The sequence below is a fragment of the Coleofasciculus sp. F4-SAH-05 genome (genome assembly GCF_040222985.1).
Taxonomy (GTDB): Bacteria; Cyanobacteriota; Cyanobacteriia; order Cyanobacteriales; family Coleofasciculaceae; genus Coleofasciculus; species Coleofasciculus chthonoplastes.
In genome coordinates this window covers 1-57,671 of record NZ_JAVKBY010000190.1, presented here as the reverse complement: position 1 = coordinate 57,671, position 57,671 = coordinate 1, and the positions used below count along the sequence as shown (strand labels likewise).

At 44.7% G+C, this 57,671-nt stretch carries 49 protein-coding genes and 3 pseudogenes (1 of these 52 running past the window's edge); 29 read left to right on the top strand and 23 right to left on the bottom strand.

The genetic code is table 11. The features are described 5' to 3' along the window. Window positions 1–438, bottom strand: the 5' portion of a protein-coding gene (locus tag RIG27_RS22525) for a peroxiredoxin (RefSeq protein ID WP_446348875.1). The gene continues 117 nt to the left of window position 1, outside the view; 438 of the gene's 555 nt are visible here — the first part of the coding sequence; its start codon is at window positions 436–438; its stop codon lies beyond the left edge, outside the window. A 985-nt stretch (window positions 439–1,423) separates the two neighbouring features. On the opposite strand from RIG27_RS22525, the gene ppsA reads away from it, so the two are divergent. From ppsA to RIG27_RS22505, 4 genes are all read left to right on the top strand, one after another. After that, complete coding sequence (gene ppsA / locus RIG27_RS22520) at window positions 1,424–3,925, top strand: phosphoenolpyruvate synthase (protein WP_446348873.1); 2,502 nt, start codon at window positions 1,424–1,426, stop codon at window positions 3,923–3,925. Between the two features lie 280 nt (window positions 3,926–4,205). Then, window positions 4,206–6,248 (top strand): sensor histidine kinase, encoded by a 2,043-nt coding sequence (locus RIG27_RS22515; protein WP_446348871.1) that lies wholly within the window; start codon window positions 4,206–4,208, stop codon window positions 6,246–6,248. 5 nt (window positions 6,249–6,253) lie between these two features. After that, on the top strand, window positions 6,254–6,952 hold the full coding sequence (locus RIG27_RS22510; RefSeq protein WP_446348869.1) for a hypothetical protein: 699 nt from the start codon (window positions 6,254–6,256) through the stop codon (window positions 6,950–6,952). After that, window positions 6,930–7,952 carry a ComEC/Rec2 family competence protein gene (locus tag RIG27_RS22505; RefSeq protein ID WP_446348867.1) on the top strand — a complete coding sequence of 341 codons (1,023 nt, stop codon included), beginning with the start codon at window positions 6,930–6,932 and terminating at the stop codon, window positions 7,950–7,952. The genes RIG27_RS22510 and RIG27_RS22505 overlap by 23 nt, the downstream gene beginning before the upstream one ends. 188 nt (window positions 7,953–8,140) lie before the next feature. Here the strand turns inward: RIG27_RS22505 and RIG27_RS22500 are convergent. Continuing rightward, window positions 8,141–8,317: pseudogene (locus tag RIG27_RS22500) on the bottom strand (element excision factor XisI family protein); the annotation flags it as partial. Window positions 8,318–8,586: 269 nt separating this feature from the next. Here RIG27_RS22500 and leuC point away from each other — a divergent pair. The 5 genes from leuC to leuD all read left to right on the top strand — a co-directional run bounded on the left by leuC (window position 8,587) and on the right by leuD (window position 13,395). Continuing rightward, the gene (gene leuC, locus RIG27_RS22495) at window positions 8,587–9,990 is read left to right on the top strand and encodes a 3-isopropylmalate dehydratase large subunit (protein WP_446348865.1); all 1,404 of its coding nucleotides are present in this window, start codon (window positions 8,587–8,589) and stop codon (window positions 9,988–9,990) included. A 495-nt stretch (window positions 9,991–10,485) separates the two neighbouring features. After that, window positions 10,486–10,863 (top strand): hypothetical protein, encoded by a 378-nt coding sequence (locus RIG27_RS22490; RefSeq protein ID WP_446348863.1) that lies wholly within the window; start codon window positions 10,486–10,488, stop codon window positions 10,861–10,863. Between the two features lie 125 nt (window positions 10,864–10,988). Beyond that, entirely contained in the window at window positions 10,989–12,125 is a 1,137-nt protein-coding gene (locus RIG27_RS22485; RefSeq protein WP_446348861.1) for an AAA family ATPase, read from the top strand. Continuing rightward, a complete protein-coding gene (locus RIG27_RS22480) occupies window positions 12,115–12,705 on the top strand; it encodes a hypothetical protein (protein ID WP_446348859.1) in 591 nt (196 codons plus the stop codon). The genes RIG27_RS22485 and RIG27_RS22480 overlap by 11 nt, the downstream gene beginning before the upstream one ends. 87 nt (window positions 12,706–12,792) lie before the next feature. Beyond that, a complete protein-coding gene (gene leuD / locus RIG27_RS22475) occupies window positions 12,793–13,395 on the top strand; it encodes a 3-isopropylmalate dehydratase small subunit (protein WP_446348857.1) in 603 nt (200 codons plus the stop codon). A 176-nt stretch (window positions 13,396–13,571) separates the two neighbouring features. On the opposite strand, the gene RIG27_RS22470 is transcribed toward leuD, so the two are convergent. Both RIG27_RS22470 and RIG27_RS22465 read right to left on the bottom strand, forming a co-directional pair. Next, window positions 13,572–14,852 carry a S41 family peptidase gene (locus RIG27_RS22470; RefSeq protein ID WP_446348855.1) on the bottom strand — a complete coding sequence of 427 codons (1,281 nt, stop codon included), beginning with the start codon at window positions 14,850–14,852 and terminating at the stop codon, window positions 13,572–13,574. A gap of 234 nt (window positions 14,853–15,086) precedes the next feature. Next, the gene (locus tag RIG27_RS22465) at window positions 15,087–15,320 is read right to left on the bottom strand and encodes a helix-turn-helix domain-containing protein (RefSeq protein WP_006103752.1); all 234 of its coding nucleotides are present in this window, start codon (window positions 15,318–15,320) and stop codon (window positions 15,087–15,089) included. 107 nt (window positions 15,321–15,427) lie between these two features. On the opposite strand from RIG27_RS22465, the gene RIG27_RS22460 reads away from it, so the two are divergent. Beyond that, the gene (locus RIG27_RS22460) at window positions 15,428–15,682 is read left to right on the top strand and encodes a hypothetical protein (protein WP_446348853.1); all 255 of its coding nucleotides are present in this window, start codon (window positions 15,428–15,430) and stop codon (window positions 15,680–15,682) included. Between the two features lie 410 nt (window positions 15,683–16,092). On the opposite strand, the gene RIG27_RS22455 is transcribed toward RIG27_RS22460, so the two are convergent. Then, a complete protein-coding gene (locus RIG27_RS22455; protein ID WP_446348851.1) occupies window positions 16,093–17,988 on the bottom strand; it encodes a pentapeptide repeat-containing protein in 1,896 nt (631 codons plus the stop codon). A gap of 315 nt (window positions 17,989–18,303) precedes the next feature. Beyond that, window positions 18,304–19,197, bottom strand: a complete 894-nt coding sequence (locus tag RIG27_RS22450; RefSeq protein ID WP_446348849.1) for a D-alanyl-D-alanine carboxypeptidase — start codon at window positions 19,195–19,197, stop codon at window positions 18,304–18,306. A 666-nt stretch (window positions 19,198–19,863) separates the two neighbouring features. Here RIG27_RS22450 and RIG27_RS22445 point away from each other — a divergent pair. Genes RIG27_RS22445 through RIG27_RS22435 form a run of 3 tightly spaced genes read left to right on the top strand, consistent with a single transcriptional unit; the run spans window position 19,864 to window position 21,013 of the window. Further along, window positions 19,864–20,181, top strand: coding sequence for a DsrE family protein (locus RIG27_RS22445; protein WP_446348847.1), 318 nt, complete (start codon window positions 19,864–19,866; stop codon window positions 20,179–20,181). A 20-nt stretch (window positions 20,182–20,201) separates the two neighbouring features. Then, on the top strand, window positions 20,202–20,612 hold the full coding sequence (locus RIG27_RS22440; RefSeq protein WP_446348845.1) for a DsrE/DsrF/TusD sulfur relay family protein: 411 nt from the start codon (window positions 20,202–20,204) through the stop codon (window positions 20,610–20,612). Window positions 20,613–20,632: 20 nt separating this feature from the next. Then, window positions 20,633–21,013, top strand: a complete 381-nt coding sequence (locus tag RIG27_RS22435) for a hypothetical protein (protein ID WP_446348843.1) — start codon at window positions 20,633–20,635, stop codon at window positions 21,011–21,013. Between the two features lie 153 nt (window positions 21,014–21,166). Here the strand turns inward: RIG27_RS22435 and RIG27_RS22430 are convergent, their stop codons facing one another. From RIG27_RS22430 to RIG27_RS22415, 4 genes are all read right to left on the bottom strand, one after another. Further along, complete coding sequence (locus RIG27_RS22430; RefSeq protein ID WP_446348841.1) at window positions 21,167–23,461, bottom strand: carotenoid oxygenase family protein; 2,295 nt, start codon at window positions 23,459–23,461, stop codon at window positions 21,167–21,169. 31 nt (window positions 23,462–23,492) lie between these two features. Further along, the gene (locus RIG27_RS22425; RefSeq protein WP_446348839.1) at window positions 23,493–23,618 is read right to left on the bottom strand and encodes a hypothetical protein; all 126 of its coding nucleotides are present in this window, start codon (window positions 23,616–23,618) and stop codon (window positions 23,493–23,495) included. 202 nt (window positions 23,619–23,820) lie between these two features. Next, a complete protein-coding gene (locus RIG27_RS22420) occupies window positions 23,821–24,861 on the bottom strand; it encodes an ATP-binding protein (RefSeq protein ID WP_446348837.1) in 1,041 nt (346 codons plus the stop codon). Window positions 24,862–25,047: 186 nt separating this feature from the next. Beyond that, window positions 25,048–25,377: a DUF3155 domain-containing protein gene (locus tag RIG27_RS22415; RefSeq protein WP_446348835.1), complete on the bottom strand. Its 330-nt coding sequence runs from the start codon at window positions 25,375–25,377 to the stop codon at window positions 25,048–25,050. Window positions 25,378–25,816: 439 nt separating this feature from the next. Here RIG27_RS22415 and RIG27_RS22410 point away from each other — a divergent pair, with 439 nt between their 5' ends. Further along, complete coding sequence (locus RIG27_RS22410) at window positions 25,817–27,247, top strand: GAF domain-containing sensor histidine kinase (RefSeq protein ID WP_446348833.1); 1,431 nt, start codon at window positions 25,817–25,819, stop codon at window positions 27,245–27,247. 46 nt (window positions 27,248–27,293) lie between these two features. Here the strand turns inward: RIG27_RS22410 and RIG27_RS22405 are convergent, their stop codons facing one another. The 3 genes from RIG27_RS22405 to RIG27_RS22395 form a co-directional block, all read right to left on the bottom strand. Beyond that, window positions 27,294–28,538 carry an S-layer homology domain-containing protein gene (locus RIG27_RS22405; protein WP_446348831.1) on the bottom strand — a complete coding sequence of 415 codons (1,245 nt, stop codon included), beginning with the start codon at window positions 28,536–28,538 and terminating at the stop codon, window positions 27,294–27,296. Window positions 28,539–28,954: 416 nt separating this feature from the next. Further along, window positions 28,955–29,377 carry a tellurite resistance TerB family protein gene (locus RIG27_RS22400; RefSeq protein ID WP_446348829.1) on the bottom strand — a complete coding sequence of 141 codons (423 nt, stop codon included), beginning with the start codon at window positions 29,375–29,377 and terminating at the stop codon, window positions 28,955–28,957. Next, complete coding sequence (locus RIG27_RS22395; protein WP_446348827.1) at window positions 29,344–29,601, bottom strand: hypothetical protein; 258 nt, start codon at window positions 29,599–29,601, stop codon at window positions 29,344–29,346. The genes RIG27_RS22400 and RIG27_RS22395 overlap by 34 nt, the downstream gene beginning before the upstream one ends. Between RIG27_RS22395 and RIG27_RS22390 the strand changes: the two genes are divergently transcribed. Continuing rightward, entirely contained in the window at window positions 29,602–30,411 is an 810-nt protein-coding gene (locus RIG27_RS22390) for a HEAT repeat domain-containing protein (protein ID WP_446348825.1), read from the top strand. Here RIG27_RS22390 and RIG27_RS22385 read toward each other — a convergent pair. Next, on the bottom strand, window positions 30,357–30,608 hold the full coding sequence (locus RIG27_RS22385; RefSeq protein ID WP_446348823.1) for a hypothetical protein: 252 nt from the start codon (window positions 30,606–30,608) through the stop codon (window positions 30,357–30,359). The genes RIG27_RS22390 and RIG27_RS22385 overlap by 55 nt on opposite strands. Between RIG27_RS22385 and RIG27_RS22380 the strand changes: the two genes are divergently transcribed. The 6 genes from RIG27_RS22380 to RIG27_RS22355 all read left to right on the top strand — a co-directional run bounded on the left by RIG27_RS22380 (window position 30,602) and on the right by RIG27_RS22355 (window position 38,198). Further along, on the top strand, window positions 30,602–31,249 hold the full coding sequence (locus RIG27_RS22380) for a HEAT repeat domain-containing protein (RefSeq protein WP_446348821.1): 648 nt from the start codon (window positions 30,602–30,604) through the stop codon (window positions 31,247–31,249). The two genes, RIG27_RS22385 and RIG27_RS22380, sit on opposite strands and share 7 nt — an antisense overlap. A 44-nt stretch (window positions 31,250–31,293) precedes the next feature. Continuing rightward, the gene (locus RIG27_RS22375) at window positions 31,294–32,130 is read left to right on the top strand and encodes a Uma2 family endonuclease (RefSeq protein WP_446348819.1); all 837 of its coding nucleotides are present in this window, start codon (window positions 31,294–31,296) and stop codon (window positions 32,128–32,130) included. Window positions 32,131–32,399: 269 nt separating this feature from the next. Continuing rightward, window positions 32,400–33,338, top strand: coding sequence for a DUF4007 family protein (locus tag RIG27_RS22370; RefSeq protein ID WP_446348817.1), 939 nt, complete (start codon window positions 32,400–32,402; stop codon window positions 33,336–33,338). After that, window positions 33,338–36,868 carry a hypothetical protein gene (locus tag RIG27_RS22365; RefSeq protein WP_446348815.1) on the top strand — a complete coding sequence of 1,177 codons (3,531 nt, stop codon included), beginning with the start codon at window positions 33,338–33,340 and terminating at the stop codon, window positions 36,866–36,868. Before RIG27_RS22370 ends, RIG27_RS22365 begins: the two co-directional genes overlap by 1 nt. Before the next feature lie 63 nt (window positions 36,869–36,931). Beyond that, the gene (locus RIG27_RS22360; RefSeq protein WP_446348813.1) at window positions 36,932–37,534 is read left to right on the top strand and encodes a Uma2 family endonuclease; all 603 of its coding nucleotides are present in this window, start codon (window positions 36,932–36,934) and stop codon (window positions 37,532–37,534) included. Window positions 37,535–37,595: 61 nt separating this feature from the next. After that, window positions 37,596–38,198, top strand: coding sequence for a Uma2 family endonuclease (locus tag RIG27_RS22355; protein WP_446348902.1), 603 nt, complete (start codon window positions 37,596–37,598; stop codon window positions 38,196–38,198). A gap of 30 nt (window positions 38,199–38,228) precedes the next feature. On the opposite strand, the gene RIG27_RS22350 is transcribed toward RIG27_RS22355, so the two are convergent. Both RIG27_RS22350 and RIG27_RS22345 read right to left on the bottom strand, forming a co-directional pair. Then, entirely contained in the window at window positions 38,229–38,576 is a 348-nt protein-coding gene (locus RIG27_RS22350; RefSeq protein ID WP_446340626.1) for a hypothetical protein, read from the bottom strand. Window positions 38,577–38,704: 128 nt separating this feature from the next. Further along, entirely contained in the window at window positions 38,705–38,917 is a 213-nt protein-coding gene (locus RIG27_RS22345; protein WP_446340627.1) for a hypothetical protein, read from the bottom strand. Window positions 38,918–39,148: 231 nt separating this feature from the next. Between RIG27_RS22345 and RIG27_RS22340 the strand changes: the two genes are divergently transcribed. Continuing rightward, entirely contained in the window at window positions 39,149–40,555 is a 1,407-nt protein-coding gene (locus tag RIG27_RS22340) for an HNH endonuclease domain-containing protein (protein WP_446348810.1), read from the top strand. A gap of 217 nt (window positions 40,556–40,772) precedes the next feature. Here the strand turns inward: RIG27_RS22340 and RIG27_RS22335 are convergent, their stop codons facing one another. Further along, window positions 40,773–41,306, bottom strand: a complete 534-nt coding sequence (locus RIG27_RS22335) for a hypothetical protein (protein WP_446348808.1) — start codon at window positions 41,304–41,306, stop codon at window positions 40,773–40,775. Next, window positions 41,303–41,644, bottom strand: coding sequence for a DUF4365 domain-containing protein (locus RIG27_RS22330; protein ID WP_446340630.1), 342 nt, complete (start codon window positions 41,642–41,644; stop codon window positions 41,303–41,305). The genes RIG27_RS22335 and RIG27_RS22330 overlap by 4 nt, the downstream gene beginning before the upstream one ends. A gap of 39 nt (window positions 41,645–41,683) precedes the next feature. Between RIG27_RS22330 and RIG27_RS22325 the strand changes: the two genes are divergently transcribed. Continuing rightward, on the top strand, window positions 41,684–42,877 hold the full coding sequence (locus RIG27_RS22325) for a cysteine desulfurase family protein (RefSeq protein ID WP_446348806.1): 1,194 nt from the start codon (window positions 41,684–41,686) through the stop codon (window positions 42,875–42,877). An 86-nt stretch (window positions 42,878–42,963) separates the two neighbouring features. Here the strand turns inward: RIG27_RS22325 and RIG27_RS22320 are convergent, their stop codons facing one another. Next, window positions 42,964–47,184: a PAS domain S-box protein gene (locus RIG27_RS22320; RefSeq protein ID WP_446348804.1), complete on the bottom strand. Its 4,221-nt coding sequence runs from the start codon at window positions 47,182–47,184 to the stop codon at window positions 42,964–42,966. Between the two features lie 242 nt (window positions 47,185–47,426). On the opposite strand from RIG27_RS22320, the gene RIG27_RS22315 reads away from it, so the two are divergent. From RIG27_RS22315 to RIG27_RS22300, 4 genes are all read left to right on the top strand, one after another. Beyond that, window positions 47,427–48,635, top strand: coding sequence for a NupC/NupG family nucleoside CNT transporter (locus RIG27_RS22315; RefSeq protein ID WP_446348802.1), 1,209 nt, complete (start codon window positions 47,427–47,429; stop codon window positions 48,633–48,635). A gap of 226 nt (window positions 48,636–48,861) precedes the next feature. Next, entirely contained in the window at window positions 48,862–49,209 is a 348-nt protein-coding gene (locus RIG27_RS22310; RefSeq protein ID WP_446348800.1) for a translation initiation factor, read from the top strand. 106 nt (window positions 49,210–49,315) lie between these two features. Continuing rightward, window positions 49,316–49,882, top strand: coding sequence for a Uma2 family endonuclease (locus tag RIG27_RS22305; RefSeq protein WP_446348798.1), 567 nt, complete (start codon window positions 49,316–49,318; stop codon window positions 49,880–49,882). Window positions 49,883–50,041: 159 nt separating this feature from the next. Beyond that, window positions 50,042–50,938 carry a hypothetical protein gene (locus tag RIG27_RS22300; protein WP_446348796.1) on the top strand — a complete coding sequence of 299 codons (897 nt, stop codon included), beginning with the start codon at window positions 50,042–50,044 and terminating at the stop codon, window positions 50,936–50,938. 181 nt (window positions 50,939–51,119) lie between these two features. Here the strand turns inward: RIG27_RS22300 and RIG27_RS22295 are convergent, their stop codons facing one another. The 4 genes and pseudogenes from RIG27_RS22295 to RIG27_RS22280 form a co-directional block, all read right to left on the bottom strand. Further along, a complete protein-coding gene (locus RIG27_RS22295; protein ID WP_446348794.1) occupies window positions 51,120–52,832 on the bottom strand; it encodes a helicase HerA domain-containing protein in 1,713 nt (570 codons plus the stop codon). A 115-nt stretch (window positions 52,833–52,947) separates the two neighbouring features. After that, window positions 52,948–53,040 (bottom strand): annotated as a pseudogene (locus RIG27_RS22290) (DUF975 domain-containing protein); the annotation flags it as partial. A 380-nt stretch (window positions 53,041–53,420) separates the two neighbouring features. Then, the gene (locus RIG27_RS22285) at window positions 53,421–53,642 is read right to left on the bottom strand and encodes a ferredoxin-thioredoxin reductase variable chain (RefSeq protein ID WP_446348792.1); all 222 of its coding nucleotides are present in this window, start codon (window positions 53,640–53,642) and stop codon (window positions 53,421–53,423) included. A 723-nt stretch (window positions 53,643–54,365) separates the two neighbouring features. Then, the gene (locus tag RIG27_RS22280) at window positions 54,366–55,445 is read right to left on the bottom strand and encodes a PIN domain-containing protein (protein WP_446348791.1); all 1,080 of its coding nucleotides are present in this window, start codon (window positions 55,443–55,445) and stop codon (window positions 54,366–54,368) included. Window positions 55,446–55,658: 213 nt separating this feature from the next. Between RIG27_RS22280 and hemW the strand changes: the two genes are divergently transcribed. Together hemW and RIG27_RS22270 are read left to right on the top strand one after the other, a co-directional pair. Continuing rightward, window positions 55,659–56,921: a radical SAM family heme chaperone HemW gene (hemW, locus tag RIG27_RS22275; protein WP_446348789.1), complete on the top strand. Its 1,263-nt coding sequence runs from the start codon at window positions 55,659–55,661 to the stop codon at window positions 56,919–56,921. Window positions 56,922–57,091: 170 nt separating this feature from the next. Beyond that, window positions 57,092–57,496 (top strand): annotated as a pseudogene (locus tag RIG27_RS22270) (TIGR02921 family PEP-CTERM protein); the annotation flags it as partial. Window positions 57,497–57,671 lie beyond the last annotated feature (175 nt).

Genomic DNA, 57,671 nt, shown 5'->3' with positions numbered 1-57,671 from the left:
GCGTAGGGAGACAAACCCCATCCAAGACCCATACGCCTGACTCACTGACCCATCTGTATCTGCTAAAAGGGGGAATTTCAACCCCTCTGAGTCACAAAAATCGGCATGGGAGTCCACATCATCCGCACTCACCCCCACAATTTGGGCATTTCTCTCTATATATTCGGGCAAATCTTGCTGAAAGCGACGAGCCTCTAAGGTGCAACCTGAGGTGAAATCCTTGGGATAAAAGTACAAAACTACCCATTTCCCCCGATAATCAGAGAGTGATACCTCCCCATCCCCACTATTGGTCGGTAGCGTAAACTCTGGTGCAGGCTCATTTAATGGCGGTTGTTTACCGCCGAGAGCAGAGGCGGCGGGAGTGACGTTTAACCAAGTCAAGCAAGCCAGACAACTTGCCAGGAGAATGCTCACAAGCGTGCGACGAGAAATCATGATCGATACAGTGTGTTCGTTTTACATAAGTTTACAATCCAAATTTAGATCTTGTCAGAATCTGGGATTGCGCTATCATGTCTAGCAAGGCAATAATCAGTCGGAGGTCAATATCCCTTTGTAAATCAGTCTGAGAGCCACGTCTTGGTGCAGGGGAGCCAGGAAAATTTAGACTAAAATTTAGACTAAAATTTAGACAGACACGCTCTTGACTAAGCCGATAAATTCCCTAGTTTAATTATAGTGACTTTGTTTCGATAAACACAAAGATATTACGGATAGATAGACAATATTTGATACTACAATCTGGGGATCATTTAAAAATGGAATACAACTAAAGGAAAAATGTATAACCAACAGAGCTATCATTTGGGTTAGCCCCTAATAAACAATATCTAGGTTGTTAATATCCCTAGGGTTGGGTGGCTTTAGTGCTGATTTAAATTAGGGATTACGGCTTGTCTATTTCTCAATAGTCTGCTATGGTAGAACTGTTCTGAAATAAAGGACTGTGACCGAATTACTCGCTCTCCTAATAAGTAAGTAATTATTCAAGGAGAACGCCAGAAGAAGTTTGCAAGGCTACAAACCCGCCCAAGCGCGACAAAGTATGGATTGAGCAAGTGTGGATTGAGCAAGTGTGGATTGAGCTATTTATTCCCGAATTCAACGCCTTAAGTCAAAACCCAAAGGATTGATAAACATCAATTAAATTTATCCCAACTATAAGGATGGGAAATGATAGTAGATCGGATGGCTTTAACTCTAAACTTGAGTAGAGTGGTAGATTGGCGATGACTATAATTGTAGCAAGAGTTGCCAAAAAATAAATAAATGTGTAAATCGCTACGAATTTAATTGTGAGGTATGGTTCTATAAAAAACAGCCGAATCCTAAAGAAAATATTACCTAAAGGAATTTTTTCGGCTGAGTATCGGTAAACTAAAACACTGAAACCAAAACCAAAAGTAGGAGGAAATGCTTAATGGTTGCAGCTACTGAAACAACAAAATCTCAATCGTCCAAAGAACAAGCTCTCATTCTGTGGTTTGAAGAGGTAGGAATTGTCGATGTTCCCTTGGTGGGTGGTAAAAACGCCTCCCTGGGTGAAATGATCCGACAACTGACCGCTAAGGGCGTCAGAGTTCCCACCGGATTTGCCACGACGGCTTATGCATACCGTTACTTCGTTAAGGAAGCAGGTTTAGAAGAAAGGCTACGCGAACTGTTTTCTGACCTCGATGTCGAGGATATGAACAACTTGCGAGTCCGGGGTAAGCAAGCGCGGTCTTTGATTCTCAACACACCATTCCCGGAAGATCTGCGAACCGCGATCGCAGAATCTTACCTGAAGCTGTGCGAACGGTATGGCGTCACCGCTGAATTTTGCGATCGGTTTGAGCCGGAATACCAAGAAGAGTGCAAGGAGAAAAGCCAAGCTGTTGACGTAGCCGTCCGTTCATCCGCTACGGCTGAAGACTTACCTGATGCCAGCTTTGCAGGTCAGCAAGAAACTTACCTGAACGTCTACGGTGTCATGGACGTTTTAGACGCTTGCCATCGTTGCTTTGCCTCCATCTTCACTGACCGCGCCATCTCCTATCGCACCCTCAAAGGGTTTGATCACTTTGAAGTCGCCCTGTCAGTTGGGGTGCAGAAAATGGTGCGCTCTGACTTAGCCTCCTCTGGTGTCATGTTCTCCATTGACACAGAAACAGGCTTCAAGAATGCCGCCCTAGTTACCGCTGCCTACGGTTTAGGCGAAAACGTTGTCCAAGGTGCTGTCAACCCCGACGAATACTTTGTCTTCAAACCGACGCTCAAGGACGGGTATCGCCCAATTCTCGAAAAGCGCTTGGGCAGCAAAGAAATCAAGATGATCTATGACATCGGTGGTTCGAAACTGACCAAGAACGTATCCGTGTCAGAGCCTGAGCAAGTCAAATACGCCATCAACGACGAAGAAATTCTCCAACTCGCTCGCTGGGGTTGTATTATTGAAGACCACTACTCCGAAGTCCGGGGTGTCTACACCCCTATGGACATTGAGTGGGCGAAAGACGGTGAAACGGGTGATTTGTACATCGTCCAAGCTCGTCCAGAAACCGTCCAATCCCAGAAGTCAAAGAGCGTCCTTAAGAGCTATCAGCTTAAAGGAACCTCCGAGGTGGCGGTTACCGGTCGCGCCGTTGGCGAAATGATTGGTCAGGGCAAAGCCAAAGTGATTCTGGATGTCCACAAGATTGATGAGTTTGAACCCGGTGAAGTCTTAGTTACCAACAAGACTGACCCCGACTGGGAACCAATCATGAAGCGGGCATCAGCCATTGTCACCAACCAAGGTGGACGGACCTGCCACGCGGCAATTATTGCTCGTGAGATGGGCATCCCAGCGATTGTCGGTTGTGGTGATGCCACAGGTGTGCTGAAGAGTGGACAAGAGGTCACCGTTTCCTGTTCCGAAGGGGAAGAAGGACGGGTTTACGAAGGGCTTGTACCCTTTGAAGTCCAAGAAACCCAACTGGAAAACCTACCCACAACCCGCACCAAGATTTTGATGAACGTGGGGAACCCAGAAGAAGCCTTTGGTTTGGCGGCGATCCCCTGCGATGGCGTGGGATTAGCCCGCTTAGAGTTCATTATCGCTAATCATATTAAGGTGCACCCCTTGGCACTGCTGAACTTCGATAAGCTCGAAGATGCCACCGTCAAGCGGGAAATCTACAAAATGACCTACCTCTACGAACGCAAGGCTGACTTCTTCGTAGACAAGTTGGCGCGGGGTGTGGCGATGATTGCGGCGGCATTCTATCCCAAACCAGTTGTGTTACGGATGTCCGACTTCAAGAGTAATGAATATGCCAACCTCCTCGGCGGTCAGCAGTTTGAGCCGAAGGAAGAAAACCCGATGATTGGCTGGCGTGGTGCGTCTCGTTACTACGATGAAAACTATGCCGAAGCTTATGGCTTAGAATGCCAAGCCATCAAGCGAGTTCGGGATGACATGGGCTTAACTAACGTAATCCCCATGATTCCCTTCTGCCGTACCCCTGAGGAAGGGCGCAAGGTGCTGACAGAAATGGAGAAATACGGCTTGAAGCGGGGCGAAAATGGACTGCAAGTCTATGTAATGTGCGAGATTCCCAGTAACGTGATCTTGGCGGATCAGTTCAGTGAAGTGTTTGATGGGTTCTCCATTGGTTCCAATGACCTAACTCAGTTAACCTTAGGTTTAGACCGTGACTCTGCCTTGGTGGCTCACATCTTTGATGAGCGCAACGACGGGGTTAAGGAAATGGTACGGATGGTGATTGAGAAGGCGAAGAAGAATGGTCGTAAGATTGGTATCTGCGGTCAAGCGCCGAGTGACTATCCTGAGTTTGCCAAGTTCTTGGTTGAGTTGGGTATTGACTCGATGAGTTTGAACCCTGACTCTGTGATGAAGACACTGTTGATGGTGGCTGAAGTTGAAGCGCAACAAGGCTAAGTCTTGAGTGTTTAGCGTCTGCGTCCCTGATGGGGCGTAGACTTGGGTAAGAGCGATCGCATTTCCGGTGGGGAGTGCGATCGCTCTTTTATATAAGGATATAGCGTTTCTCATAAGATGAGAGGGGGTGAGGGCGCAAGCCTTGCGCCCCTACATTCGTCTCTTCTATGGGTGTACTTGTTTGTGTATGGGTGTACTTGTTCGTGGCTCGACCCCATCGATGGAACTCAGGTATAATCTTAAACAGAGCGATTGGCTTTCAAGTCACAGCGATAAAATCATGCATTTTAAGTTTTCACCCAATATCCTGAATAGATTAGGTGAAGAACTGATTCCTAATCCAGACCAAGGAATTATCGAATTGGTTAAAAATTCTTATGATGCTGATGCGACCCAATGTACAGTAGAGCTTATCAATACTGACACCACAGGTGGTTCAATCCTGATTTCAGATAACGGCATTGGTATGGATCTCGCGGCTATTAGTGAGGGATGGTTTGTGCTAGGTCGGTCAAAAAAAGCCGCCCGCGAACCTACTGCTCTGGGACGTCTACCTGTTGGTGATAAAGGATTAGGTCGGTTAGCTGCGTTGAGACAAGGGTCTAAAGTACAATTAAAAACCCGACCTAAAAATGAACCAGCTGTTGAGTATTCTCTGACGATTAATTGGCAAGATTTTGAGCAAGCCTCTGTTGTGGAAGACATTTCCTTCGATGTCCAAAAAGATATGGCTAACTTGCCCCAAGGGACGGAAATTTTAATTGAAAATTTAAACATAAAGTTGGGTCGGCGAGAGGTTAAAAGATTAGCCAGAGAACTTTTATTTTTAGCAGATCCATTTGATAGTGATATTGCTTTCCGCCCTCGGCTGATTGCTCCAGAATTTACTGATCTTGAAAAACAAGTTAATGAATCTTATTTTGATGATGCTGAATATCATTTGAAGTCGTCAGTTAATAGAGATGGAATTGTAGAAGCTTCCGTATTAGACTGGAAGGGTGAATTGCTATTTCAAGCCCAACATAGTGATATTTCTCAAGAACCTTACAAAACAGCACCAGCAGAATTTGAATTATGGGTATTTTTGCTAAACCCTCAAAGTTTCTCTACAAAAAAAGCTTCTTTCGGACAGGTTAGAAAATGGTTATCAGAAGTGGGTAATGTTCATTTATACCACAGGGGTTTGCGAGTGAAACCCTATGGTGATCAAGGAGATGATTGGCTGAATTTAAACTATGCACGAGCCAGAAACCCAGAGGTACGTCCTTCAACCAGTACCGTTATTGGTCGGATAATTGTCAATGATCCTGATGATCTGCTAAATCAAAAGACCGATAGACTAGGGTTTATAGAAAATGAAACTTTTCTGGAGCTAAAGCGGTTTGCCATTGATGTATTGAACTGGATGGCTAAAGAGAGGCTGGAACAAACTGAAAAGAGACGACAAACAATTAAGCAAGAATCGAGTCGGGATGTCATTTCTGCTAAAAGAAATATTGAAAGTGTTATTAAAAAAGCGGTGCCACAGCAATCCCGTGACACAGTACGCAAGGTAATTCAACAGTACGAAGAGGTAAAAGAGCGTGAAACAAAAGCACTACGGGAAGATCTTCAACTCTATCGAAGTCTGGCAACAGCCGGAACAACAGCAGCCGTTTTTGCTCATGAGTCTGGTAAACCCGTCACGTTAATCGAGAAAGCCGCTAAACGAATAGAAAAAAAAGGTCAAGAACTACTAGGAGAGATATATTTCAAGTCTTTGGCAAAACCGGTAGAGATCCTTTATAAAGTTAGCAAGTCGTTACTGAGTTTTTCCAGGTTTCCTTTGCATTTATTAAAGCGGGAAAAGCGTAAAACGGGTCGTGTTGAGGTTGCCTGTGTAATTGATGATATACTTGAACTATTTTCTCCCTTCCTTCAAGACAGCAAAATAGAGGTCGTAAAAAGTAGTATTAATAATCCGTATTTTATTTTCGGAAGTCCGGCTCTATTAGAAGCAATTATTACGAATCTTTTGACCAATAATATCAATGCTTTTAATGTAGAAGGAACACGTACAGAAGGACGCCAGATAATAATCGTTACTGAAATTGTCGAAAGTTGCGTACAGATCAAAATTTTAGATAATGGTCTTGGGATTAAAGATATAAAGTTAAATAAAATTTGGTTACCGGGTCAAACAACTAAACCAGAGGGTACAGGATTGGGACTAACTATAGTCAAAGATTCAGTTACTGACTTGGGAGGCAAGGTGCAGGCAATTGCTCAGGGAGAATTAGGTGGGGCAGAATTTATCATAAAACTACCACTTGTTGGAGGTTAGCTGTTATGACAGTTATTCAATCTAATCAGAAAATAGCGATAGTTGATGATGAAGCAGAATTAGCAGAAGCAACTGGCTGGGATGTCGAAGAGGCTGGGTATGAACCCTTTTTAGTCGTCAAGGGACATTTTACAAACGTCAATGATTTAGCATCAGTTATTTTAGAAAATACTCAAGGTGCTATTTGTGATAATCGCTTGACTAATTCTGGACTGGCTAACTTTTCGGGTGCAGAATTAGTCGCTACGTTGTATGATCGGAAGTTTCCATCATTACTGATATCTCAGTTTGTGGAAATTGACACTTCTTTTTCCATTAGAAAATGGAGACAAAAAATTCCTGTATTGTTAAGTCGAGACAAAGCAAATGCATCAAGTATCACCAAAGGAATTGAAGCTTGTCAACAAGAACTTAGCGGTTATCTGCCAATTACCAGAAAACCTTCTAGAACATTAGTAAGAATTGTTGACCTTGATCAAGCATCTCATGAGCCTGTTGTCGATGCAATTGTCCCTGGTTGGAATCCTCATAAAGCCATCCGTTTTCCAGCTTCACTGATTCCTGAGACTATTCGGTCTGATGCATTAAAAAAAGGTGTCCGTCTATTTGCTCACGTTAATATTGGAGCTGATAAGGCTGATGATTTATACTTCGATAAATTTGAGTTAGCACCTGAGCCAGATGACGATGATGGACTTGCCTGAACTTATTATTGTAGATGTTGGTCACGGTAATTGTGCTGTTATCCGAGATACAGAGGGTGTGGTTGTTATTGATTGTCCCTATGGCAATACATTAAGAGAAATTATTGAGTATAGAGCGATTCAAGACATTTCTCATATTTTGATTTCTCATGCAGATGCAGACCATATTGCAGGTATTGTTAATCTGCTATTAGATAAGAATATCAGGATACACAATGTTCATTTAAATCCTGATGCCATTAAAAAGAGTGAAATTTGGCAGGATCTACGAATTGCTTTAAAAGATGCCAGAAAACGTTTTAGAACGGTAGTTTCAACGGAATTAACCACAACTAAGACAGGACAGTTAAACATTGGTCAAGTAGATATACAAGTTCTGGCTCCAACACCTGAGTTAATACTCGGTGGTGCTGGGGGAAGAGATTTACAAGGGAGGCGATTGACTTCCAACTCCATATCTGTTGTGATTGGCATAGTCCACAATTCTTACCGAGTCGCCATATTAGCGGCAGATATTGACAAAATAGGATTAGAAAATCTGCTACAGGACGAACCTGATATCAGCACTGATATACTTGTCTTCCCTCATCATGGCGGAAAACCGGGTGGTGCAGATGGCAAAACATTTGCTCAAGAGTTATGTAATTTAACTAAACCTAATTTGATAATCTTTTCAATTGATCGCAATCGTTTCAATAATCCTCGTGAAGAAATCATAGAGGGAATAAGTGTATCGGTTCCAGAAGCTCATATTTTGTGTACTCAGCTATCCAAACAATGTGCTAAAAATCTACCCAGTTCTGAACCTATCCATTTAAGTCGTCTTCCGGCTAAAGGATTGTTAAAAAACAGTTGTTGTGGAGGAACTGTCTCAGTCCATATAAATGGCGGAAGAACAACTTATACTAAAATTGATTTGCACAAAGCGTTTATTGATGCTCAAGTACCTACCCCAATATGTCGGAAGTTCCAGCCAATATATCTGTCTGATTCTAGGTAGGGCTTTCTGAAACAATTAGAAACTATTAAAAATAAAGGTTTAGACGAAGATTATAGCAGCTTATGGGGGAACGCCAGATTAACCTGGGGCAAAATATGTATATTTTCGTACATTATACCAAGTTGCGTTCTATCATGTCATTCTGAGCGAAGCGAAGAATCTGGACAGATGCTTCGCGTCATTCCGTTTCACTGCATTCTGCTCAGCATGACAGATTCTACCTTAGACTGCAACTTGGTATTAGGTGCGTGATACGCCAAAACAATCTCTTGCTTCGGCACTCCTTTTTCAACTAACTGATCGGCGATCGCGTCTTCTGTGCCATCATGTTGCACCCAAATTTTGCTATCAATAATATCAAAATGGTCACATCTATCCCACAATTTTAGCTGTCAGTCAGTAGAATTTGTTTGGCAAAGCCACAATTGACGATCTTAGCCCTCACGGGTGCGTTACGCTGTCGTTGATGGGGCGTAGACTGACCTAAGAGCGATCGCACGTCCTCCAGTAACCATGCGATCGCTCTTTATAATGGTCAGATTCATGCTACAGTCGCGATAAAATGGAAAGCTCCAGCATCTATCCCCATAGATGACTGGTGATTATCCTTAAATCCTATAACGACCTTTTGCAAATGAGCGAGAGAACACTATTCGATAAAGTTTGGGACTCCCACACCGTCGGTACTTTGCCTTCGGGTCAAACTCAACTCTTTATTGGTTTACACTTAATCCACGAAGTCACCAGCCCCCAAGCCTTTGGTATGCTGCGGGAAAGGGAATTAAAGGTGCTGTATCCCGATCGCACGGTGGCGACTGTGGATCATATCGTTCCCACCGAAAACCAGGCGCGTCCTTTTGCCGATGTCTTAGCCGAAGAGATGATGCAGGTGTTGGAGCAAAGCTGTAAGGATTATGGGATTCGCTTCTATAATATAGGATCGGGGAATCAGGGGATTGTCCATGTGATTGCCCCAGAACAGGGATTTACCCAACCCGGAATGACGATCGCCTGTGGGGATTCCCATACCTCAACTCATGGTGCGTTTGGTGCGATCGCGTTTGGGATTGGTACATCTCAAGTTCGTGATGTCCTCGCCTCGCAAACCCTCGCCCTGTCTAAACTTAAGGTTCGCAAAATTGAAGTTAACGGGAAACTTCCTCCCGGAGTTTACGCCAAGGATGTGATTCTGCACATCATCCGCACGTTAGGGGTCAAAGGTGGCGTTGGCTACGCTTATGAATATGCTGGCACAACCTTTGAGCAGATGACGATGGAAGAACGGATGACGGTGTGCAATATGTCCATTGAAGGCGGTGCTAGATGCGGTTATATTAATCCCGATCAGGTCACGTATGAGTATCTCAAAGGGCGAGATTTTGCGCCGAAAGGGGAAGACTGGGATAAAGCGGTGGAATGGTGGAACAGTATGCGTTCCGATGCCGATGCTGTTTATGATGATATCGTCACTTATGATGCGGATGAGATTGCACCAACGGTGACGTGGGGAATTACACCGGGACAGGGAATTGCCGTAAATGAAGCGATTCCCATACCCGATAGTTTACCCGAATCAGAACGTGCGATCGCCCAAGAAGCCTATCGGTATATGCAGCTTATCCCTGGTGCGCCGATTCAGGGGACAAAAGTGGATGTCTGTTTTATCGGAAGTTGCACCAATGGACGATTGACAGATTTACGCGAAGCCGCCCAATTTGCCCAAGGAAAGCGAGTCGCACAAGGGGTGAAGGCGTTTGTTGTTCCAGGTTCAGAACGAGTCAAAAAAGACGCCGAAGCCGAAGGATTGGATAAAATCTTTGTCGAAGCGGGGTTTGAGTGGCGCGAACCCGGATGTTCCATGTGTTTAGCGATGAATCCAGATAAGTTACAAGGGGATCAAATTAGTGCATCGTCCTCAAACCGTAATTTTAAAGGGCGTCAGGGTTCAGCCACGGGACGCACATTGTTGATGAGTCCAGCCATGGTGGTAGCGGCGGCGGTTAATGGGAAAGTTTCTGATGTTAGACAGTTATTGTGAGTAGCCATCAAGCCAGCCAGTCAGCCAAGAACTCAAGTTCTGGCTGAAAGCTAAAACCCGTTAAAACGGGTTGAAAGACTTATGGCGTGACCCAGCTAAAATGGTGGAATAGGTTGTAGGGTGGGTTGAGGAACAAAACCCAACAAAAGATAGGGCTAAAGCCCTTACTACAAGCCGAATCTAATTCATCAAATAAGGTGGGTCATGCCACTAGTAAGCTAAATCTTACTTGAGCTTTAGGTTCCGGAAATTTATTTCCTGGCTTCTAAGTTGGTGATCTTCCGCTTAAGTCAATTTTATCTAGGGTGGGCAAGTATTATAACGCGGGAAACGCTTATATTAGAGTTAGTGAATCCTGCCCACCGAGCGAGTCATTTGGGGTGTATTACCAATTTTGCCAGATCTCAGTTAAAACGGGTTGAATTTAAAGTATAGTGAACCGTTTTAGCCGGAAATTGCATTCCAGGCTGATGTTACAGCAACGGAGGGAATACTATGAATATGAGAGCGATCGCGCTTGCTACCATTCTCGGTCTATCTGCGCCTACAGTTACCGAGTTTATCATTAAAACACCTGTCGTCGCCCAAGCTAGTGTTCCTCTGGGGACATTTCAAGGGGGTGAATGGTCGGTCACCATTAACTATAGCAACAACGCCCTAACTTACTACGGCACCAATCAACGAACGGGTGATAACTTAGTCCTCAGAGGAGCAAAAGTTCGGGGAAATCCTCAACGCCGCATTTATATCTGGCAAAACGGGGATTATTTGTATCAAGTTGCATGGCGACCTAATAATCCAAGAATTATTCGTCTTCAGGTCTTCAATCCCGCCGGACGAGAAATTCTTAATCGCCTGCTTTATGAAAATTAGGGATGAATGGCAGTAGCTGATAATATTAGGTAGGTTGAGTGACAATGCCTTAACTCAATCTACTTCGTACTGTTGATTGTATATTCATATCCAATCTTTTTGTGTTCAAATTTTAAGAAAAAATTATGTTAAAAAGAATCTATATAGATAACTTTAGATGCCTTGTTAACTTTGAAATAAAGTTTGAAGATGATATTAGTCTATTTCTTGGAGTTAACGGTTCTGGTAAAACCACAGTCTTCACAGCGTTACAGAGACTGCGATATTTCATTGTAGACAGGTTTCAAGTTCATCAAATTTTTCCAGGAACAGATTTGACTCGATGGGAAACTCGCTCGATCCAAAAATTTGAATTAGACATTGAAGGAAATGGAGGAATTTACAGATATTCTTTGGAAATTGCATATCAAGGCAATTATGCTCCTCCTGTAATGCATCGTGAGAGCTTAATTTTTAATGAACAACCACTATCGGATTTCAGAATTGAAATAGAGCAAGATAAACCTGTTTTGAAAGCAATAATATACTATGATTCTCCTGACCAACAAGGAGAATTTATTCCATTTGTAGACTACTCACGTTCTGTTGTAGGTTTGGTATCAGAGAGATGGGATACTCAAAAACTGACTTGGTTTAAAAAGCGGATATATCGTTTTTTACTTGTACACATTAATCCTTTTGTTATGACGGCAGAGAGTCGCCAAGAAGAGATGTATCCAGTATGGGATATGTCAAACTATGCGGCTTGGTATAGCTATCTGTCCGGTGATCAGGGTAAAATTATTGAACTCACAATGAAATTAAGACAGGTGATAGATGGATTTGATTCGTTTAAAAATGAGCCGATTGGAGAGGCAAAAGTTTTATCATTATACTTCCCGCATCTAAGTAAAAAGCCTTACAAAATTAACGAGATATCAGATGGTCAACGAGTTTTAATTGCTCTCTATACCTTGATATATTGTGCGCCGGATGAAGATTATACCTTGTGTATTGATGAACCGGAAAATTATCTGGCTTTACCGGAAATACAACCTTGGCTGAGTACACTTTTTGATCACTGTTCAGGTGCAGATAGTCACGGACAAGCCATTTTAATCTCCCATCACCCTGCACTCATTAACTATTTGGCTAGTAGTTCTGGTTACTGGTTTGAGAGAGCCAATGAAGGAATTATACGTCTACAGTCCATTACCGACCAACAAGATACAGGATTATCACTGGCAAAGCTAATAGAACTGGGATGGATTTATGACGAGTAAAGACCATAAACCAGAAGTTGTTATTTTATGCGAAGATATTGCTCACGAACGATTCATCAGACAGTATCTTGTCTGTTGTGGATTCGAGGATCGCAAAATCAAAAATTTTCCTAATCTCAAAGGAAGGAAAATCAAAAATAATAATGACTTCGTTATCAAGCATTATGCACCTCTGGTTAAAAGCTACAGAAGCAAAAATTTTCAAAACCGTGCCATAGTCGTGATGATTGATGCCGACACTAATAGCATAAATGACATATTGCGCTCTTTGCACATAGCATTGGATGAGCAGGAAGGCAAGTTAAATCGAGACCCAAGGTTACCTAACGAGAAAATTGCCATTTTTGTGCCAGCCCGAAATATTGAAACCTGGTTTTATTACATTAGTATTGATCGCAATTGCGATGAAATAACGGATTATAAGAATTCTCCAGAAATTAGAAAATGGGATAGCATCGATTTAGCTAAATCCTCGGCAACAAAATTATCAAGGGAAATCTGTCCTCAAGGACTTGATAGTAATGCCCTGTCTTCCTTACATCATGCCTGTGATGAGTTGCGACGACTCCTCGATGAGTAATCTGAATTTTCACCCCAACCCTTATTCAGCAAACCCTAAATACCCAAAATGGAGATATATTTTTTATAGAAAAAAAGGAGTAAATCCATGAGTCAAGTTAAAACCGTGTCAGGACGAGGCGTTCCCGTTGTGGGTAATGATATTGATACCGACAGAATTATCCCCGCTCGCTATTTGCGCTGTGTTACCTTTGAGGGATTAGGAGACAAAGCCTTTGCCGATGACCGCGCCCAAGCAAAAGGGCAACATCCGTTTGACCGTCCCCAGTATCAAGGGGCTAACATTTTAGTAGTTAACGGCAACTTCGGCTGTGGTTCTTCGCGGGAACATGCGCCCCAAGCCCTGCAAAAATGGGGAATACAAGCCCTTGTCGGTGAAAGTTTTGCGGAAATCTTCTTTGGTAACTGTTTAGCAATGGGGGTTCCCTGTGTCACGGCTGAACCGGAAACCGTGAAGCAGTTACAGAGAATCCTGGAAGAGAATCCGCAAGCGCCGATAACGGTAGATTTAGAAGCCATGGACGTTCGCAGTGGTGACTTCCAAGCCTCTGTGTCAATGCCTGAAGGGGTACGGCAAACCCTGATTACAGGAACGTGGGATAGTTGCGGACAACTGGTGAAGCAAGTTGACCAGGTTCGGGAGACAGCGATGAAGCTACCTTATTTGGAGTGGGATACAGCGACAGTATAATACCAAATCCGGGTTAGCCACCCCCTTTATAATCTAGTCCGCGCAGGCGGACTTTGTTTGTGTAGCTGCGACTTCTAGTCGCCAGGGCAAAAAGGGGGTTTCAAAGGTGGATTTGGTATAAGATGGGCGTTGTCTAAAATTTTGGCTGGTGGGCACTGCTATTAAATAACCTAATTTCACTCTTGAACGGCTTCCAACGCCACCTCTAGCGCTCGTTCTTTTTGCGGATCAGCGCCTTGGGCGTATTCTGGGGAGAAGGGAACCAGGATATCGGGTGTTACTCCTTTCCCTTCTAGTCGTTCGTCTCCATTCACGTAAACATCAGCGACGGCGACGTAAAGCAAGCTACCATCTGACATGAGAAATGGACGCCCCGCCACTACAGCGCCAGGGGTTGGCGTACCGACAACAGGTCCAATATTGAATTGCTGGAAACCATAAGCCAGAATTTCTTTAGCGCTGCGGCTTCCTTCATTCACCAGCATGACGACGGGTTTATTCCAGCCTGCGTAGTGAGTATATTGGGTATCATCCCGGGCAATAGTGGTTAAGCTTAATTTTGGAGCGGTATAGATGTTCAGGGCGGTGAGTGGTGAACCTCCCCATCCATCTCTTAAGTCTACGACTAGAGTGTCTGCTTGTTTGAGACGACCATAGATGAGTTCTTCTTCAAGCTGTTCTTGATAGTCATCACTTGCATAAGACCAGATATGAATATAACCGATTTTTTTACCTTGTTGTTCAATTATCTCAGTGCTGGCGTCCATGGCGTCGAGATACATGGTGGTTGTATCCAGCAATTTAGGGGTGACAGTGATTTCTTGCTGACTATTGGGATTTGGCGATCGCTGAATTACCATTTTGACAGGAGTACCTGCTTGATCGGCAAAGGATTCAATGGGTTGGAATGGGCGATTATCCACATTTAGGATGCGATCGCCTACCTTTAATCCGGCTTCAGCGGCTGGACTTCCTTCGAGAATGGCGCTGATAAAGGTTTGGTTGTCGATAGTTTTGGTGACGATACCAATGCCAGTATATTCTATTTTGCCATTGGGAAAGAAGGGTTTGAGTTGTTGGCGTAAGTCGCGGTTTCTGGGTGCAAAGATTCCTAAGACTTGGTAATAGGCGGGTTGGTTGGGGATGTAGAGGTGGGTATGAGAGGTGTTGAGTTCAGAAAGCATTTGATTGATCAGGGTGGCGGTGGCTTCCCTGGATTGGGTTTGGCGGATTTGGGGTTCATATTCGTCTTTGATGGTTTGCCAGTTAATGCCGTTAAAGTTGGGATCGTAAAAGTTATCGTTGACGGTTTGCCAGACTTGGTTAAAGAGTTCCGTTTGGGGATTGGTTGGTGTGGAATGGAGGGGAGAATTGAGCCAGCTAAGTAGGATTAGACAGAGGCTAATTATGGTGGTGATAATTAGGCGGTGATTTCGGGGAAGGGGAAATAGTTTCATAGTGGAAGAGTGGGAGATATAAGCCATGAACTCAAGTTCTGTAACCCAAACTTCAAACCGTTAAAATGGGTTAAAAGATTTATCCAGTAAGTTCGATTCTTACTTTAGCTTGAAGATGATAAATTTATTTGCTGGCGTCCAAGTTGGCGTAAATATTGGGGTGATAAGTTCGCGCGATCGCGCTGATTTTTATGTCCCAAAACTTCACCCTCTCGCCAGTGTAATTATCACCATTCACTCGTTTTTCGGCATCGTCAAGTATAGCCGGATGAATTCTTCAGCCGCATCGGGATTAATTTGTCCTAGTGCTGTGCGAATTTCTAGGATGGTTTCACCACCAGGATCTCTGACTTCATTAACCCAACGGCTAACGTTAGCGTGTCCGACTCCCATCGCCGCCGCTAACTGATTTTGGCTGATGCCAAAGATTGATAGTGTCTGTTTGAGGGCTTTACCTGCTCTTCCCATGCTTTTGATTGTGTCAGAGAGTGATGATCCTGTAAATGTTCCAATTAGTCACAAGTTGTGTTATCGTAAAAATGTGACTAATTGGAACATAAAAGAGGTGAACTCAAATGCAAGCATACTTTTTACCGAATGACAGTCAATTACCTTCTACTGAGGTTTCTGTTCAGGCTTCTACTGATCCGGTGTCAGGAAAAGAATTTATCAAGGTGATGGTTATCGGTTCCCGTAAAGGAATTAACAGTATTATTAAAACGCTGCATCGCTTACGGTTTGCAGAGGTGCGAGAGTGGAGTCCACCAATACCGTATGGTACTTCGGGAGAAATGATGAGTCTGTTACGGCGACAGATTTTCGTCGATTGAATAGTTAGTAATAGATGATAGGGGTTTTATGGGCGCAAGGCTTGCGCCCATACAAAGTTAATGCGATTAAACCCTTAGCCCAAACTATTATAGTAAAGCTTGGTTAGTGCTGTTTGCTTGCGATCGCGCTTTGTTTTTAGGGTTGTTTTGGCTGGAGATTATTGGGGTTTAGGGTTGAGAGGTGGGAGGGTGGGCTTTTTTAACGCAGAGGTTCGCAGAGGGAAAGCGCAGAGGTTCGCAGAGGAGTTGGCGGTGAGGGAAGTTTCTGATATCAATGTAGGGGCGGGTTTTACTGTTATCGTTTGTTTTCACCCGGATGTTAGTAAACCCGCCCTTTTACAAGGTGTTATTGAGTAAATGTATTAGTTGGGCGGAGGGGTTATAGTATCAGATTTGGGAATCGTTCAGTACTAAGATTTATCGCTGTCTTCATTTTTATTTAAAGTTAAGCTTTTTATATCCTTACCATCAAGAATTGTCCCTTGAAGATTGGCTTCATTAAGATTAGCTCCTTCAAGCTCTACTCCTTGAAGATTAGCCCCTTCAAGATTTGCTCCTTCAAGATCTGCCCATTGCAGATCTGCTCTATAAAGATACGCCCTTTCAAGATTTGCGCCTCGAAGCTTCGCCCATTGCAGATTCACTTCTCCCAGATCTGCCCCTTGAAGATTTGCTCCTTCAAGATGCATCCCGTGCAGATTTGCTCCTTCAAGATTTGCCCATTGAAGATTTGCTCCTTGAAGCTTCGCCCATTGAAGATTTGCCTCTTGAAGAATTGCCCCTTGAAGAATTGCCCCTTGAAGATACGCCCTATTAAGATTTGCTCCATAAAGATTTGCTCCATAAAGATTTGCTCCAAGTAAATATTGGCAGCCGAAGGAACAGCATTGTAAGTCTAAAAAACTTAAGTAATTTAGGCAAAATAGTGAATTCAATCGTTGTCCCTGTAGTCGGGAAATCCAGATACCAAAAGCTTCAAAAGAATGCCAATTAATATCTGAAATTTCCCTATATTTGTGGTCATCTCTTTCTTTTTGGGTGACACAATAGGGCAGAAGATACAGCAGTTGACGCGGTTTGCGAAACTTGCTAAGGTTCGCCTGTACCACGACTTCTCGTCCTGTAATCACAACCTGTAAGCGAAGATGCTGATAATTAAATCTGTCAACTTCGCGGCGGACTTCTTCGACAAACTCTTTAGCCGTTTGTTCGGCAATTTTGCTCTGCATCGATAGCTCATCTAAGCCATCAAAGATAATCAGTAATCGCGATTCCCCATTTTCTCTGTCCAAGGGATTGTGAGACAAAAACCTTTCAAGCTGGACAAACTCCCCTACCGCTTTTACTAAATCATCTGATAATTTAAATAAGTGGAGGGGAATAAACAGAACTGGAATTTCTCCCTTTTCCGCTTGTTGTGCGGCAAACATTTTGGCAAAGGATGACTTACCACTTCCGGGTCCTCCACTGATTAAGCGAATCGCATCATCCGCTTCAGCATCCTGTAACCAGGTTTCTAGTTCACTATTGAGATCTACGATAACTCGTTCATAGTCTTTACTTTCTATAATCCCTCGTTCTAATTTTCGCTCCGATTGTCCCGCCACCTCTCGCTCATAATAGGCGCGTAATGGCACATAAACTTGTTTGAGGCTAAACGCTTCCCAAAATATCGGTTCATCTACCCGCTTTTGCCGCCGTGCGCGATACCTTAGCCATCCCTGTTCTCTTCTTGTGGCTTGAGTGAAGGGTGTATCCAGAACTTCTTTTAATGCAATATAATCTTGGGAACGCTCAACCCATTGGTCATTTAAGGCAAAAACAAAGTAAGCGGGGAGGCGACTACTGATCATTTCAGCTTCAATTTTTTTCTCCACATACCCCTCTAACCACTGAGCAAACCCCGTCTTCGCTTCTTGCACAATCGGCAAGTTTTGGGGATGCTGAAAAAAGTCGGGGTTAAGGATTAACTCGTTACTGGTTAAGGATGCATTGAGGTGGTTGTACAATTCTGTAAGATTATCGGGTTTCTGGATTAGGAGTTCCCTCTTTTCGTGTAACAAGTCTTGCATCGCTTGCATCAGGGAACGCACAATCAGCAATCCGGCAATTTCTCCCGGTTTTGCTTCTAATCCCAGGTTTTCGAGAACCTCAACACCACTCTCCGCCAAGTCATCCCATTTCAGAAACGCGCCGTTAATGGCGGCTTTACCCAATGAGGCGAATAAACCCTTGGGATTGGCTTTTATCTCTTTTTTCCAGACTGAAACAGGCTTTTCGACTTTAATTCCCGCTTCCCCTGCCATAAAATTAATGGATGAAAGATTTTGCTGTTTCTAGCCTAACTAACTTTTCCATGATTCGCTATCGTTCCGGTTCCCCTTCTCCCTTGATGGGAGAAGGGGTTAGGGGATGAGGGTGAAACGATTGCCAGTATTAGTTAGTTCTCACCTTAAGTTGACACTGATGGCAAGCCTTGCGCCCCTACAAGCTGCTGGCACAAAATATCACACCGGGCTAAAACCTCTGTGCCACTGAAGCGTTAACCTCTGCGTTCTCTGTTTCCTAATCTCAATCTCAACCGTTAACCTTAATTTTCGTCCGACTACTTACAGCCAAGATTACTGACAAGGTGTTAACTGAGCCAAGCGTAAGGCAATTTCATCAATCGCCCCCACTAAAACCTGTCCCGATTGAGATGGTTGATTCACCATAATACTAAACAAAATTTTCCCATAATAAGGATGATCCAAATACCCAGACAGACTTCTTACTCCTCGTAATGTCCCCGTTTTTGCCCGAATTCTGCCTTGAGTTTCGGGTAACCGTAAGCGATTTCTCAGGGTTCCATTTACCCCGGCAACGGGTAAAGAACGATAAAATAAATCATTCCCCTTGGCATACATCATCGCTTTTAATGTCGCGATTAATGCTTGCGGCGTGGCTGCATTCTGTCGGGATAAACCTGAACCATCAACTTGACGAAAACTATTGGGGTCAACACCTAAAGGTGCTAACGTCTGCTTCACAGCAGAGGGTCCACCAATGTAACGCAGGAGGCTATCCGCATAGCTGTTACTGCTTCTTTGGTTGGTGACTGTCACCCATTCATCTAACGACTTTGATTGAATTAAGGCTCGCGAATCCAACCGTTGTAAAGCGGCGGCGGTGGTAAAGAGTTTGTTATTGGATGCGGGGATGAGAAATTGATTGGCGTTGTGACTGTAGGAAATCGCCGGATTCGATAAGGATTCCACGACAATTCCCCATTTGCCCCCCGCTAAATTAGGGCGATTAATGATTGAGTCGATATACAGTCCCAAAAAATCGGGACAAACGCCACTTGTTCGACTTTCCGGAGGCGGAACAAAAATTTCAATCGAGTCGGCGCTTTTAGTTAAGTTAACCGCCGTTGTCGCCCTCGCGATGCTGGGAGTCATGACATTACCCATCGCCATCACACCGACGGTAAGCATGGCTAGGGATTGCTTCTGCCAAGGATTCATTGGTTTCATCGTTTGCAAGTCTTTACAATCTGGGCATCGTGAGAGAGAGCATGAGCAAAGCGCGATCGCTAATTGAGCAAGATAACATGATGCGGCTCATTGCGGCGCGATAAGTCGGCTCTGTAGGTGAGAATGCACGGACGTAGCATATTACGTCCCTAGACAACTCTATCAATTGTCGGGAATTATCCCTGAACACTGAACACCTTAGATCACTGGGGACAGGGATTATGTTCCCGTCATTTTGATTTCTTTGGTTGTTTTTCTGGCTCAAAACGCTGTCATCAGGACGGTTTGCCGTTTTTCCTTCCAAGGAACGTGCGCGGTTCGTAGTAGGCGCTGTCTTAGCCATCTAATCTAATTGTGCAGGGGTGCTGAGGTGCTGAGGTGCAGGGGATGTTTCACCGATAACGCTACCTTATCCTGTTCCCTGTGACACACCGAGCGAAGTCGAGGTGTTCCCTGTCTAATGACGAATAACCACTTCTACACAAAAATAAACATAATTGAACATAACCGATTAAAAAATAAACATTTTTTTAAATTAAAATATTGACAAATGCGTAAAAACGTGAATTAAAATCAATCTTGCCAATACATTAAACCTGTACTATAGTTGGGAGTCCTGGCATTATTAGTGCTTGATTTGACTAATCGGTTGGAGAGCCAAACCCAATGGCAAAGTATTTCTTAATCGAATCAAGGAGTTCCTTTGATTCAACCCAAGTGACTCAAAATTATCAGTTGGCATCAGATTTAGCCAAGGCGGGAAATGAAACCACCTTGTTTCTGGTGGAAAATGGCGTATTAGCGGCTCGTGCAGCGGCAGCGAATGGTTTAGCAAGTCTCAACGCGGTCAATGTATTAGCAGATGATTTTTCCCTGAGAGAACGTGGTATCTCAGAGACAGAATTGGGCAATGGTGTGCAAGTGGCTAGCATTGCGGCTGTGGTTGATGCCATGGCAGAAGGACAAAAAACAATTTGGCTGTAACGCAAGATAAGCGAAAAAAAATGAGTACCAAAACCTTAACCTTTTCGATTATGGATAGTCCTTTTGAACAAGCAAGGACAACCACGGCGTTTCGGATGATTAATGAGGCAATTGAACGTGGGTATAATGTGAATGTTTTTGCTTACGAAGGAGCAGTTTCTTTAGCCTTTGCTCATCAAAAACCCCACGCGAATGCAGTTCATGGCAGAAGTGTGGAGGAAGAAGATCATCCTTTAACTAAAGATTGGATTGCTGCATTACAGGAAAAAGCCAAAGCAAAGGGGTGTCAATTAGATTGGATTAATTGTGGGCTTTGTGTAGATGAGCGAGGGGTAGAAGAGGCAATTCCTGGCTGTCGTCGTGGTGCGCCGAGTGATTTATGGAAATGGGCAAGTGAGTCGGATGGAACGTTAATTATTGGCACGAAATAGAAATAATTGGAGATATTAAGATGAAAGCGCTACAAATCATTGAATCTGCCTATCGCTGTACGATTGAAGAACAAGATGATCCCTCGGTGTGGATTTCTCAAGCGATGAAAGGTGCTGGTGCGGATTTAGATATTCTGCTGAGAGGGAATGCGGTGAATTATGCCGTAAGTGGACAGGATGCCTCTGGACTGGTGTTTGGGAATAAGCCACAAACCCAGCCGCCTAAACTGGATCAAGATTTGCAGCGGGCAATAGAGAAGGGAATTACGATTTATATTGTGACAGATGATGTCAAATCTCGTGGGATTCCTGAAGAGAAAATGATTAACGGTGTGACTCAAGTTGCCTGTCAGGATTTGCCCGGGTTATTTGGTAATTACGATCAAATTTGGCATTGGTAAAAATAATGCTGGGGGCAATGGGTGATATCATGTCCGTTCATTTTGTAGAGACGTTGCATGCAACGTCTCTACCATGGTGCGGAAAGTCTTAATCGATGTGTCCACCGATACACCCTGCGGCGAATGCTTTGCCCTCTCTCCAGACGTTGATGGTTAACTTTGTTGAGTTGCCATTTGTGCCTCAGAAATCCAGGCGGCGTGGAAACCGTAAGGAACGCGCTGAGGCATGAGTATTCGTGCCACTGGTTCATTGGTGAACTTTTGAGCATCAATGACCCATAATTCAGACCGTTTTTCTACGGCATCCCAAATCATCGTCAGCAACCAGCCATCATCCTCAGCTGTTCCACCTGGACGAGGAGCAAAGGCACTATCACCACCAAATCGTCCCCGACCAAATTCATGAATTTGAGAACTACCTGTTTCTAAATCATACTTAATTAGACCGTCTAATAAAAGTCGGGGTCTCATATAGGTTGCCTGTCGGGAAGCGTACATATACCGTGTTTTCCGACCCGTATAATCATCATTGATGCGCGGAAATTCTGTGGCGACATCGAGGTCATTAAGAAGTTCCTCTTTCACCGCACCCGTTACTAAATTAATCCGGTAGCGATACGTGCGGAAATGTTCAAATTCAGTGTCCCCACCTTCACCATTATCTTCTTGAGGAATAAACAGGTAGGTATCAGGTGTGCGGGTGGACAGGAGTACCACTTCGTCCCCTTCTTCCCAAGCGTTACCAACGTGGTAAAGCATAGAGGTAGAAATTTCAAACCAGCGAATTGTCCGGTTATCGCCATGGCGGGGTAGGATACCAATACAGCTGGGGTTTTGAGCCTCGAACTTAATCGGTAGCTGACCCAACATGATCCGCATCGGTCGGAATGTCAGGGGCATATCCAGAAACAGCGTATAGTTTTCGGTAATGGCAAAATCATGCATCATCACCGGGGCGGGAATATCAATCGGTACGGTTCGCAACAGTTCGCCTTCTTGGGAAACGACGCTGTATTCCAGATAAGGAGGAGCAATGGGGGCGAAACCGAAGACAATCATTTCACCCGTCACAGCGTCAACTTTGGGATGTGCTGTAAACGTGGAAGCGAGTTTGTCGTTAAAGGTATACACGCCAACTGTTTCTAAGTCAGGAAGTCGGATTTGATAGGGGGCGCCAGCTTCCCACAGCGCCAGTAGTTTACCTGCATGCCACACACAGGCGGTGTTGGCGGTATTCTTCATCATCAAACCGTGAGGGCAGTCAAACCGAGGTAGGTTCAGCAGTCCGGGCCAAATTGATTTCCCGACGGCTTTCTCTTGTAAAAACCCTTCGGTTTGAATGTAGCGGTTACGATAGCTAGCTTTGCCATTGCTAATGTGGACGCCGTGCAGCATTCCATCCCCGTCTAACCAATGGTGGAGTCCAATGGGGGGAAATTGAGGGTTAGGACCATTGCGGAGAAACATCCCCGAAAGTTCTTGAGGGAGTTCGCCAATGATGGTTAAATTATCCGCAGTTACTTCTTGTTTGACTGGGGCAAAATTGTCCGTCAAATAAAGATCTGCCATATCCTCAGCCAGGGCTTTGACGTTTGCCGTCATGCTGAAGTGACTCAGGATTCCGTAGGGAACCCGCGCATAGTAACCCGCACCTTTGGCTACGTCACTGGCAATGGATGAGCGCTCCATTTGTAGAACGTTAGCCAAAAATTCGTTATCCATTAAAATGCCCATGAAGCGCTGCTGAAGCGTATTGGGGCGAGTCCCAGATGGGGCGGTGGTGGCGAGGTTTAGTGTTTTTATCAGTTCCTGTTCTTGTTTGTCTAACGCTCCGTCAGAATACATTAGGGAGTTGAGAGCTTCATATAGTTCCTGAAAATCCTCCTCGCTGGGATAATTTCCTAAATAAGCTTTTAACCAGCTATAACACTGATCACGCGGTATTGGCTGCTTATTTGATAATAAAGATTGAATTTCTGGATCATCTGCCAATCCTTTTTCATTGGCCACCCGCTGCAAAACTTCGAGTTCTCTCGGTTCGAGTACCCCATCAATCCAGGCAACCCCAATCAGGAGTTTTAGCAACTGCCGCTCATTTTTAAGCCATTCTTCCTTGTTTGCCAGGAAGGTGGAGCGGGGAATGGGTACATCAAAATATTCGTCCGTACTTGCATCTGGACGAATGTTTTTCTCACTGGTGTATACAATTTTGGCACGATCCGGTGTTTGGACAACAATATATAAGTCGGGATTGCCTTCAAACCGTTCAAACAGGCTTTTAAAATCTGCTTCTGTGTAGGTGATTTCAAATTGTCCCTGACTATTGGTCTTCACATATCCCAAGTTATCGCTCTTGGCGATATCTTTATCAAAGGCTTCGACGATTAGGTTAGGAATCCCTAAACCACTTTCAGATTCGTAAACTCGTCCAGTGACTTTGAATGGCATAAAAGGCTCCTGATTGCTCTGAAATGGAACATTACTGATGAGCCACTTGTTGATGCTTGACTAATCGGTCTCCCATCGGTACAACAACAATTATTGCCATGTTCCCTAGGGCAGTGGCAATCGATGGCTCAACGGTTAGCGTTGCTATTTTGGTCATACTGGTTAATATACATCCTTAATAGACCCTTTTGTCGATTTTCTCCTAAACGTTAGATAGCTTAGTTTCTACAAAGCCGCTATTTTGTCAAAAAAAGAGTCTGTTTTTTACAAAAATACATGGAACTAAGGTGCGATCGCGTCTGCACCATGTCTTGAGAAAATGCGGCTCAAGCGACGCTAAATTAAGGGGTTTAGCTTGTCTAAAACAAGAAACTAAATAGCAAGCAAACCACTAAAATAACCCCAATTAAAATAACCGTACCCACCATCAAATTACCAATCTCATCCACCGTCCCCCGAATACCTCTCACCATCCGCCCTAACTTCAAGGGAAACCGAACCAATACCTGCAACGGAGGCGGTAACTGGTGCAATTCAAAACTATATCCAGGAGTACGCCTTGCTTCTACTTCAAATCTCCCCTTGACCCAGTTTATATCTCGCCCCTGCTGACGCGCTTCCCAAAGTAAACTCCCGGCTAACTGCAATAAAAAGGGATGCGTACCCCCCAACTGTTTTGCCAATTTCTGATCCGGGGGACTCAACACCGCTTGTCCCTCCTTTCCCTGACTATCCGATAAACGCACTAATTCCCACGCTTCCTCCTCCTGCAATTCCCCCAACGCCAACACCTGACTCAAATTAAAAAACGGCGAGGTGAGACGATATCGATGCTGATAAAATTCCAATTTCCGGGGAGACGCCACCACTACCATTAACGCACCACTATCGACTAGCGATCGCAGGTTATCAAAAAATCCATCATCAAAGTCCCGATAATGGCGGATTAGCACTTCAAAGTCATCCAAACAGAGTACCGCTAATACCCCTTGTCGTTTCCAATGTCCCATGGCGCTACTAAATGCCAAGCGGTTAAACTGTGGAACTCTTAGCGCCTCCATTAACCCCGGTTGACGCTGCACTTGGGGATGATTCCACAACAGTCGCCCAACCTTATGATAAAATCCCTCGTCCCCATGACAGTCGGGATTCTGAAGCGAAAGATAAATGCTAATAAACCGATCAGGTTGAGAAACGTATTCCTGATACGTTTGACAGAAGTGATAAAGCAGCCAGGATTTGCCAATGCGTCTGCGCCCGACCACATTTAAGCTACCGGGTAGGGTACCTGTCATCTGAGTAGTAATCTGTTGCAACTCCTCGTGGCGTCCCACAAAAAATCGGGAATCCGCGATCGCTGCACCGACTATAAATGGACAAGACGGTTGCACTGAACTCATGAATCAGAGGAAAATGACTCGACAAGCATACTCAACAGACCACAACTTCTCTGACGTTTCCTGATAGAACTTGTCATCTGCCTTCATAAAAAATTAGGCAATTCATCTCACCCCCCTAGCAGGAATGAAATGAATTGCCTCTTGACAAGTGTCAAAGCACTGGTCAATTCGTAAGATTTGGCTCTGTCAGCGGCTTTGAGCCGCAACTACAGCCTTTTCGACAGCCTTTTCGACAGGAGCATCAAGCACCCGCAGACTGGGAAACAGAAAATGATTTTCCTCAACATATTGAGCGCCAAATAAACCTTTTTCTGCCCAGAAATAACGGTCTGTCGTATGCTCATTTCGCTTAACTAGTAGCAAAGCGGGCGGAATAATCCCGGCTGATTGAATATATTTACGTGCTGCTGTAACCGGTTTATCTTCACCGCTTTCCAGATTATACTGAGGCACATGTTCTAGGATCTTGCGCCCCTCTTGGCGGCGGCGACTCTTGCGCTTACGTCTTCTTGCCAACCTCTTTACCTCCTCTTTTTGCCGACAGTTGTAATGTTAGTTACAAAAGCCGTCGTAAGTATATCTGCTTGAATCTGAAATATCAATATCTTTTTATGGTTTGATAGATCTACCTAAAATGCCTCAATGCTAAGTTTGAAAGAGGCTTTGAGCGATGATCCTTTAAAAATTACTACTAAAAAAATTAATTTTTCGTTAAAAAAGTTCACAAAAAGCCGCCGGAGGGGGCAGGGGAAGACGGGGGAACAGTGTAGAGACGTAGAATGCTACGTCTGGAAGATGGGGGAGATGGGGAAGATAATAAAGAACAAAGGACGAATGACTGTCATCCTACACCTTTTGGGTAATAGTCAGTCGTGTCAATTGTTCGACATTATAGAAAAGGAACCTCTATTGGGTTCTGTCGTAAAAGCCCTCTGGTGGTGATCACGCAATTCTCATGTTCATTCCTGCTAGTTCAGAATTTGTCGCCTTGTGTCAATCACAGGTTGGAATCCTCACTCAAAGTCTAGGCGCGGCGTTGAGTGCGGTCTATTTAACAACGGATACGCTCGACGAGGCAGCGCAACCTAAGCTGATTCCGGTAGTGGTTTATCCAGAAGCGGCAATATGGGAAGAGGAGGAGACGGAGTTAACATTGCCCGATCGCATGAGTTCAGTGGATACAATTCCCCGCCTTGCTGAAGCCGTACCTCGCCTTTTACCTCAACCTGCTGACGATCACCATCTCCCCGATTCCACCTCACTCTCTCGGGACAACTCTCCCTTATCTCAAGGACGGCAAATGGTTTTGCCTCTAATCCACGAAGAAGTAGTTATGGGATTATTAGTCACAAGTCGCGATGATCGACCGTGGAATGAAAAAGAACAGACAGCGATTGAACGCATCGCTGGAACATTGACACTTGCCTACTTAATGGATCGGCGTCGGGCTTGGTTTGAGCAGGAATGGACTCAACAACGCCGTCTACAGGCACAGCAACGGGATCGGCTTGATGATATTCTGCATCAATTTCGCAATCCCTTAACCGCATTGCGTACCTTTGGCAAACTGCTACTCAATCGACTGCAACCCGATGATAAAAATCATAACGTTGCAGGTAGTATTGTGCGGGAGAGCGATCGCTTGAAGGAACTGTTACAAGACTTTGACGAGTGCTTAGATAAAAATGCACAAACCAGTGAACCCCTCACCTTACCCGCATCAGCTAGCGCCGCAACTTGTCCACTTCCCGAATCAGACGAGACTGGGAAAATTGTTTCTCCGGTTAACTCAGAACCAGAGACAGACGCACCAGCCATTCCTTTGCTTCCGGGTAAAACCCTAATTGTCGAGTCATTGACTATCACCGAAGTATTAGAACCCCTGGTCATTTCCGCCCAAGCGATCGCGGGGGAACGGGATTTAGAATTACGCTACTCGATTCCCCAAGACTTACCCCCTGTGCGGGCAAACGCTAGGGCGTTACGAGAGGTCTTAAATAATTTAATTGACAATGCCTTAAAATACACGCCCGCCGGGGGGCAAATTGATGTGGAAGCGGGTGTGGGTCAACCCAAAGATGAGACGAGAACAATGGTGGGAATTGCGATTACTGACACCGGAGTTGGGATTCCGCCCCACGATATAGAGCATTTATTTGAGCGGCGTTATCGGGGAATACAAGCCAACACAGGGATTCCGGGAAGTGGTTTAGGGTTAGCGATCGCCAAAACACTGATTGAACAAATGCAGGGTCAAATCGAGGTATTTAGTCCAGCGCAGTCACCGTGGACTCAATCTCAGTCAGATGTAGCGATTCGCCGTTCTGGGGGGGAGTCAACCCAGGGAACAACGTTTGTCGTTTGGTTACCAATTCATGAATCATGAATTTGGATTGTAGAGACGTAGCATGCTACGTCTCTACACAATGACGCTAGTTGGTGCTGATAACTAAGTCCTCATCAAGTTTGATATCTAAATCGGTATCCGGTTCAATCACAATCAGATCCACACTGTTGCGACCCAGGAAGCGTTGGATTAAGCTCAATGCTACACCAGAGCCTGTACCAATCAACAGTTCTTCGGTTGCGATCGCCCGATCTCCCGTTACCGCTGAAATCGCCGCCGCCGCCGCTGTACCGAGTGCAGCATTTTTGACTAAATTCCCCACACTGCTACCTTGAGTGACTGTTTCAGTGGTGGTAATTACTTCAGACGCAGCATCAATAGTCATTTGCTGACCATTCATCACCAGTTTCTCGGCGACAAATTGAGCGCCACCATTGGTAGAACGCAACTCACCGACAACCTCACTACCTGCTGGAATCAATACAGTGCCATCAGAGGTGGTGATATTCGCATCGACAGTTAACGTCAAGGGTAATTGTTCGTCTTCTTCAGCAACCAGAATTTTCTCTCGGATATATTTAACTGGAATAGTTGTACCCGCAGGAATCGTGAAATTTTGAGCAACAGGCGTCGGATCAGCAATGTACTGCGAACTGACAACTTGTGCTTCTCCTTCACTCACCAAAGCTTGGTAAATAAATGCAGCGACTTCAGCACGACTAGCATTCCGCTGGGGATTTAACGATTTAACGTTAGGATAATTTACCACCAAGCGTTCCTCTGTGGCAGCAGCTATTGGTGTCCGCGCCCAACTGGAAATGCGAGAGGCATCATTGTAGTAATTTAAAACACTGGTTGAATTCGCTGAATAATCCAAGCCATTTGCCAATGAAACTAAGACTTGTTCACGAGGAATATTTTGTTCGGGTCTAAAAACATTACCCGGATAACCCGTTAAGAATCCCGTTTTATAAGCATCTTGAATTGCAGAATACGCCCAGTATCTTGAAGGGACATCAACAAAATTTGTTGAACCCCGTTGCTCGGCTTTATTAAAAGCCTGATTTGCCTTACGCATCATCGCCGCAAACTGGGCGCGAGTTACGGGAGCATCCGGTCGAAATGTACCATCCGGAAAACCGGCAATAATATCCCGTTGGGCTAATTCTGTAATAAAATCTTCCGCCCAGTAGCTAGAAGAAACATCTGAGAAACTTGTGCTTTGGGCAAGCGCTGATTCACCTGTAACGAAGGGAGCGATCGCACCAGCCGTTAATCCAACTGCTAAAAATGCAGCGGTTCCAGATTGCCAGGTATGAAAGTTAGACATTAAAGGCGTTCTCCAACATGAATCGTTTTGTTTGTTAAGTTACTAGACCGTTTATAATTCCAGATGTTCCTAAAATTTTCCTACCAATTCATTAGATAAAGTTTAGCGAAGAAATGTTCTCATAGTCACTGGTTTAGGGAACCTTTTCAGGGTGAATGACGATCCGTCCGGACAATTAGTTTCCGAAAAATAAAAAATCCTCTACTGACTTTTAGAGTAAAGGATAAAAGCTGAAGAAGCTGGGAAAGCCGATCTTTAGGGGCGGGTTTTACCCATAACGTTTTAGCCCTGTCGGTAAAATTTGACTAAACCTGTCCGGATGACATTTTGTGACACATCGATAACTGGACTAAACCTGCTCTTGGGGGAGAAAAAATTAACTGAGAACTCAAATGACCAACCCCCATCCCACATTACTAAGATTGCTGGTCAATCCAGCGGTGGTAAAGTTTTTGAATGGCTTTAAGCACGTTATTATGAGTGGACTTGGGAGAAGTCTGGGCGGGATCGAGAAGCTGTAAGCGGGTAAGAAGTTTAGCTTCCTCAGTATCTACATCGCCATCGCTGTAAATTAAGGCACTAATCGCTTCAATCAAGCCCTGATAATCCTCTTGGCTAGGATGATCGCCCAAATACTCTTGTACCCATCTATAACACTCGTTACTGGACACCGATTTGAGTTCGTTCAACAGGGGTCGAATTTCTGGGTCTTCAGCCACATTGGATTGCTGGGCGACTTGGTGCAGATACTGCCGTTCCTCTGGTTGAATTCGACCATCGAGCCAAGCCGCACCAATCAGAATCTTTACAAGCTGTTTGACATGAGAGTCTGTAACCATGACGTTTTTCTACAAAGAACTTCTGCTATATCTATATCAGAACTGTTCCCAAAAATGCGCTTAGACGTTCTAATCTTTACCAATGAGCAGGCTTGGTTAAAGGAAGCAGGGGAAGCAGGGGAAGCAGGGGAAGCCAACCAATGACGAATGACGAATGACGAATGACGAATGACGAATGACGAATGACGAATGACGAATGACGAATGACGAATGACGAATAACAAATGACTAACGGCGGTGAATCCTTTACAGTAGAACAAGCCCTGGCGAACCTCAAACAACGGGATGATTTAAGTCTTTGCTATTATGCGGCGTGGTGGCTGGGAAAATTTCGGATTCGAGACGCCGCCGTAATCGACGCCTTGATTGTCGCCTTAGAGGAAGAGGCAGATCGCACCGAGGCGGGCGGATATCCTCTGAAACGCAACGTCGCACGGGCGCTGGGGAAGCTAGGCGATCGCAAAGCTGTTGCGCCACTGATAAACTGTCTAGACTGTTCCGATTTCTATGTGCGAGAAGCCGCCGCGCAGTCGTTAGGGAGGTTAGGTGATCCCGTTTGTGTTCCTCAGTTAATGCAATTATTAGAGGGTGGGATAGAAGCGGGATTACCTGTACCCGGATCACCGCACTTGGCACAACCTTATAATGCAGTCATAGAAGCGTTAGGCAGTTTAGGGGCAAAAGATGCGATCGCATTAATCGAACCCTTCCTAGAGCATAATCAAGAACGGATACAGTACGCCGCCACACGAGCGATGTATCAGTTAACTCAGAATCCCGCCTATGGCGATCGTTTAGTGCAAGCGTTAAAAGGGGAAAAGTTACAATTACGACGGGCTGTATTAGCGGATTTAGGGGCGATTGGGTACTTAAAGGCAGCGGATGCGATCGCTCAAACCTTAGCTGAAAATAGTTTAAAGCTCATTTCCCTCAAAGGGTTATTAGAGCATGAAGTGAAAAACTCCGCCAGCGAATCGGTTCAGCTATCAGAAGCAGCCATCCATGTGATGAAGCTGATGGATAACTTGCTGTAGCCTTGTAAATTGATTCTCGCCTTGCGAGTGTGACAAATGACAAATGACGAATGACAAATGACGAATGACGAATGACAAATGACAAATGACGAATGACAAATGACAAATGACGAATGACAAATGACAAATGACGAATGACAAATGACAAATGACAAATGACGAATGACAAATGACAAATGACAAATGACGAATGACAAATGACCAAAGCCTGATTCAAGCCGTTGAACAAGCTGATTCTGCCCCTCGCTTACTCGCCGCCGTGCGAACCCTAGCCAACGCCAAGATAGAAGCGGGGATTCCCACATTAATTGCCGTTCTCAGTTATAACAACCCCGGTGCAGCCGTCGCTGCCGTCGATGGATTAGTGCAATTAGGAGACATAGCGGTAGAACCATTACTCAACCTGCTTGATGAATATAACTATGGAGGAAGGGCTTGGGCGATTCGAGCGTTAGCCCAACTTGCTGATCCCAGAGCCTTAGACACCTTATTGAATGCGGCTGAAACCGACTTTGCTCTAAGCGTGCGTCGTGCGGCGGCGAAGGGGTTAGGAGATATACAATGGTTAAAACTATCTCCTAAAGAGATTCCCTTAGCCCAAGGGCGAGTGCTGAAAACGTTACAGATAACCTCTCATGATCCTGAATGGGTGGTGCGTTATGCTTCGGTGGTAGGATTGCAAGGGTTAGCCACGGCGGTAGCCGAAACCCAACCGGATTATTGGCAACAGATTATCGCTCATTTTGAGCAACTGATGAAGGATGAGTCAGATTTAGCCGTTCGCACCCGTGTACAATTCGCCTTAGCGCAACTGCAACTGGTGCAAGATATCAGTTAAAACGGGTTCAAAGACTTACCCAGTAAGCTTTAGTTACTAAACCTATGTTTCCGTTCAAATATCCCGTACCGCAAACTGATCCACCCTTGTCGCCGAGAGAAACACTGCCGACGATGTATGATCTCAAGAGTGAAGATCCGGAGGAGCCTGGATTGCCTGATGAATTCCATGATTGGCAGGCACAATTGTTGAGTCTGACATTTCGTCCGCCTCATTATCCGCCACAGCAGGTATTTTGTGCCAGTGACATGAACCTTTACTACGACGTGCGTCATCCAGGATGGTACAAGCGACCCGATTGGTTTGGGGTGGTGGGTGTACCTCGACTTTATGAGCAAGTCGATATGCGCCTATCTTACGTGGTGTGGCAAGAGGGCGTGAATCCTTATGTGGTGGTAGAATTGCTCTCTCCAGGGACAGAGAAGGAAGATTTAGGGGAAACGGAAGCGGAAATGCGACCCGTTGAATCGAGGGAAAGTGTTGGAAATGGGCAAGCAATTGAGCCTCAAGTTGAGCATAAACCGCCGCGAAAATGGCAAGTCTATGAGCGGATTCTACGGATTCCTTATTATGTCGTTTTTAGTCGTTATACGAATCAGTTACGAGTCTTTACATTAGCAGGGGGACATTACCAAGAATTAGAGTTACAGGAGTGGCGAGTGTGGATTCCTGAGTTGCATTTAGGTTTGGGATTGTGGCAAGGGGAATTTCAAGGAATTGAGCGTTTGTGGTTGCGTTGGTATGATGCTCAAGGGAATTGGATTTTGACTGAGGCAGAACAGGAGAGACAACGAGCAGAAGCGGCGGAAGCTCAGTTACAGTCTTTGCTGGAGCGATTGCGGGAATCGGGAATTGACCCGGATGCGTTTTTGGGTGGTTAGAGTGGAATCGAATGGTGCGATCGCGTCTTCGTGTTACCTTGGCTGTAGGCTAGACTCTATTGGCATCAGTTTTAGGGTAAGCCGATTTTATATAGGGTGGGCAAGAGTTATAAAGAAAGGAAACGCTATATATTATCGTTCGTTGTTCTTGCCCACCTCACGGTAATTTCATATAAAAGCCATAATGTCAAGCAGGGGGAGTGAGTTTACAATAAGAAGTCCCGGAACATCGGCACCCCTGGCTCTATCAGCAGATAAAATAGCACTTCATGGTGGAACAAACTACGCTCCCTTTACCAGAAATCGATAATCACGTTCCTGTGGTTAATCCTGTCTTTGCCCGCCACGAGACGTTTCATCCTCGGTTTGGCTGGCTGAAGAAGGGTTTTGACAAGGCAACTGAAGATCCAGGAATTTTTTTGAGCCAGGATGCACCTGTACGTTTGGGCGTGGGTAAGAATATGGTGCGCTCGATTCGTTATTGGTGTTCGGCGTTCAAAGTGCTGGATAATGATACTCCCTCAGAATTTGGCAAACAATTGTTGGCGGATAACGCTTGGGATGAGTTTTTAGAAGATCCGGCATCTCTGTGGCTACTCCATTGGCATCTCCTCACACCCACCTGCTTGGCGACGGCTTGGTATTTTGCGTTTCATGTCTTTCGTCCAGTTGAATTTTCAGCCGATGATTTATTTGAGGCGCTTTGTGACTATAGGGATAGTCTGGGTAGTCGTATTGTTGATGCCTCACTAAAAAAAGACATCACCTGCATCTTGCGGATGTATGTAGAACCCGATACCAAGACAGGCGTAAGTGAGGATTCCATTGACTGTCCTTTTGCTGAACTCGGCATTATCCAAACCCTAGGGAACTCCAAGCACTACAGGTTTCAAATGGGTGCAAAAACTAATCTCCCCGCCGAGGTTGTCGTTGTGGCTTGTTTGGAGTTTGCCGCGTTTAAAGGGAGTCAGAAAACCATATCGATTGCCAGTCTTACCTTTGATCCAGGTAGCCCGGGTTTGGCGTTCAAGCTGAATGAAAGTGCTGTCTGTGACGCTATCGAACAGGTGGGGCGGTGGTCAAAAGATATCACGCTCTCTGACTCGGCGGGATTGATTCAGTTTTCCTTCAAAAAGCAGGCAAATGAGCTAGCACACGATATCCTAGACAGGTACTACAGTACTAGAAGACGCGGTGGGGCAAAGTAATGAAACGAGCATTATCTGACTATTTCAGCCTCAATCGGCGCTATTCTCGCTCGATTAATTTAGAGCGGGATTTGCAGCAACTCGATGCCCTGGAGGGGTATGTTCCCACCACTCGCTCCGTTGATGCCCTCAGACGAATTTTAGCGGGTTGGCAAGACTCCCAATCCCAGGGGGCTTGGACGCTAACCAGTGTCTATGGCACGGGGAAGTCGGCGTTTGCTCACTTTTTATCGGCTCTATGTGCCAAAGACAACGAGAAAATAAAGCAGCAGGCGCAGGAGATTGCCCGAAACGCTTTAGGCGCTGATAGTGCAGAGTATTGTCGTCTCAGGGAAACTCTACCGCCGCAAGGTTTAGTCAGAGCCGTGGCTACAGCACAGCGAGAACCAATTGGTAACACGGTGATTCGGGCTTTAGCCAGAGGTATTAGGCTATTCTGGTCATCAGCAGAGAGAGAAAAAATTGCTATCGCGGGTCAACTTTTAGACTGGGAAGCGGCAATTGCTAATGGAGAAACCGTTGACAGCCGAGGGCTTCCTCAGATGGTGCAAGAACTCGCTCAGGCGGCTCAAACGGGTGTCTTTTTAATTATCGATGAGTTAGGCAAAAATCTGGAATTTGCTGCCTATAACGAAGGGGCGGAAGATTTATATTTGTTGCAGCAGTTAACTGAACTGCCTAGAGTTGGGCATTATCCTGTGTATATACTGGGGATACTTCACCAAGCATTTACCGAGTATGGTCAGAGATTAGCCTCTGTTCAACGGAACGAATGGGCAAAGATTCAAGGGCGGTTTGAAGATATCCCCTTTACAGAATCAGCGGGACAAATGGTGCGGTTGATGGGTCAAGTTATCGATCAATCCCAGGCAGAAAGTTTTCATGGTGATATCAATAACCAAGCCGAGAAATGGTTGGATCAGCGCTGGAAAGATATCGCATTGGCGGAAGAACTGACACCGCAAGTTCTGGGGGCGGTGTATCCGTTACATCCCCTCTCGGCGTTGGTGTTGCCCATGCTATGCGCTAAGTATGGACAAAATGACCGCTCACTCTTTACGTTTCTCACCAGTTCTGAACCCTATTCATTTAAGCAGTTTTTGGATCAAACAACGGTGCAGGATGGGGGTTTGGAAACCAAACCCCTACCCACCCTGAAATTGGATCGGGTTTATGATTACTTCGTTGAAGCCACCGGGTTGGGTTTAGGTTCTCGATTGGGTTTGCAACGGTGGGTAGAGATTCAGAATTTAATTGCCGATGCCAAACATCTGGATACGGATTCGCTTAGGGTTTTAAAGACAATTGGCTTGCTTAACTTAGTGACAACAACAGGTGCGGTGAAAGCCACTCACGAACTGGTGACGTTGGCAATGTGCGATTCACCTTATGAGGAACAAGAGCAGCAGTATTGGGATGATATTATTGATCGTTTATTACGACGAAATGTGATTACCCATCGTCGGTTGTTGGATGAACTGCGGCTTTGGGAAGGCTCTGATTTTAATGTCGAGGGCGAAGTGGCGGCGTTGATTGAGCAAGAGCGATCGCCTCTGTTTAGTCTTTTGTCACAAACCTATCCCCTGAAGCCATTAGTGGCTGGGCGGCATAGTTATAAAACGGGTACGTTGCGGTATTTTGAGCGCCGCTATGTTAATGCAACACAGGATTTAGCGCAACTGCTTTGTGAGAGTAAAGATAGTGATGGATTAATTGCTTGTTGGGTGGATGAGGAATTACCGAGTCAACCCCCAGCTTTGACAGCCGATGGGAAGCCGTTAATTGTTTTGTGTGCCAAAAAACTGGGTATTCTGCGAATTAGAGCGCTAGAATTTGCCGCACTTGAGAAAATCCAGAGTAGTGCGGCTCAACTCCAGACGGATGCTGTGGCGAGACGGGAAGTCCAATATCGGTTATTTGAGACGAAACGATTGCTTGATGAAAGTTTGAGCAGGTCCTTTGATGTAGCCGTTAATCAGAATGTTTGTTGGATTCAGGGGGAACCAGAAACCATCAGCCACGCGACAGAGTTTAATGCTAAGTTATCAGAGGTTTGTGACAGGGTTTATCTAAAAACGCCGATTCTTTGGAATGAGTTGATTAATCGCCGCGAACTGACATCTCAAGGCGCTAAGGCGAGACGGGAACTGATTGAGGCGATGTTGGAAAATGCCGAGGTAGAAAGATTAGGATTAGAAGGGTATGGTCCAGAAGTCGCCATGTATTATTCCCTGCTAGGTGAGACAGGAATTCATCGACAGGAGGAGGACGGTTGGGGATTCTATCCACCGGATAAAAACTCCAATGTATGGACGGTTTGGCAGGCAATTGAAGCGTTTCAAAAAGCGGCTAACGATAAACAAAAGCCGTTAGACAAACTCTACCAACAATTAGAAGCACCACCATTCGGCGTCAAGCAAGGGTCGATTCCGGTGCTGTTAGCGGCAGTTTTGCTGTATCATACCGATGATGTTGGGATTTATAAAGATGGGACATTTATCCCGATTTTGGGTTCAGAACATTTTGAGCTATTGGTGAAAGATCCCTCCCGCTTTGCGGTTAAATATTTTGAAGTCGTGGGGTTGCGATCGCGAGTCTTTCAGGAACTCGAAGCGGTGTTGAAATCGCCTCAGTCTCGAATGCCTACGGGAGTCAGGAATGTAACTCTGTTGGCGGTGGCAAAGCCTCTATTTCAGTTTGTGAAAAAGCTACCTGCGTACACGCTGAAAACCAAGCGCCTCAGTTCAGAAGCACAAGCGGTTTTACAAACCTTGAAGCAAGCCCAGGAACCCGATGTATTACTGTTTAAATCTTTACCTGAAGCTTGCGGATTGCCAGCCATTGGTACGAATGAAGTTGACGATGGTAAGACAGCGAAAACCTTACGGAAAAAGTTAGTGCAAGCGCTGCACGAGATTCAGACAGCTTATGACTGCTTGCTGAGTGAGTGTAAATCACGATTGCATGATGCCTTTTGGATTAGCAGCAATGAAGCTAAATTGCGGGAAGATTTAAGAGTGCGAGCCAGTCGCCTAGTGGGACAATGTGTTGAGAGTATGCTGAAACGTTTTACCGATGCGGCAGTTGATGAAACCAAAACAGATACCGAATGGTTAGAAGCCCTAGTGATGATTGTGGCAGATAAGCCGGCTGAGTCTTGGAGTGATGAAGATATGACTCAGTTTGAAATTAACCTCTCAGATGTGGCTAGGCGGTTCAAGAATTTGGAAGCGTTGCGGGCAGACGTTGATGCCAAAGGTGGGGGTTTTGAGGCACTTAGAATCACAGTAACTCGTCAGAATGGACAAGAAATTAATCAAATTGTGGGAATTGATTACGACTTACAGACCCAAGCAGAGGAACTGGTAGAAAATATGCAGAAAACGCTACCTAATAATAACACACAACTGCGGCAATTTGCCATTTCCCTACTGGTGGAGAGAGAGTTTGATTTAGCGTCGGAAATATTGCCTCAAATTGGGGAGGGGCGTCAAAATCGAGGGGACGGGCAAAAACAAGATTATGCCTAGCTTGTCGTTTATCATCCGATAATAATTGTCAACATAAGGGAACAGCAGGCAAGGATTAGTGCTATGACTACAGTAACAACTCCAGTAGAAAATTCTCCGTTGGTGTTGCACCTGCATCCAGTTATTAATCTTACCGATGAGCAGTTTTTTGACTTCTGTCAAATTAATCGCGACTTGCGAATTGAACGCACGGCGACAGGAGAATTACTAATTATTCCTCCCACGGGTTCGGAAACAGGTGGACGAAATTTTAGGCTGAATGGACAATTGTACAATTGGACGGAACAGAATGGGACTGGTGTTGGCTTTGACTCCAGCACTGGCTTTACACTTCCGAATGGTGCAAAGGTTTCCCCTGATGCGGCTTGGGTAAAACTAGAACGGTGGAAGACTTTAACCCCTGAACAACAGAACACGTTTGCACCCATCTGTCCTGATTTTGTGGTGGAACTGCGATCAGTTTCTGATAATTTGACATTGCTCAAAACCAAGATGCAGGAGTACATTGATAATGGGGCGCTGTTAGGTTGGCTGATTGACCGCAAAAAACGACAGGTTTATATTTATCGCTCAGGAGTAGCGGTAGAATGTTTGGATAATCCGGCAACTGTAAGTGGTGAGTCAGTATTACCGGGATTTATTCTGGATTTAAGCAAAATCTGGTGAGGGTAGCTAGGGAGAGTGCTGTACTATTTCACAACAGCCACCAAGGATTTGTGCCATGACAATGACTGAAGCAACGACTCAAGTAGAAAATTCTCCGTTGGTGTTACATTTACAGCCGATAATTAATCTGACAGATGAGCAGTTTTTTGAGTTCTGTCAAATTAATCGCGACTTACGAATTGAACGCACGGCTACGGGAGAATTGCTAATTATGTCCCCCACGGGTTCGGACACAGGAAATCGCAATGCTAAGTTGATTGTACAGTTGGGAGTTTGGGCAGAGCGTGACGGAACGGGGATTTATTTCGATTCGAGTACAGGCTTTACGCTTCCCAATGGTGCAAAGGTTTCCCCTGATGCGGCTTGGGTGAAATTGGAACGGTGGAACGCCCTGACTCCTGAACAACAGAACACGTTTGCACCCATCTGTCCTGATTTTGTGGTGGAACTGCGATCAGTTTCTGATAATTTGGCACCGCTCAAAACTAAGATGCAGGAATACATTGATAATGGGGCGCTGTTAGGTTGGCTGATTGACCGCAAAAAGCGACGGGTTTATATCTATCGCTCAGGAGTAGCGGTGGAATGTCTAGATAATCCAGCTACGATTAGCGGTGAGTCGGTATTACCCGGATTTGTGCTGGATTTAAGCAAAATCTGGTGAATTTCCAGGGTGCGATCGCGAACAGATTTCTCAAGTTCTCAATTTTAAAACTGACAATCTTTGTTGAAAGATAGTATCGAGTCGAGAAAACGCTGCTTCTGTATATCGATAAGCTTCCTGAAGAATGCTTTGCCAAAGGGAATTAAGAGCTTGCAAGTTTGGGCAAAAGCGTATCAAAGTACTACAAGCAGCAATCCATTGTTCGAGTTGGCGGTAACTAATAAAATAACCACCGAGTCCCTGGATATGCACCCAGAGGACGTTGTACCATTTTTCCCAATTCAGGATACGCTCTGGCTTGATTTTCAAGTATTTAGCAATTTGGCGGAGAGTAATGACAAAAGTTTTGGGGTTGATGCGATGACGTAGTGGTTGCATAGTTATTACAGATTTTTCAGGTTTGCTGTGTAAGAATCCTTAGCCAAAATTCCTGGCTTCCCCCCAAAATGGGGGGACTTAAACGAGTTTCTCAGAGATTTAACTCACCTGAGAAAGCCAGAATCACCTTAGACATCAGGCTTGTTAACCAGAATTTTCTCAACCACAGGATCGAAGATTAGCTCGAATACTGCTGCTGGAATGAAACGCCGCAACAGCCTGAGAGAGTCATCCGCGTCTTGACGATTGTAGTAACGGGCGACAACGCAACGCTGAAACTTGGGCAAAATCCGAACAACCGCCCAAGGGCAATCCTGTAGATGGCTTGAACGTTCTATCATGGTTGAAGGTCTCCTTTTCAATACGGAATGGAACCCAAAAGGCAGCGACGATCTGTAGGAGGTGAAGCGCTGCCTTTTATCTTGCAAGCCCTGCATTCAGGGGAATCGGGCTTTGTATCAGGGTCGAAACCCTGAGCAGTATAGTTATCATATATGCTAATTGTTTATCTGTAAAGTGTTATTATTAAAGTAAACAAATCTAACTTACGCTTTTTTGACGTAATCAAACCTATGGGACAGGCAGGCAAAGCACTTCGACACGTACTAGAAACATACGGCATCAGTCAAAGCAGTCTGGCAAGTGCATTGGGAGTTGACCGCCCTGTGGTATTTCGCTGGTTCCATGAACAAACCGATCCGACTGCTGAGACTGTCGCCAGTATTGTCAGAGTGCTTCGAGAACTCAATCCAACCGCCGCCAAGGACTTTATCCAGTTTTATCTAGTTGACCCAACTCAGGCTGGAGAAATGGATCTAATGGCTACTCCCATCCAGGAATTGCCCAAATCTGACACAGTAGATGTGTCGGCACTCTCTAGGCTATTAAAAAAAAAGACAAATTCCTATAAATATCTTTTTTTAATTTCACTTTTGGATATTGTACAAAGGCGACAGTTTGATGTTTTATCACCCATTACTTTTCAAGAGATCATCATTGAAATGCTGGCGAATGCTTGGTATCCACATACTTATTTCAAGCTATCTTTTGGTTTACAAGATAAAATATCGGATAAATTAGACTCTCTTTGTATTGACATTTCGGATACAAAAATAATTTTTAACGATACAGACAAAAAATACTTGCGGAGAATAATTAGCGCTCAACCCATAGAAGATATTGTTTCAAGTCTGAAACGATATGTACCATTTCTCTTGATCCGACCATTTTTTGAACAAGAAGTAAAAGCAAGCAAGGCTGGTAGAAAGAAGCGAACGAATCCGGGTGATGACGAACAAGAAATTGTCAACCTAGCCGCTGCACTCTTTGATATCAAAAAACCGTTGTACCGCTTTGATGCGAGTCTCTATAAGGATTGCAGTTCGATCACGTTACATCCAGCATGGGTATCATACCTAGAAAATAACTATTCAATCGTTCGTGCTTGGGCATCTTGGGAATGGCTCAAGTATATGCAGCAACGTAACCCTAATGTGCCTGCTATTGCGAACAAGCTATTCCCACCTCAAGAAAGAGGTTCTCTGAATCATCAAAAAGCTTACTGGAAATTGATTTTAAAACAAACTAATCTACAGTGCATTTACTCCAAGCGAACTCTGCCTTCTTCCGGTTTTTCCCTGGATCATTATTTGCCTTGGTCATTTGTCGCTCACGATCAGCCTTGGAACTTAATCCCAACGTTTCCAGAGGTGAATTCATCAAAATCCAATTATCTCCCTAATGAGGAATACTTTGATGAATTTGTGAATCTACAGTATTTAGGGCTTTCTATAGCCAATAAAAGCCTGGGACAAACCCAATGGAGTAACTATATTGAACCTTACCTAACTGACTTAAAAATTGGGGATAAAAATAATATTCTGGATTTACATATTCTTAAAGCTGCTTATGAATCTACTCTTAGTCCTTTACTGTCTATAGCTACAAGGCAAGGGTTTGCTAGATGGTCTTACAGATAATCATGTCTAAGCAATAAAAAAAGCCGATGAAACTGAAGGAGGAATCTTAAATGAATAACTTTAAACTAGAGTTTAGACTACGATGGTGATAAGAGGACACGGCAATGCCGTGTCCCTACCACAGCTTAGGGATAATTGATTGGGTAGGGGCACGATATTATCGTGCCCTGATCTAGTTTCCTCCCAGGTTCCCAGGCATCATTTATCATGGGTTAGTCTAAACACCAGCAAAATTACGGATATTTTTCAGCACAAAGCAGCTATCTTCTTTAACTAAATCTCCTGTACAGGCAATAGGCAGCCGTTCTTGATAGGCTTTTATAGCAAGAATGTACTCATGGTTAAACAACTCCATCTGAATTTCACGAAATTTATCACATACTACACCCAAAATGACAATCGTTCCGCTTAATTGGTCAGCATTAGTAGCATGAATTTGCCTAACGAATCCCGGAATCTTTATGTTATTAGCTGTAGTAATAAGTTCGCTACTAATCTCAAGTTGAGAACGATTTTCTATTGTTTCCAGTGTTTCCAAAATAACACTCATAGAAACCGGAAACCCCGGTATGTCCTGATTTAGGGGTAACAGAATAGTTGCCGATTCTCCTCCCTCATTTCCTTGTATCCAAATTGAGGCTTTATCCTGCAAATGGTTCTGTTTATGCCAGCCGTGATTTTGCAAGTAGTTGGCTACTTGTTGAGGTTGGATTGATTGCAGAATATTGATATCCTTTACGGTAACATTCATAGAGCTTCTCCTCTGGCGATACATTGCATAAGACTTGTTAGGGAATTCACCGTAAATCTATTTACTCTAGGAATAGATACAGTTACAGTTTCCTGATTCTCTGTCGATGTTTCTCCAGCTAGGGATATCCAGTAACCACAACGTTTAAGACAGAGTTCCTCTTCTGATTGATATAACCAGTCATTAATGTTATCAGGTACTACAACAACCACGAGGATTAGAGGTGGATATTGCTGGGGAACTCTCAGTTCTTCATAATTCTTAACTTTGAGTGGATACTTCAGATAATTCTTATCTAGAATTGCTCTTGAAGTACATTTGAGTTTGTTAATATTCACCCTGATTAAACCTTCTACCCAGTTATCGCAAATTAAATCATGCCCCTATCCCAGCAGTCTAGCCAATCCCGCCCCATATACCTCGACTACCACTCCACCACTCCCACTGACCCCAGAGTGGCAAATCAAATGCTACACTACATGACTACCGCCTTTGGTAACGCTAGCAGCATTGACCACACCTATGGGGATGAAGCCGAACAAGCCGTCTCCCAAGCCGCAACTCATATCGCTAACTTAATCAGTTCATCCGCCAAACAAATTATCTTCACCTCTGGAGCAACCGAAAGCATTAACCTCGCCCTGCAAGGATTCGTCAGATTCTACCATAGTAATACCTCAAAAATCCCCCGCTTTGCTGTCTCCCCAGTGGAACATAAAGCCGTTTTAGACACCTGCAATACCCTCGCAAAAAAAGGATTCGCCGAAATTATTAATCTCCAGGTTGACTCCAAAGGTAGACTCGACTTTGATTATCTAGAAAATGTCTGTAAAAACGGCATTTCCTTGCTGTGTGTTATGGCAGCCAATAACGAAATTGGCACAATTTATCCAATATCAAAAATAGGACAAATTGCCCAAACTTACAGAATTCCTTTCCTCTGTGATGCATCCCAATCTGTCGGCAAAATCCCGATCAATTTTCAAGACTGGGGGATAACATACCTCGCCATCTCCGCCCATAAACTCTATGGACCAAAAGGTTCCGGCGCATTAGTGGTGCGAAAAAAATATCCCCTAGAACCGATTCTCTGGGGTGGGGGTCATCAAAAAGGTATGCGATCGGGTACGCTTAATGTTCCCGGTATTGTCGGTTTAGGTGAAGCCTGTCGCCTGCGTCAGTTAGAAATGACCGAAGATGAAACCGCGATCGCATCCTCTAGAGACAAACTCCAAACCCTGCTGCAAGACAGAATTCCCGGCGTCGTCATTAATGGTGACACCACGAACCGCCTTGCTGGGAATCTGCATATTTCCATTCCCGATATTCCCAATAGTGCAGTGATTGCCAGAATCCGTTCCCAACTCGCCATCTCCACAGGTTCCGCCTGTACATCGGGGGTAGAAACACCCTCTCATGTACTGCGATCAATAAAGTTATCGGATAACTTAATAGAAGGGGCATTGCGTATCGGTTTGGGCAAATTTACCACAGATACAGAAATTAGTCAAGCCGCTGAAATTTTGTCAACAGCCGTTAGCAAAATTCGTCAAGCTATTGATGGAAATTAAACAAAAACCAAGTAGAGACCGTCCATGTTTGGTCTCTACATAAATGATGTGTCCTAACCGCTATGGCGGTTGCTATACTTAGATCACTAACTTGGTAATTCGATCGCGAATTCCGTTCCTTGACCGGGAATCGAATCGCAACGCAACTCACCCCCATGGCGTTCCACGACAATCTGATAACTGATGGATAACCCTAAACCCGTTCCCTTACCTACAGGTTTGGTGGTAAAGAATGGATCAAATATACGTTGGTCAACCTCGGTCGGTATTTCTGCACCATTGTTTACTATATATATTACCACCTTTGAACCACCCTGACTCTCGCTATCCTTAGACCCTTCCTCACCGGAAATCACAGCCGTGCGAACCCAAATTTTGGGTTCAAAGTCTAGGTCAGTTTCCAGTTTCTCCTCTAGCGCATCAATGGCATTACTGAGGATATTCATAAACACCTGATTAAGCTGACCTGGATAACATTTAATCTTAGGGAGTTGACAATAGTCTTTAATCACCTGAATTTGAGGACGGTGGGATTGTTCTTTGAGTCGGTGCTGTAATAGTAATAGGGTATTATCAATCCCGTCCTGAATATTTACCTGCTTACACTCCGCTTCATCCAAACGCGAAAAATTGCGTAAGGATTGGACAATCTTAATGATTCGATTCGCGCCCTCTTCCATAGAGGCTAGTAGTTTGGGGAAATCGTAGGCAATAAAATCAACATCGATAGTATCGAGTTCTTCCGCGATCGCGCTGACAGGTTCCGGGTAATGCTGTCGATAAAGCTGGACTAAGTGGAGCAGAGTTTGAGCATACTCCGTCGCTGGCTCGATATTCCCATAGATAAAACTGGTGGGGTTATTAATTTCGTGGGCAATTCCCGCCACCATTTGTCCCAACGACGACATTTTTTCGGCTTGAATCAGTTGAGTTTGGGTGCGTTTTAATTCGTTGAGAGTGAGTTGCAACTCCTGTGTTTTTTCCCGTTCTCGTTCCTCCGCTTGTTTGCGTTCCGTGATATCGGTAATTGAACCAACAGCGCGGACGGGATTACCTAACTCGTCCCAATGTGCCTGTCCCCGCACCAAAACCCATTTATAACTGCCATCTTGACAGCGCATCTGATACTCTAGGGAATAATCAGGTGTTTCCCGGTTGAGATGCCGCTCAAAGGTGTCCTGAACTAAGGAGACATGAGCCGGATGAATGTAACTCATCCATTTGTCAAACGTATTGATATTCTCATAGTCATATCCGAGTATTTCCAGACAACGGGGCGATAAGAAATGCTCATTGGTAATCAGGTTATAATCCCAAATCCCATCATTATTGCCTGAGAGTGCTAATTGCCAGCGTTCCTCACTCTTTCTCAGTTTGATTTCTGCCCGTTTGCGATCGGTAATATCTTGCCCAATGCCAATACGGGTGTTATCACTGAGGCGAATATTTGCCCACGAGGTTTCCAGAATTTGACTGTTTTTAGTCCGTAGGCTAAAATCTTGCCATTTTCCAGACGCCTTGATCATAAACTCCCAAACTTTCTGGCGATCTGTAGGATTGGGATAACATTCGCTTAACAAATCAATCTGATCCAGTTCAGTTTTAGACCAGCCTAAAACCCGTTCCACCTCTCGGTTAACTAATCGAATATGACCCGTAGCATCATAAAAACAAATCATCACCGGAATATGGTCAAAGATGGTTTGTAGAAGTTCCTTCTGGTAGCGGAGTTGATCTTCGGCTTGTTTGCGTTCGGTGATATCGCGGGTAGAACCCACCATTCGCACCGGATGTCCGGCGTCATCCCAGAGGGCTTGGGCGCGAGAGTGCAGCCACTTGTAGGTTCCATCCTGACAGCGCAAACGATACTCGATCGCGTAATGGGGTATTTTTTGGGCTAGGTAATCTTGTAGACTCTGATTCACCAAGGGAATATCATCGGTATGCAGATGGTTTTGCCATCCCTGAAAATCTAGTTCAAATTGATCGTCATCGTATTCCAGGATTTCGCGGTAGCGATCGGAAATTAAGGCTTTACCCGTGGTGATATTCCAATCCCAAATCCCATCCTGATTCCCCTGAAGCGCTAATTGCCAACGTTCTTCACTTTCCCGCAGGGCGGCTTCAGCTTGTTTGCGATCGCTAATATCAGTGGCTGTGCCTAAAATTTGCTCCGGCTTCCCCTCCTGGTTCCAGGTAAAGACTGTCTCCCGACTAGACAGCCAACGCCATTCCCCATTTTTGTGCTTAATCCGATATTCTAAATCAAACACTTGGTCAGCTTGGGCGGTTTCCAAGTGCTGAAAATGGTGGAGAATTCCCGGTAAATCATCGGGGTGCATCAGCGTCGCCAGAACATCATCCTCCATCTGGATCACGTCTTCCGGTGTATAGCCAAGCAGGTTCTGGATTTTGCGATTAAAGTAAAGAATTTGCTTATTGATGCGGTCATAAATATACAAGATACTGGGATTTGCCTGAGTAATCGCCCGCAGCAACCGTTGGTTTCCTTGCAGGGCTTCTTCAATCTGTTTTCGCTCGCTAATATCTTGCATTTGAGCAAGAGCATACAACGGGTTACCCTGACTATCTCGCACCATAGAAACGCTCAAGATAATCCAGATACTATGTCCCTGTTTATGAATATATCGCTTTTCTAAATGGTAGTAACGAATTTCACCGTTGAGAAGTTGACGGGTATAATCACGTTCCGCTTCTAGATCACTAGGATGGGTGATTTCTGGGCAATTCTTGGCTAATAATTCTGCTTCGGAATAGCCAACCATTTCACACAAGTAACGATTCGCTTTCAGGAAATAACCATCGAGGGCGACTAACGCCATCCCACTAGCCGCGTAATTAAACGCCTTACGGAAACAGTCTTCACTCTCTCGCAGTTCAGCTTCCATCAGTTTGCGATCGCTAATATCCCGCGCCACCCAGACAACCGAGTGTTCCGCGATCGGGGAAATACTGGCGCTAAACCAAACCTCTCGCCCCTGTAGCCACAGACAGTAATCTAGAGTCAGGGTTTGTTGAGTTGCGATCGCCTGTTGAATCGTTTCTACCCATACTGAATCCGTTTCTGTGGGATCTCCTAACAATCGCTGGATTATCTGATCTATAAATGTTCCATCCTCATACAGACAACTTGAAGACGTGGGAATAACTTCAATCTCTTGAATCTGGTGATCATGAGTATTAATAACCAGGACGATATCCGTCATTGCCTCAAATACAGCCCGGATCTTGGCTTCAGAGGATTGAAATTTCGCTTGCAGTAATTCACGCTTACTAATTTCCTGTCGCAGTTGCTGATTTAACTGGCGTAATTGATAGGTTTGCTGATCTAACAAATTTTCTAAGGTATCCACGGTTTGATAGATATCAATGGGATTAATCGTGTTCAGGATCTGCGTCTGAGTAATTAAACCCGCCAATTCTCCGGTTTCATCTGATACAACCAACCGTCGCACGCGATGCTGCTGCATGAGTTGATGGGCACTCCAAATCGAGTCAGTCGGTTGAATGAGTAATAAAGGCGTACTCATTACAGGGGTAACGGGGGTATTCGCCAAATCCAATCCCAAGTTACCAAACTGGACAATATCTCGTTCGGTGACAATACCCACTGGGCGAAGCAAGTTTTGAGTCTGTAGGGGCGGGTTTAGGGAATTTGGTGGCGCTATTGATGGTAACGTTTCATCAAAACCCGCCCTGACTGAATTTTGCGTTGAAACAGGGAACTCAGCCTCCTCAACAATCACCACACAACTGACTCGCTGTGCATTCATCACTTGTGCGAGTTCCAGAATAGAAGTTGTCCCCATGGCGTGAATCACACGGGTAGCCATCACCTCAGAGACTTTTTTGTGGTTAAGTAAATCAACGGGTTGGAGAACATGGCGAATCGTTTGCGGGGTGATTACACCGATTAAGTTTCCCGTCTCTCCCACCACCGGAAGATGACGAATTTTATATTGACGCAACCGATTAATCACGCTAACGATATCTTGGGCTTCAGTTTCTGTGATCTTCATCACTGAAGTCGTCATTACCGACGCCAGAGATAAGGTTCGCCAGTCAACACCGGAAGCAATTAGTTGCACGGTATCTCGTTCCGTAAAAATACCTACAACCGGACTATTCGGCTGATGATTTGCTAGTACAAGTAGACAACTGCTGTGAGTCTGAGTCATCCGCGCCAAAGCCTTCTCCACCGAGATATCAGGTGTCGCGGTGGGAGGATAGCGATTGATCGCTAAACCATTGTTATGATTCAGTTTAAAAGCAGTAGCAATGCTCATGGAGAAGCGCTCCTGAAACCAACGGTTTTTCTGTCTTCCTATTTAATTCAAGATTTCTAGACTTGTTTCAGGGTTTTATCTAATTTTTTCTTTCGATACTTCATACTGGCTGGCTGGGGCGATGATTTTTTTTCTGCGATCGCCATGAAATGACTTAGGATTAAACCTGTCAAGTCCAATGAGTAAACCTTAAGTATAGACGACTTTTGGGGATATCTGTATTTTTTGGTCAGAGAAATACTATGGAACGCTTAATTTCTGCCTTAGGGCTGCTGGTATTCATCGGCTTAGGTTACGTTTTATCTGTCAATCGGCGGGCGATTCGCTGGCAACCTGTATTATGGGGTATTGCCTTGCAGTTAATTCTGGCGGTGTTAATTCTCAGGACAGCACCAGGGTTGGTTTTCTTTGAGTTTTTAGGGCAGTTAGTGACTCAGTTCCTGAATTTCTCTGATGCTGGGGCAAAGTTTGTCTTGGGTGAAAATTTAGAGGAACGTTTCATTGCCTTCAAAGTCCTACCTACGATTATCTTTTTCTCGTCTTTCATCACGATTCTTTATCACTATAAAATTTTGCCGCAGGTGGTTAAGGCTGTGGCTTGGGTAATGTTCAAAACTTTGAAAACATCGGGCGCAGAAACTATGAGTGCAGCAGCGAATATCTTTGTCGGTTCAACGGAAGCCCCGTTATTAATCAAACCTTACGTATCTACGATGACGCTTTCGGAGTTACACGCCGTCATGACAGGGGGATTTGCTACTGTAGCTGGGGGTGTCTTGGCGGCTTATATTTCCTTTGGAATTCCCGCTGAACATCTCATCGCCGCTTCTGTGATGTCTGCACCAGCCGCTTTAGCCATTTCTAAACTCTTGTATCCGGAAACAGAATCCTCGAAAACCGCCGGTAAAATTACCCTGGAGGTAAAGCCGACAACAGTGAATGGGATTGATGCGGCGGCGACGGGGGCGCTGGATGGGTTAAAATTGGCAGCCAATGTAGCAGCAATGTTGATTGCATTCTTGGGACTGTTAGCCATGGTGAACGGCATTTTGGGGTGGTTGGGTGGATTAGTGGGACTACCACAACTCACGTTAGAATCAATTTTAGCGATTATTTTGGCTCCCGTGGCGTGGTTGATGGGCGTTCCTTGGTCAGACTGTGGTCAGGTGGCGGTTTTGTTAGGAAAAAAGACGATTTTGAGTGAATTTATTGCTTATCTGGATCTTAAAGCATTGATTGAACAATCTCAGCTATCGGAACGGTCAATTATTATTGCTACTTACGCTTTGTGTGGTTTTTCAAATATTGGTTCAATTGGAATTCAACTGGGTGGAATTGGTGGAATCGCACCGAATCGGCAACCTGATTTAGCAAGATTAGGGGTGAGAGCTTTAATTGGGGGAACACTCGCTTGTTTTATGACCGCTTGTATTGCTGGAATGTTACTCTAGAAACTAGAAACTACATGGCACGTCTTTCCTTAAAACCAGCCCTCCCCACCAATAATTGAACAAGCCAATGTCGGGGCGGGTTTAGAGAAAATTTGTAGGGGCGGGTTTAGGGACTAAATTCGGATATTCACCGATAACGGAACAACAAAACCCGCCCTCCTCACCGATAATGAAACAACAAAACCCGCCCTCCTCACCGATAATTGAACAAAACGATTTAACAGCTATGTCTAAACGCAAATCCTCTAACTCCTCCCAAAAGCGTGTAGCTTACCAAGAATTTGGTAGTAATTCGGCGGCTACGGAACGGGCGGTTCAAGAACTTCCGCCCAATCAGCAAAACTTGCGCGTTCAAGCCTCTCGTAAGGGGCGCAAGGGGAAAACTGTTACGGTGATTAGTGGTTTTCAATGTAAACCGGACACCTTAACCCAACTTCTCAAACAGCTTAAAACTAAATGTGGTAGTGGTGGTACGGTTAAAGATGATACCTTGGAAATTCAAGGGGATCATGCTCAAAAAATGCTGGAGATTTTGACGCAGTTGGGGTATAAAGCCAAAATTAGTGGTGGTTAGTGCCTTTTGAAAAATGTTGTAGTCAGTGTATCTAATTAGTTGGGGGCGCAAGCCTTGCGCCCCTACATTTGCTATACTATGGAAAACCTTTTATAACAAAACTACGATGATTGCTTCTCCTCAACATCCTTATCTTACACCTGACCAATACCTCATAATGGAGGAACAGAGTCCGATAAAACATGAATATATTGATGGGCAAATCTATGCTATGGCGGGAGCAAGTGACCCTCATGTTACGATTGCTGGAAACCTTTTTGCTCTACTCCGTAGTCATGTTCGAGGTTCGGGTTGTCGAGTCTATATTTCCGATATGAAAGCCCGCATAGAATCGTTAAATCGGTTCTATTATCCTGATGTTATGGTCACTTGTGACCCACGGGATCAAGAAACCTCGACTTATAAACGATTTCCGACTCTGATTGTCGAAGTTTTATCGGATTCGACTGAAGCGTTTGACCGAGGTGATAAATTTGCTGACTATCAGGAATTGGAAAGTCTCCGTGAATATGTATTAATTAATACTAAACGGCAACGAGTTGATTGCTTCCGCCGCAATGATGAAGGGCTATGGGTGTTGCAGTTTTATACTCCTATACAGCAAGAATTTAAACTCGAAAGTATTGGTTTTACAGGAACGTTTGCCGCGCTTTATGAAGATGTCGATTTTTAATTAAAATTTTCGTCCTGATCATCAGCCCGGAGTTCAAACTCCGGGCTAATAGCTGAAGTCCATTAAAATAGACTAGATGTCTTATCCCATTGTCTCAAGACGAATTTCGCTTTTAGCTTAAACCCAAGCAGGGTTAAGGCGACTGATTACGATAATCTTATGAATGACGATTTTTGCAAAAACAACATCAATATGATGTTGAAGCGCTCACAAACTAAAGTTATTTTTCCGGTAATTACTCTCGCATTGGTTAAAGAATATCTATCTAACCAAAACACTATTTTTTCAAACTCTGAGATTAAAGCTGCGTATCAGAGAACTGTTAACGATATGATTGATTATTTGCAACATGATTTACACATAGGGGGTAGATACTATGATGCCTATCCGTCTCGAAATTTACCTAAATACGGAGTATTAAGAGTGATTAATAGTGGTGAATATGAATTTATGTCACCCTATACAAATAATGCTAAATTACTGGATCAATGGATTCCGGAAATAATTCAGCAACATATTAGCAGTAAACTGGGCAAAATTCCTCGCTTAAGCAATCGGGAGGTTCGCTCTGAACTATCATTGTACAATCATCAATTTCTTAATTTCATAGAAGAGAATATTCGTCAAAATTCAACCAATTTTGAAATATTTAGCTTTGCTGTTATCAAAGTACATCTTGAGAAATTTTCCTGTAGACTTTATCGAGATACACGCACATCCGCTAATGATAACGGAGTTGATATTTCGACTAATTTTGGCGTGGTTTATCAAATTAAGAAGCTTAAGGTTTATAGTAAAGCTGTAGCAGATGATATCTATGCGGAACTTAAGGGAAACTTTGACCGGGAACGATTGAGTGATGGTAATGTGATTTTGATTATCGATGATATCTCGAAAGATATTAAAAGTTACTTGATTAATATGAAGGTTCAATCGATTACTATCAAGGAAATATTAAAGTTAGCGTCTCAATTTGAAGATATGGAAGACCGGGAAAAGATATTAAGGATTATTTATGAGGAATTTCACCGCGAATATTCTAGCAATCTTGGTTAAATGAGTTCCTGAAATTAATTAACTTTGCCTATAAACAGTAGAGACATTCTGCTGGAACGTCTTTAGCGTTTTTGATATAAATTAATTGAATGGGTTGGCAGGTGCAGAATTTTAAATGTAGATAGGTAGCTGGTAATGGGTGTTGCCACGTTTAGGGCGAAGACAGCGCAACTACGAACTTTTAAAAGCCTAAATCGGCTTTGGCGGCATCGGCGGCGGCAAAAACTTCTTCATCTGACTTTTCATCCCAAGAGGGTTCGCCAATTTCTGTGTAGAATGTTTGATCATAAGGACGAGTTCGCACAACAACGGGCATGGGTACGGCATGTCCTAATATTAATGCCTGTTGTTTGGAGTCTAATTTAGCTAACACCGATCGCAAACTTTGTCCCCCGGAAACTCCGGTAAAGATCGCCTCAATGTCTTTGTCATCATTCAGTAAACAGGTGATCCGGGTGCCAACCTGGGACATGACTTCATTATCAATCCCCGATGGACGCTGATCGACAATCAGTAATGTAACGAAATATTTCCGCATCTCCCGGGCGATAATGCCAAAGATGGTTTGACGTACTGTGGCTGAATCCAGGAAACGGTGCGCCTCTTCAATCGTAATCACCAATGGGTGCGGGCGATCGCATGGATTTTTGCTTTGCAGAAATTTCTCCGCCTTCCGCACATATTTACCATGAATGCGGCGTGTCATCACATTCGTGGCTAACATATAGGAGAGCATATTCGATTGAGAGCCAAATTCCACCACCACATGCTTCCCCGCATCTAAGGATTGCAGAATCTGGTCAATATAATTTTGGGGACAAGTACTTCGTATGTACTTTAACTCCTCCAGACGCAGTAACTTGCGCTGTAATGCCATAATTGAAGACTTATTTCCCCGCTTCTCATCGCAAAATGTCTGAATATCCTCATTCGTCATATTTAGGAGTTGAGTAATCCAGGTTTTGCCAAATTCGTTGCGGAGAATGATCGCATTTTCCAAACTCGTCTCAGACAGATTTAACTCGCCTCGCACCAGGGAGATATCTTCGACTTCAATTTGATCGAAACCAAGATACAATTCCTGGGCGTCTCTAATCCCTCGGCGTTGGGTGGATTCGGGGTCAAGGGTGTACACTTGGACTTGATTGGGAAAGAGTTGGCGTAATCCTTTGACTGTACTAAATTGTTTTCCTTCCGATACGGCTTCCCATCCATATTCGGAGTGCATATCGAAGATTAAATTAACCGCCGCTTGCTTGCGAATAATCCCGGATAATAATACGCGAGTCAGAAAGGATTTCCCGGTTCCCGATTTGCCAAATATACCATTACTGCGTTCGACAAACCGGTCTAGGTCTATGCATATTGGTACTTCCATGTCAAGGGGTTGACCCACCGAAAAATTCCGCCGATGGGGATCATCTTCCCAGCCAAACACCGCCCGGAAATCGCGTTCACTGGCGTCAAAGACTTGGGAGAAATGACTGGGAATTGTTTTCACCGGAAGTAATTCATCGTCACTGCTACTTTGAGGTTGAAATGACGCTAAAGGACTTTTACCATTCAGGTTCAGGTTGGCTGTCTCGCGTTTTCCCGAGGAAGGCGTCAACATCAGCATTGGGGTTAAATTGATCGTCCCAAACGTGCCACTTCCGGCGAGAACCTCACGTAAAAAGCTATCGTTGGGATGGGGGGGATTCGCCCAAATCCGCTGACTAGAGGTTCCTAGCGCCACATCCGTCAGCATACAGAAAAAGCGCGATCGCACCCCTTGAACCACCAGAAACTTACCCACGCGCATATCTTCCACGGAGACATCCGCATTTAATCGCACTTCCAATCCGCCGGAAAGAGAACCTTGAATGACTGAACCTAAGGGTTTATCTACATCCATCACTGCTAGGGTTTGAACGAAGCCAAGCCTATCTTATCGTTCTCTTCCTAGTTATTGGGCGTTTTCCTTGGATTCGAGGGATAAATTAGCCATTTTTTTAAAGAAAACGGATTAATCAATGGCGTAGCTGTAAACCCATTCCTTCCCGGCGATTGCGGAGATCGTAGTAGATAACGGCTTTAATTATTTGCAAAAATGGTATAACTAAAAGAATAATCACGGCAATAAGTAAAATTATTGTTAATGTAATTAAAATGCCTAGAGCAGCAAATAATCCCTCTAACGAGTTAGCGGCAAATAAGGCAGAGAACATGAACAATGCTGTGGGGTCATTCTTCAAAACGATGGAGTCGGCAGCAGAAATCGGGTGAGAATATCACAGAATGAGTATCCCCACCTTGGTAGTTTACCCAGGTGTGAAATAGCTGAAATCTACATAGAGGATGATGATCCCAAGATGGGTTTACAAGAACTCAAAATGCAAAACCAGTAGATTTTAAGCCAGACTCTGAACTTCAAAATGAATGCCACTGACTGGTATGATGGTGGGCAACGCCCACCCTACTACGGTATATCAAAGGGAGAATGTCAAACCACTTCTAACTCATCTTCCCGGAAGTGACCGCGAAACTTTTTATCAAATTTAACCTGAATCGGTAAGTTAGCGCTCACAGGTCGCCCTTGCCATTCTGTAACGATAGCAATGACTTCGCCTTCCATACCCTTGATCTCAAACGGCTCATTGCGGTGGGCAGGATTGTGGTAAACAATAACAGATATCTTAACTCGAACGCGATCGCCAACTTTCATCGAAAATTAGGGTTAGTAAGGGGGCGGATGGAAACCCCTGTCATTTATGCTTATGGAAGAAATTAGCCCTCTTAACATAAACAGCAGCCCGACAGGGCTTCCGAGAGAAGCTGTATTGGTATCCATCCTTCCCGTGTACACGACTGCAATATGTGAAGTACCCCAACTTACTTCGCTCTTATTTGGGGCTTCCAACTTAGCTAAACAAGGACGGTCTTATTCGTCTTTGGGATTTCCCGTCTCATTCGCCGATGCCACGTTGGGCACTTTCTAATTCCTAAGAGCAGAAAGTCCAGAACTCGATCTGGTGATGGTCTTACTCAGCGTCCACAGGCAGCCGCCCGTCTTCCACAGGCAGTTATTTTTTACTCGTACAACATAACTTGGCTTATCTTTTACCCCTGAGCGTAGTCGAAGGTAACCAGCGGTCATGTTCTTTCCCTAGCTGCGATGTTTGGAGCGACCAGCATCTTACTGCTACTTTGAAGTTAGCCTGATTGATATTAGCTTACAACAAGCAAGTTGTCAATAATAAACTGGCGATTCATCCCACGCTCAATCGAAGATTAGAGCGTGGGGAACCTATCGCCGGATAAGCTAAACCATTCTTACACAGCAAGGTTCTTTCCTAGAGATTAGTTTGGCAACTGATTAAAAACGGTGCTGATTTTCCCGCACCGTTTCCAGACCTGTAGCCACCTCAACCGCAGCCAATTCTTATGTTTACGCCGCCACAGATGCTTGAGGACGAGCAAAAATCATCCGTCCAGCAGATGTCTGTAAAGCAGAAGTGACCACAACTCGCATTTCAGCGCCGAGGTGGTTACGTCCTTCTTCCACAACCACCATCGTGCCATCGTCTAGATAACCTACGCCTTGAGAGGGTTCTTTTCCCTCCTTGAGGATTTTGAGTTCCAGGCTATCACCCGGCAGATAAATTGGACGTACAGCGTGAGCCAGATCATTGACATTGAGTACCGGGACTTTTTGCAAATTAGCCACTTTACTCAGATTGTAGTCATTCGTCAAAAGCGTGCCATTAATTTCCTGAGTCAACCGAACCAATTTGGCATCCACCGTCTGAATATCCTCATAATCAGCCGGGTGAATAATCAGGCGTTCCGGATAAGCGGTTTGCATGGCTTTGAGAATATCCAACCCACGCCGTCCCCGAATCCGCTTTTGATCATTCGCTGCATCAGCTAACTGCTGTAACTCTTGCAATACAAACTGGGGGATGAGGAGTTGACCCTCGACAAACCCTGTATTCAACAGTTCCTCAATGCGACCATCGATAATACAACTCGTGTCCAGTACCTTACTCGCCGCTGGTTTAAGCGTCCCTTCTGCCACCAACATCGTGTCCAAGCTGTTTGGATTAATCAGTCGCAAAAAAGTCCGACCATGGGTATCTGCCAGACTGATTCCCAGAAAGGCAAACATCACACTGCCCAAAATTGCCGCCAGGGGCTTGATAAAGGCAAACTCCGAGGGAAAAGGTAGAAAGAAAATCGGAGCTAACATTAAATTCGCTAACAGCAGCCCCAACACCAAACCGACTGCCCGGGTTAAAATTACCTCAATTGGCAGTTGGCGTACCTGCTTTTCCAAACGACGGTAGGTCACCTGCACCGTTAACCCAACCGCAAAACCGATAATGGCGGTAAAACTGGCTAAAATCCAGCGCAGCGCCTCCAGATTGGTAATCTGTTCTTGCACGGAAGGCGGAAGCAGTTCAACAATGTCGAACCCTACACCTGCTCCTCCTAGGATGAATAAAAGAATAATGACAAAATCAAGCATGGTTCCAATCCAAGTGGTTTATCTGGCAAATCTTTCGATTCTATTCAAGATTTATAATGATAGAGGTTAATCACGTTTATTATATCTTTCCCTCCATTTTGTTTTCCTATACCTATCGGCTTAGCTCAAAACGTAATCTTGTTGAGTTTATTTCCATTAATCTACTACTTGTTAATCAAATGTTAAGAATTATTCCCTAATTTTCCGCCTATTATGTTAAATTTTTCAAACAAATCTGAGAAAATCATCGAGATGGGAATTGCCCATTCCGCCTACATCCATATCCCCTTCTGCCGACGCCGCTGCTACTACTGTGACTTTCCTGTATCTGTAGTCGGCGATAAAGCCAGGGGTAGCACGTCCGGCACGATTGAGGAATATGTTGAGGTCTTAGCTCAAGAAATTCAAACAACACCAGCCTCGACTTGTTCTCTCTCAACCATTTTCTTTGGTGGTGGCACCCCCTCTCTGTTATCCACTCAACAGTTAAACCGCATTCTGGATACCTTAGCACAGCAGTTTGGCATAGCTACCGATGCTGAGATTTCCATGGAAATAGACCCAGGCACATTCGACCTGTCGCAGATCAAAGGATACCAGGATGCGGGCGTGAATCGAGTGAGCCTGGGAGTTCAAGCCTTTCAGGATGAACTGTTGGGCATTTGTGGGCGATCGCACCAGCTTAATCATATCTTCACCGCTGTCGAGTTGCTCCGCCAAGTAGAGGTTCCCGACTGGAGTTTAGATTTGATTTCTGGATTGCCAACTCAAACCTTAGAACAGTGGCAGGAATCCTTGAGATCCGCCATTCAGCTTACCCCTACCCATATCTCCTGCTATGACCTGACTATAGAACCCGTTACCGCCTTTGGACGACAGTACAGCCCCGGAATTTCTCCCTTACCGACTGACGAGACAACCGCTCAAATGTACCGCCTTGCCCAGACGCTCCTCACTGATGCCGGGTATGAACATTATGAGATATCCAACTATGCTTTACCCACTCACCAATGCCGACATAATCGGGTGTATTGGGAAAACCATCCTTTTTATGGGTTTGGTATGGGGGCTGCTAGTTATGTCCAGGGGCGGCGGTTTACTCGCCCCCGCACTCGGCGAGAGTATTATACTTGGGTACAACAGTTCATTGAAGCGAATGGGATCTGGGAAAGTCCAGAACTCTCGGACGTGGATATTTTGTTAGAAACTCTGATGCTAGGACTACGCTTGGCAGAAGGTGTGAGTCTATCTACACTGGTGCGGCAGTTTGGCGAGAAGACTCTCGAACAGATTGGGACAACGTTGCAGCCCTACTACCAGCAAGGTTGGGTAGAAGTTGTAGAACGAGATGGAAAAGTCTGGGATTGGCACAATGCCCAGAAACTACCGATGACTGGGCGGCTGAGATTAAGTGATCCAGACGGGTTTTTGTTTTCTAATCAGATTCTGGCTGATTTGTTTAGTCGCTGTATGTGACCCAAATGCTCAACGTTAAACGCCCGACTGTCAATCCTCCCCAATAGAGAGAAAGGACACATTATTTATGTAGAGACGCGCCATGGCGCGTCTCTACAATGGTGCCGAACGTCCTAATCGATGTGTCTATTGCTATAAGCGCCACTCCAGGTACCGATCGCACTCTCTAATCCTTACCCGAAAGCGCCACAATTACAGGCTTGTGGCTTGGGGACACCGATAAGCGATCGCAAAGTTTTCCATTTAAAGTTTCACCACGGGGGGCGGCGCAAAAGGTTTACAATTCTCAGGTGAGGCGATCGCGACCCGTTGATCCAGCGTTACTCGAACAGGTGGGACCCCGCCTTTATCGCCTCAGAGCCTTCCCAGTTCCGCCCAAATTATCATTTCGGGAACAAAGAAATTCAACGGAACGACCCACGCAAATGCATCTGTGGTTAACTTATAACGTGATGCGACAAGCACAGGGATGGGCGCTGCCTCGATTAGCAGAGAAACGGAATATCTTCTGGACAAAGGACACCCAACGCTTGGGAAATGGAGGCGCGATCGCAACGTCTGAAGATGAGTGGCTTATGATGGTATTTTACTGGTAACGGATGAGGGGGTCACGACACCTTGATATGAACGCCAGTATCAGGCTCTGTCGAGTTCAGTTAAGCAATCAGTGAACAGGTTTATAGCTGTAGTGCTGAAGAGAGTAAAAAGCCCGTTTAACATTGTCGAGGCAAACTTTACTTAGTAATAAGG

Bases quoted from the DNA above. Each gene is read 5' to 3' on its own strand.
- ppsA (WP_446348873.1), top strand. From the start codon at position 1,424: ATGGTTGCAGCTACTGAAACAACAAAATCTCAATCGTCCAAAGAACAA.
- RIG27_RS22515 (WP_446348871.1), top strand. From the start codon at position 4,206: ATGCATTTTAAGTTTTCACCCAATATCCTGAATAGATTAGGTGAAGAA.
- RIG27_RS22510 (WP_446348869.1), top strand. From the start codon at position 6,254: ATGACAGTTATTCAATCTAATCAGAAAATAGCGATAGTTGATGATGAA.
- RIG27_RS22505 (WP_446348867.1), top strand. From the start codon at position 6,930: ATGACGATGATGGACTTGCCTGAACTTATTATTGTAGATGTTGGTCAC.
- leuC (WP_446348865.1), top strand. From the start codon at position 8,587: ATGAGCGAGAGAACACTATTCGATAAAGTTTGGGACTCCCACACCGTC.
- RIG27_RS22490 (WP_446348863.1), top strand. From the start codon at position 10,486: ATGAATATGAGAGCGATCGCGCTTGCTACCATTCTCGGTCTATCTGCG.
- RIG27_RS22485 (WP_446348861.1), top strand. From the start codon at position 10,989: ATGTTAAAAAGAATCTATATAGATAACTTTAGATGCCTTGTTAACTTT.
- RIG27_RS22480 (WP_446348859.1), top strand. From the start codon at position 12,115: ATGACGAGTAAAGACCATAAACCAGAAGTTGTTATTTTATGCGAAGAT.
- leuD (WP_446348857.1), top strand. From the start codon at position 12,793: ATGAGTCAAGTTAAAACCGTGTCAGGACGAGGCGTTCCCGTTGTGGGT.
- RIG27_RS22470 (WP_446348855.1), bottom strand. From the start codon at position 14,852: ATGAAACTATTTCCCCTTCCCCGAAATCACCGCCTAATTATCACCACC.
- RIG27_RS22465 (WP_006103752.1), bottom strand. From the start codon at position 15,320: ATGGGAAGAGCAGGTAAAGCCCTCAAACAGACACTATCAATCTTTGGC.
- RIG27_RS22460 (WP_446348853.1), top strand. From the start codon at position 15,428: ATGCAAGCATACTTTTTACCGAATGACAGTCAATTACCTTCTACTGAG.
- RIG27_RS22455 (WP_446348851.1), bottom strand. From the start codon at position 17,988: ATGGCAGGGGAAGCGGGAATTAAAGTCGAAAAGCCTGTTTCAGTCTGG.
- RIG27_RS22450 (WP_446348849.1), bottom strand. From the start codon at position 19,197: ATGAAACCAATGAATCCTTGGCAGAAGCAATCCCTAGCCATGCTTACC.
- RIG27_RS22445 (WP_446348847.1), top strand. From the start codon at position 19,864: ATGGCAAAGTATTTCTTAATCGAATCAAGGAGTTCCTTTGATTCAACC.
- RIG27_RS22440 (WP_446348845.1), top strand. From the start codon at position 20,202: ATGAGTACCAAAACCTTAACCTTTTCGATTATGGATAGTCCTTTTGAA.
- RIG27_RS22435 (WP_446348843.1), top strand. From the start codon at position 20,633: ATGAAAGCGCTACAAATCATTGAATCTGCCTATCGCTGTACGATTGAA.
- RIG27_RS22430 (WP_446348841.1), bottom strand. From the start codon at position 23,461: ATGCCATTCAAAGTCACTGGACGAGTTTACGAATCTGAAAGTGGTTTA.
- RIG27_RS22425 (WP_446348839.1), bottom strand. From the start codon at position 23,618: ATGACCAAAATAGCAACGCTAACCGTTGAGCCATCGATTGCCACTGCC.
- RIG27_RS22420 (WP_446348837.1), bottom strand. From the start codon at position 24,861: ATGAGTTCAGTGCAACCGTCTTGTCCATTTATAGTCGGTGCAGCGATC.
- RIG27_RS22410 (WP_446348833.1), top strand. From the start codon at position 25,817: ATGTTCATTCCTGCTAGTTCAGAATTTGTCGCCTTGTGTCAATCACAG.
- RIG27_RS22405 (WP_446348831.1), bottom strand. From the start codon at position 28,538: ATGTCTAACTTTCATACCTGGCAATCTGGAACCGCTGCATTTTTAGCA.
- RIG27_RS22400 (WP_446348829.1), bottom strand. From the start codon at position 29,377: ATGGTTACAGACTCTCATGTCAAACAGCTTGTAAAGATTCTGATTGGT.
- RIG27_RS22390 (WP_446348825.1), top strand. From the start codon at position 29,602: ATGACTAACGGCGGTGAATCCTTTACAGTAGAACAAGCCCTGGCGAAC.
- RIG27_RS22380 (WP_446348821.1), top strand. From the start codon at position 30,602: ATGACAAATGACCAAAGCCTGATTCAAGCCGTTGAACAAGCTGATTCT.
- RIG27_RS22375 (WP_446348819.1), top strand. From the start codon at position 31,294: ATGTTTCCGTTCAAATATCCCGTACCGCAAACTGATCCACCCTTGTCG.
- RIG27_RS22370 (WP_446348817.1), top strand. From the start codon at position 32,400: ATGGTGGAACAAACTACGCTCCCTTTACCAGAAATCGATAATCACGTT.
- RIG27_RS22365 (WP_446348815.1), top strand. From the start codon at position 33,338: ATGAAACGAGCATTATCTGACTATTTCAGCCTCAATCGGCGCTATTCT.
- RIG27_RS22360 (WP_446348813.1), top strand. From the start codon at position 36,932: ATGACTACAGTAACAACTCCAGTAGAAAATTCTCCGTTGGTGTTGCAC.
- RIG27_RS22355 (WP_446348902.1), top strand. From the start codon at position 37,596: ATGACTGAAGCAACGACTCAAGTAGAAAATTCTCCGTTGGTGTTACAT.
- RIG27_RS22350 (WP_446340626.1), bottom strand. From the start codon at position 38,576: ATGCAACCACTACGTCATCGCATCAACCCCAAAACTTTTGTCATTACT.
- RIG27_RS22345 (WP_446340627.1), bottom strand. From the start codon at position 38,917: ATGATAGAACGTTCAAGCCATCTACAGGATTGCCCTTGGGCGGTTGTT.
- RIG27_RS22340 (WP_446348810.1), top strand. From the start codon at position 39,149: ATGGGACAGGCAGGCAAAGCACTTCGACACGTACTAGAAACATACGGC.
- RIG27_RS22335 (WP_446348808.1), bottom strand. From the start codon at position 41,306: ATGAATGTTACCGTAAAGGATATCAATATTCTGCAATCAATCCAACCT.
- RIG27_RS22325 (WP_446348806.1), top strand. From the start codon at position 41,684: ATGCCCCTATCCCAGCAGTCTAGCCAATCCCGCCCCATATACCTCGAC.
- RIG27_RS22320 (WP_446348804.1), bottom strand. From the start codon at position 47,184: ATGAGCATTGCTACTGCTTTTAAACTGAATCATAACAATGGTTTAGCG.
- RIG27_RS22315 (WP_446348802.1), top strand. From the start codon at position 47,427: ATGGAACGCTTAATTTCTGCCTTAGGGCTGCTGGTATTCATCGGCTTA.
- RIG27_RS22310 (WP_446348800.1), top strand. From the start codon at position 48,862: ATGTCTAAACGCAAATCCTCTAACTCCTCCCAAAAGCGTGTAGCTTAC.
- RIG27_RS22305 (WP_446348798.1), top strand. From the start codon at position 49,316: ATGATTGCTTCTCCTCAACATCCTTATCTTACACCTGACCAATACCTC.
- RIG27_RS22300 (WP_446348796.1), top strand. From the start codon at position 50,042: ATGAATGACGATTTTTGCAAAAACAACATCAATATGATGTTGAAGCGC.
- RIG27_RS22295 (WP_446348794.1), bottom strand. From the start codon at position 52,832: ATGGATGTAGATAAACCCTTAGGTTCAGTCATTCAAGGTTCTCTTTCC.
- RIG27_RS22285 (WP_446348792.1), bottom strand. From the start codon at position 53,642: ATGAAAGTTGGCGATCGCGTTCGAGTTAAGATATCTGTTATTGTTTAC.
- RIG27_RS22280 (WP_446348791.1), bottom strand. From the start codon at position 55,445: ATGCTTGATTTTGTCATTATTCTTTTATTCATCCTAGGAGGAGCAGGT.
- hemW (WP_446348789.1), top strand. From the start codon at position 55,659: ATGTTAAATTTTTCAAACAAATCTGAGAAAATCATCGAGATGGGAATT.